Here is a 57,671-nt window from a genome sequence, read left to right as displayed (position 1 = left end):
GCATACTCCGTTATACCTTTTGCCGCCTCTACCATATAGCCCTTTCCACTCCACCTTGAATCAATCCAATACCCGATTTCAAATTGAGGTATATCCCAATTAATACGATGTAATCCGGCAGATGCAATAAATTCGCCGGTTTCTTTCGAAAACACTAGTAACCTCAAATCTTCTCGCTGCAAAAATTGAATATGTGATTTTCTAATACTCTCTTCTATTTCTTCCTCTGTTTGCTCTTTTTGTGCAAAGACCATCCAAGGCTTTAATTCTTTCATCGAAGCTTGAATTGCTTCATATACAACTTTACCATCACCTGGTTTTGGCATTCGAATTAAAAGCCTTTCAGTATAAAATTCAGAAGGAAAATCGAATAACAATGGATTCAAAGTAAACACTCCCCATAATTCTTTTATATTTAATAATATCCATCTCAAGATATATAGTAAAGTTTTTTCTGAATTTTACACTTTTTACTCATTCACCTCTACTGCCACACGAACTCCGGATTCAATCGCACCTTGAATCCATCCGTGATACAGCGTTGTATGATCTCCAGCAAAGTATATTCTCCCCTCAGGTTTCACAATGACTGGCTGTAATTCAGATTCTTGACCTGCTTGAAAAAGAGCAAATCCTCCAAGTGCATATGGATCTAATGTCCAACTTTTTGATATTCCAGACATGAACTCATCATATACTTGACCACCTAATATTGTTGCTAAATTTTGTAGTGTGTAATAGATACGATCCCCTTTTGATAAACCATCCCATAGTAACGCATCATACGACCACGTATAACTCCCAAGCATAATAGCTGGTCCCTTTGAACCGATTCCATGGCTTGGATAATAAGCATAACGTATAGGAAGATCTGTTATAATTCTCCCACCTAATTGCCCTTGTTCCTCCCAAAAACGACTTTTAAATTGAATTCCTATTTTTGTAGCTGGCATATAATGCAATTCGCGAATTGTTTTCCACTTCGCATGAGATATCGAATCAAATGGATCTACTTCTACAAAGCGCATTGTTGAAAAAGGAATTGTAACAATAACTAAATCGCCAGTTATACTACTATACTCAAAAGTTTCCTCATTTCGGTAATAGGCTGTTACACTATTGGCTTGTTGATGAAGCTTCATTAATTTTTGATTATATATAATATTTTCTTCTAATTGTGGTAAAAAAGACTTTGGTAATCTATCATTCCCACCTATTATTTCGCAAAATCCACTTTCCTCTTGCATAATGTATAAAAATCGTAACGTCTCAACGAATGACCTTTCCAAAAAACCTTCTAAATCTAATAGAACACCAATCATCTCGATCGTTACCGGTGAAAAATACGTATTATATTGATAAGGATGATACTTTAAAAATTGACCTGTAGAGTATCTCCCAAAATCCTTTACTACAATATCCCAATTTTTATCTGGATTTTTTTTAATAAAATTTATAATTGGCTGTACTGCTAATAATAATAATTCTTCAGATGTTTTCCCAACTTCATTCATTTCAACGGGATATCTTAAAATACTTGGATCTTTTTCGTATTGTTTTAATGTCGTTTTCCGACCATTTACGTAGATGATATCTGTCTCATTCCTATTCATAAAAGGGCTCACCTGTAGCCCAAACTTTCTTATATATGCCATCGTTAATGTATGCGAATACGGAATTCTCATTGCTCCAACATCTAAATATAATCCGGTATCTTCCATTCTAACTGTCTCTATACGGCCACCTACCCGGTTGTTTGCTTCAAAAATCTTCACTTGATGTCCCGCAGCCTTTAATAAAGATGCCGAAACTAATCCCGCCATACCAGCCCCTACTACAATAATTTGTTTCGGGTGTGTCGTCTTCTTCAATCCTTTATCTATAACTTTTAACGTTTCATCCATCTCAGTGTTAAACATTATATCTTTCTGCACAATTCCACCCCTTACTTCATAAAGTGAAACTTTAATCAGTGGGGGTTTTGTTCATCCCCCACTGATTATTAGTTGAACCAATCGGGCGTTTACGGGCAGTTGATCTCCCACCTACCTTCTTTGCTCCAGCCGCATTTTGAGGTGGGAGTTTTACTGCCCGTTAATGCGGGATAAAATATGCATTAGTGGTTTAGTGCATTTTATTCATAAGTTCCTATAAACATAACACCATAGCAATTGGAATATTCACTAAAAATACATAAGGTATAGCTCTCGCATCTCCCCATGCTTCATATAATAAGGAAACGGTAAGGAAGGAGTTAGATAAATGAAACATACTTACGACTACCACACTACAAAAAAGCATTTAGAATTAAAGAAAGAACAACTATGCAACAAACTTAGTAGTATGAAACTATCTGAAAAAGAACGTGAACAACTAAAACTTGAGATTGATAACTACGAATATATATTAAACTTAGTCGAAATGAATCATTATGAACGAGGATTTTCTCGTTAAAAGCGGATATAATATCACCCTCTTTTTTGTGTGAGCATTTCACTACGCATTTTTCGTAAGTAAATATATAATAGAATGTACATTAAGATTGAGAGGTATATTCTATGATCAAATTAAGTGTATTAGACCAATCACCTATTTCAGATGGTAGCACAGCAGCCCAAGCTATTTCACATACAGTTACGCTTGCACAAGAAGTTGAGAAACTCGGATTCACACGTTTTTGGGTATCCGAGCACCATAATTCAGTTAGCTTAGCTGGTTCAAGTCCAGAAATACTCATTTCACATATTGCCGCGAAAACTGATCGTATTAGAGTTGGTTCTGGTGGTGTTATGCTGCCACATTATAGTCCATATAAAGTTGCCGAGAATTTCCGCGTTCTAGAAGCACTTTATCCAAACCGCATCGACCTTGGTGTCGGGAGAGCACCTGGTGGTATGCCGATAGCAACTCGCGCACTTCAAGAAGGTAAAATGGTCTCACTTGATCAATATCCAGAACAAATTGCAAATGTTGCTATGTACTTACATGATCAAGTACCAGAAAACCATCATTATGCAAATTTAAAAGCTACTCCAGTTATCCCAACATCTCCTGAAATGTGGATGCTCGGTTCTAGCGGAGAAAGTGCAATGATTGCCGCAAAGCAAGGCGCTTCTTTTGCATTTGCACAATTCATTAACGGATACGGTGGCCCTGAAGTAATGAGGGCTTATCAAGAACAATTCCAACCTTCCTATTTAGGTGATAAACAAAAATCAATCGTATCTATTTTTGTTATTTGCGGAGAAACAAATGAAGACGCGGAGAAGATAGCATCAAGCCTTGATTTATCGATTTTACTATTAGAACAAGGAAAACGGACTACTGGTACTCCTTCTATCGAAACTGCTCAAAATTATTCGTATAGTGCTTATGATCTATTCCGCATAAAAGAAAATCGTCAACGTATGATCGTCGGTGATCCATCTTCTGTGAAAGAAAAAATATTAAACTTAAGCAAAGCGTATAATACTGACGAATTTATGATTGTCACGATTACTCATCAATTTGAACATAAATTAAACTCTTATCGCCTATTGGCAGACGCTTTTAATTTATAATAACGAAAGGGAGATGCATCACATATGATGCATCTCCCTTTCTTACTACCAATCAATTGTTTTTGCTTCCTATATATTCAATAGCTTCTTTTAATAACTCCTCAAAATTATGAGGATAATCATGATTTAAGTTAGGCACAACTTTATACTTATGTTCTATATTTTTATCCTTTAATAACTTTACAAATTGCTGTGTACATTCGAAACAATCTTCATCTTGATCCCCACATATTATATATCCTTTTATGCTTTTATCATGTAATATTCCAATCATTTCTTCCCATTCTTCCATTTCCGGGAGCCACGGTGCCACAAAAATAAAACCGTTCACTTCTATTTCACCTTGTAACATGGAATGTAACGCTACTCTTGCCCCAGCAGAAAAGCCACCAATAATAATATTTCCAAATGTTTTATTCACTTTAATCTTATTGTAATGTCCTTTTAACTCTTCTCTTCCTCTTTCGATATTATCCCAAACATATCCATCTGAAAATTGAATTTGGGAAGATTGAGGCAATGCCAGCATAAAACCTTGTTCCATTACAGAGTTCCAATATGGTTCTATTATTTGTATATTTTCTTGATCCCCATGCAGTGTTAGTAGTAGATTTTCATTTTGTTTGCTGTATTTATATTTCAGGTCTGCTTGTTCCGATTTCTTTGCTAATTCTTCTCTTTCTTTACATAATTGAACCATTCTATGAAACTCTTCAAATTTATGTAGTGGTTTTAAATCATCATCGGAAATTAAATACTCACTTCCGTACCAAAATCCATTCTCTATAATGGCTTCCTTCATTAAATACATCGCTTCTTCTTCAAGTCCTGCAGCACTTGCTAACGCATATTTAAAATTATATATTTGTGCTTCATTACCCATTACATCTTTAGCGTTTTTCATTATGTAAGAATACGCCTCAAAACTTCCTTTATTTGCATAACAATCTAACGTTTCATTTAATAACTTAATATAAGTCATACTATTTTTCATATAGAAATTCCCCCGTAACCTTTTATAATAATTGTTTCTCCAATCTTCCTATCATTCTAGGGTCACGGTATAAGTAGGTGAATTCTACAATTCAACTTAACAATACCTGATTCTCAGAATGATATTTAATAATTAATGTATGTATACGTATAATACACCACTCCTTCCTATCCACTGGTTGTAGTATAAAACGAAATAAACTGAAAAATCAATATTTTAACAAAAAAAAGACAACAATATATTATTGTTGTTCTCATAACATCTTACCCACTATTCTTTTTTTCTTATCTGGTTTACTTGAAACTAAATAATGCTTTTCTGAAATATATAAGTTTCTTTTTAATATACGATTTAAATATGGTCCTAATTTCACTCCGCATATGAGGCGATCTTCGCTATCTTCAACAATTGGGAACATTTCTTTTTCTGTTACATATTGATCTACGGCCTTTTGTACGATATCAATTTCTTTAACTAGGTTTAAATTTTCTTCTGTATGTTCAAATACTTCAAGCGTTTCCTTCGTTATCAGAAAAAAATTTGTTGGAAATGCAGGTAAATAAGGCTTTAACAAATCATAATTTACTGTGTAATCATCATTTACTAAGACTGTATAAACGATATTAGCATTCGTTTCTAGAAACTTAGCCATCGCTTGTTCTAATTCATCTTTCGTAATTTCCCTATCTTCTTTTCCAGTTCTGAAAAAGCGAAACATCGTATCGCCTCCTTTTTACTATATTATAGCATAAAAGAAAACTGAAAAATTATAAAAAACTCTATTGAAAGAATTTTTCGATAGAGTTTTTCTGTAATCAATTTATGTTTATTTTAAGAATGCACTTAACATCCATACATGTTGTTCTAATGTCGTATGAATTGCTAATAGCATATCAGCTGACGTTTCATCACCAGCTTCACCAGCTACTTCCATACCTTCTTTTAATTCTTGAATAAGTGCAGAAAAATCGTTTACTAAAGTTTGTACCATTTCTTCTGCAGACTCTTTGCTTGTCCCTTCGATTACAGTTGAAGTTGCTAAGTACTCTTTCATTGTCGCTAACGGTTTTCCTTCTAACGCTAAAATACGCTCTGCTAACTCATCAATGTACGTTCCTGCTTCATTATAAAACTCTTCAAATTTCTCATGTAATGTAAAGAAGTGTGGTCCTGTCACATACCAATGATAATTATGCAGTTTCACATATAATACATTCCAGTTTGCTACCTGCTTGTTTAATACTTCAACAACATTTGTTTTCGTACTCATACAATCCACTCCTCTTATCATGTTACTATCTTTTAATAACCTAACGTCATTTTACCATACATTCCCTATTCTTCCGAATAAACAGCTTACATGTAACAAGGTTTTAACACCTTTAATATTTCCCTACTCTCATATAATTCATGTATTCTTTCAACTACTTCATATGTCTAATTGTCCAAGCTCACACATATGCATAATAGTAAGTCAAGCTCATCATAGAAGAAAGAGGGATAACATGGACAATCAACAATGGCAAGTAGCAAAGAAAGTCGCTGCTACTTATATCGGAACTGTCGTTGGAGCTGGATTTGCTACTGGACGAGAAATTGTTGAATTTTTTACAGTTAATGGATTGTACGGGACCATTGGCATATGTATAAGTGGATTTTTTTTTATTTGGCTCGGTACAAAGATGATGTTACTTTCATCACAGATCGGGGCATTTTCAGCGCAAGAATTTAACAAATATTTATTTGGGGATGTATTTGGAAATGTTGTAAATACTTTATTATTACTCGTATTATTTGGCGTAACTAGCGTTATGTTATCAGGAGCCGGGGCGGTATTTGAAGAACAACTCCGTCTCCCGAGACAACTTGGTATTTTCATCACAGTCATCGCCTGCCTCATTATTGGGAGCCGAGGGTTACAAGGTGTTTTTGAAGTGAACACACTTGTCGTACCTATTATGATGATTTTCATTATCGGACTTGCTATTACAACCTTTATTCATGGTACAACTCCTATTATTGAAACTGTTCCTACAGAAAGTTGGAATATGAAATGGATTACTAGCCCTATTACATATGTCGCATTAAATCTTTCTCTCGCCCAAAGTGTTCTCGTCCCATTGGCCAGTGAAGTAAAAGATCGAAAAGCTATTTTATGGGGTGGCATTTTAGGAGGTGCGGGACTTTGCTTTATTTTATTATGTAGCCATTTAGCAATATTATCAGTTGATCAATTTTATCAATATAACATCCCAATGGCTGAAGTTGTAAGAAGGTTTAATGCAACTTTCCATTTTTTCTTTGTTCTTATCATTTTTGGTGAAGTATTCACAACATTAGTTGGGAATATATTCGGAATGACAAAACAAATGCAATCCATTACCGGATGGAAAAGTAATAACATTATTTACTTCATATTACTAATTAGTTATTGCTTTAGTTTCATTGGATATAGTGAATTACTTCATATTCTATACCCTATTATCGGTTGGGTGAGCATCATTTTACTACCGATTATTGCCTTTAAACAACTTCAAAAAACATGAAAAAACATCCGTGTATACGGATGTTTTTTCATGTTCATTCACAGTCTTCACATACTTCCCAGTACGGCCCCATTTCTACTGCAAGGTATGGCTTTAATTGCAAACGAATCATTCGACTTGGCATGCGTTCTAATACGAATTGAATGCCTTCTTCCTCTTCATCTAACTCAACTTTTGAAATAGCAATTCTTTGCATAGTAGTAATAGGGCTTCCATCTTTATATAAAGTGATTTTCACCTCATCATACTCATTAAAATACAATTCAACATTCATTTGCTTTTTTAACATTTCATCAACAATTTCATAATTATCATTTTGTTCCTGGATTATATATTTCCAGCCGCCTCTATCCAATTCTATCGGAGCTGCTTGGAATAATGTCATCAAATCCTCGTATAGCATAAGATAACCCCTCTCTTACTAAAAAACGATGAGTATTTTATATACCCTTTATCTCTATCACTATCCATGTTTATTGTACCATATATCACGAATCTTACCGCACTCATTTGCTTTATATACACATACAAAACATATAGTATTTTCAGTTCACTCTCTATTCACTAATACGTCCTCTTACTGATAACTTATCACTTTCCTTATTTCCTACACACTACTTATACCTCTTACAAAAAACACAAAAAAGAAGAGTAATTTATATCACTCTCCTCATAAGACTTTTCCTGTAGCTACTAATGCTAACACTATAATTAAACTGGCAAATAATAGTGATACAATTAAACTAAAAATCGGTAATATTTTCTTTTCATTCTTCTTAGATAATAACCTTAAACTAAGAATGATATTTAATGGGACAAATATCAAATAAAGATATTTAACAATTTGTAATGAACTATTTGAAAGTGTTTTAAATACAAACACTTCAATTAAAAAAGCAACAAAGAATAAAATACTTAACCAAAACGAGACATGGCTAAGCCAAGAATGTCTTTTCGTTCCCCAATACACTCCCATACCGATCTCCTTTAAACGTAGTCTATATTATATTAATTATACACCCGCTTAACAAATTCCTCTATTTTTCGACAAACATTACATACATTGAACCTCTAATCCGTTTATCAGCTAAAAGACTGTCTCTAATAGCACTAATGCTATTTTGAGACAGCCTCCCCTTTTTATACTTTAAATCTTTCAATTAATACTTGTAACTCTTCAGCCATTTGAGCTAGTGTACCAGCTGCAGAACCAATTTCCTCCATGGAAGCTAGCTGCTCCTCAGCTGACGCTGCAACACTTTGTGTACTCGTCGCGTTATTTTGTGCTGTCATTGCAATTTGGCCAACTGAAATGGATACTTCATTTGCACCTTTTGACATTCCATTAGCCGTTTCAACCATCGTTTTAATTTGATCAACAATTTCATTTGTAGATTGTAAAATCTCAGCAAAATTTTGTTTCGTTTCATTTGCAATAACAAGTCCAGATTGCACTTCTTCATTTACATTATTCATAGACTTTACTGTCTTGCTCATATCGTCTTGTATTTCACAAATTAATTTACTAATTTCACTTGATGATACACTAGATTGTTCTGCTAATTTTCGTACTTCATCAGCAACGATTGCAAAGCCTCTTCCATGCTCACCAGCTCTTGCAGCCTCAATTGCTGCATTTAAAGCTAGAAGATTTGTCTGATCTGCAATATTTTGAATGACTTCTAAAATATCACCAATTTGCTTTGATTTGTTATTCAACAACTGAATAACAGCATCTGACTGTGAAACAGATTCCGCAATAGATTGCATTTGATTTACTGTTTTTCCAACTAGCTTTCCGCCATCTTCTGCTTTTTCGCGAGTGTGAGCAGAAGCAGTATTAATAGATGATGAGCTATTTGCTACATGCTGAATCCCTTCTGTTACATCAAACAGTAACATAGCACCATTTTCTACGCTTGCGGTTTGCGTCGTTGCACCACTTGATATTTCATCCATTGCTGATGTAATTTGTTCAGTCGCTTCACTCGCCTGTCTCACACTTGCTGTTAACTCTTCAGATGCAGCTGCAACATGCCCCGCTGAAGTATTAATTCTTCCAATTAATGTACGTAGTGAATGAGTCATCTCATTAAAACCTTTAGCAAGTTGTCCAATTTCATCATTTGAATGTATTTGAATCGTTTGAGTTAAGTCCCCTTCGCTTATTTCTTTAGAAGTGACAACTAATTGTTTTAAAGGTTTGGTAATAGAAAGTGTCACGAAATAAATAAGCGCTCCGCCTACAACTAATGAAATAAACATTACAATTAACATATTATAAAATACAGGTTGAGCAGCTTCAACTACTTCATTTGAATACATCGTCCCCGCAATTTTCCAACCTGTTTTTAAATTTGTCGCGAATACCATTTTCTTTTCACTACCACCATAAGTGTATGAAAAAGTGCCATGGTTATCTTCGTATATTTTCTTTCCCCAAGAATCATCTGCCTTGTCACCCGATTTTTCTTGAGGGTGAGCAATTATTTTTTGTTTTCCATCTAAAATGAAAGCATAGCCTTTTTTACCAATATTGATTAACTTTGTTGTTTTTAATAAATTATCTAAACTTAAATCTACCGCAATAACACCATTTTTATCTTCAGTTTGTTTTGCGATTGTTACGACAATATGTCCATTCCCTTTTGCCTTATATGGTTCAGTGACAACAATTCCACCTTGCTTATTCACTGCATCTTTATACCAAGAACGCGCTGTTGGATCATAATCTGCTGCCATTTGTATATTTGGTTCTTGTACAAATTTTTTATCGTTTCCAGCGACATACACTTGTTCTACATCTTTGTTCAAACTAATATATTGGGATAATGTTTTCCTTAGTTCATCCTGATTATCTCCTTGATACATATCACTATGAATCACTCGTGCAAAATTATTTACATCGTTGAATTTCGCTTCAATCATTTGATTGATTAAATTATCCAATATTTTTATATTATCCTGAGCGCTACTCATAATTTGTGATTCAAAATTCTTTTTAGCTGTTTGATACGACATGCCCCCAATAATAGAGACTGCCGCAATTAATATAACAAAAAATGAAATTAATAGCTTTTTTGCTACTTTCATATTTCTAAACCAACTTACTAGTTTACTCATTATAAACCTCCTGCATTTCAATATTAAGCTTTAAAGATTAAATAGAGCTAATTTTGAATATATTCCATTCCTTAGTTTCTATTTTTATAACTTGTTTTGATGAACACTTTGTAAAGTTTAAACAAATTAATTTCTTTTGTCTATATATACGAATAACATTATTATAAAATTTACAAATACAAAAAAACCAAAGGAACAAGCCCTTTGGTTTTTTACATTTTTTTATGTTGTTTAGAAACCTTTTTCCATCTCTCTCGTTCCGCTCTTGCCAGAGTAATGTTTTGTTTTCTCATAACATATGCCAATTCTCTTTGCAGTTTTTTATAGCTTAGTAAGCGCTCTACGGGTATAGTTCCGTTATCTATAGCACTTCGCACTGCACATCCTGGTTCACCTTCATGTTTACAATCTCGAAAGCGGCAAGTATTTGCAAGATCTTCAATATCGGAAAATGTAGTTTGAATTGCCGCGCTTCCTTCCCAAAGCTGAAGTTCCCTCATACCAGGCGTGTCAATTACTAAACCGCCACTCGGTAATTGGAACAATTCACGGTGAGTTGTCGTATGCCTTCCTTTACTATCTTCTTCACGTATATCTCCAGTTTTTGCTACATCTGTTCCTATTAATGCATTTAACAAAGTAGATTTCCCTGCACCTGAAGATCCAACTAAAGCAATTGTTTTTCCTGGTGAAACAAATTGTTGCAATGATTCTATTCCGACATACACTAAGCTATCAACAACAAATATCGGAACACCGATTGCTACCGCTTCAGTTTCTGCAATTTTCTGTTCCACATCTTCACATAAACTACTCTTCGTTAAAACAATAACAGGCATTGCACCGCTCTCATAAGCCACCAGCAAATAACGTTCCATCCTTCTTACGTTGAAATCATGGTTAAGTGCATTCACTAAAAATAGATAATCTACATTTGTTGCGATAATTTGTTCTTCAGTTCTGTTACCAGCTTCTTGTCTTGAAAAAGAACTTCTTCTCGGAAAAATACGGTGAATAATTGCCTTTTTCTCATTTTCTATTTTCTTTATATACACCCAATCACCAACTGCCGGATAATCCCCCTTCGTTAACGCTTCATGCCGAAACTTCCCAGACAGTTCTGCCATATATTCACCGTCACTACAAATAATCCGATATATATGCTTATGCTCAAGTAAAATACGCCCTACTTCATAATTCTTCTCTACAGCTTGCTCTTCAAAAAATGAATCCCAGCCGAACGATTCTAAAATATTTTGATTCAAATAAATATCCTCCCTAGTTTGTACTAAGTGGAAGGATTGCGAACTATCTTATATAATATCGCCCTTTCCATCCACCTTTGTATTTGATTTATTATTCATATCAGTCATATTCGCCATAATACATCACTCCGTTCTAATTTTAATTACTCTCATTATATGGAATATCTCATTAAAAAGCTACATCATTTAACGTAATTTTCAAATAACTTGTTTTTTAACATTTTAATTTGTCCACGATGACTAATTTCATCTTCTAGCACGTGAAACCAAAGGTAGTGCTGATTATACGCTACGTCATTAGGCCACTTTCTTTCTGACATTAGCCATTCATCATCCTGTTGTCTCAAACACTCTATTGTTTCCTCTCGAACTTTCTGTAAAAGTTGTACATAATACTGTATTTCATAACCACGGATAGATCTCCCCGCTTCCCCTAAATACAGTGCATCTTCCCATATTTCTAATTCTTCTTTTGTAAAATCACGATTTTGAAAAGAAATAAGCTGATGGGCTTTTTCTATAGCCGCTATATGCTTTAGTAAAGCACCAATTGAATTCTCACCACTCGGCATTATTAAATCCAATTGCTCCACTGCTAAATCCTCTATTTCCTGTAATGTTACTGCCCGCGTATGCTCCATCATACTTACAAGTTCCCCTATATTTTTTGTATAACCATCTACACTTCTTATTCGATAATCTATATACATTTCACGCACCCCTTTCTGAATTCATATTAATGAAAAAAGGCTTCATATAATAGACTGAAATATATCAGATTTTTCTGTTATAATTAAATTGAACAAGCAATTAGCCAGAACAAACTTTCTCAATATGCTTATATAAAATTTAAAAAGGAATATATATTTAGTAAACGAATCTTATTCACTAAAAGGAGTGGATTCGATGGAAATGTATCAATGGCTAACTGCTGTTCTTGTTGGTGGCGTTACTGGCTTCGTTTCCCATCTGATCAATAACCAAGGTAAGTTATTGCTTCCACGCCGTTTAAAAACGTTTTTCCACTTTGGGTTTTTAACCGATATATTTACCGGTAGCCTAGCTGCACTTCTTGGACTTGTTTTATTCGATGTCACCTTAATTAAAGAAATAATAAAAGTATCTATTGTAACCGCTATTTCAGGCCAAACATTTTTACTTCATCAAGCTCTAGGTGGTGAACAGGCTAAAAATTCACAAATTGGGAAAGCTGATGAGAAAATTCAAGAAATTGACAAATTATTACGACGTTAATCTATACTTTCTTTAAAAATTATTGTTATAATGAAAAATAAATATTTTCTATTGCGTCGTTTGTCAGAAGAAAGGGTGTTTCGTATGACAAAAAAGAAAATAGAAGATTTCTTAACAAACTCCGAAAAAGAGGAACTGCTAGAAAACTATAAATGTTTACGAGAAGCCCGCACAAAAAGCGAAGCTAATTATTTTGGTGAAGCAGTAGACCATCTATTAAATAAAGTAAAAAAACGAATTGCTGAAGAAGCAGGCATACACGATGAAAATGCAGCAACTGTGCAATCAAAGAGAAAAGCACTGTTTTAGCTAAAACAGTGCTTTTTATTACGCCATTTTTCACATTACTTTCACATCTATTTCACAAACATACGCACTCCAGTATAGTAAGCTAAGTATATCCTTTTCCAAGGAACTATATACCGATATATAAATCCCTATCTCTGTAGGGATTTTTTATTTTTTTGTAGAAAAGAAGCTCAGCGTTAAAATACTCACCTCTTCCCTTCTAATCTTCTAATGTATATTCAATTTGCCGCATATCCTGTTCATTCAATAAAACGTCCACCGCTCTTACACTTTCTCTTATCTGCTCTGCTCGCTTCCCGCCAGGAATAACAGTATCAATTCCTTCTTTATTTAATAACCATGCTAACGCTATATGCTTTAGTAAAGCACCAATTGAATTCTCACCACTCGGCATTATTAATTCCAATTACTCCACTGCTAAATCATCCATTTCCTGCAATGTTACCGCCCGCGTATATTCCATCATACTTACTATATACAGCCCTGTGCTATAAATTAGCTACAAAACCATTTACACAAAATATTTATGATCCCACAATTACTTTTTCACCCGTTAGGAATACATGCGCTTAATTCTTTTTTACTTTATTTTTGCACTGGGTCCTTTTGACACTTTAAGGATTTGATTACATTTTATACACAGCATTAATATAGGACCACCCACCTGTTTCAATTCCCGTAGTTGCTTATGCTCACAATTCCCCATATTATTACCTCCCCTATCATATAATTAGATAATTTTGTAATCACCGTAAAACTACCAGGTCCCTTCCTTTTCTGCTTCAAATATTTCCTTTTACCATTCTCTATTTCCCTCTGGCCATTCCTAATTTAAAGTCTGAATAAAACGTTTAAACGCCGATATCCCTTCTTCGTCTCGTTTAAAAACACCAGCATCTTCAAGCGCCTGTACAAATTTCCGTCCCACTTCTTCTTTTACAATATCCTGTACATTTTGTTCATTTATCCGATTGCCATATTTGTTTTTTAATTGTTCTGTCCATCGTATATGATACGATGGAATATCACTTGGAATATCAAGTAAGAATTTTCCCACTTCCTGAAGCTCTGTTTTTAAACGGGCAGGAAGTACAGCTAACCCCATTACTTCAATCAGGCCGATATTTTCCTTTTTAATATGCTGTATTTCCGCATGAGGGTGGAAAATACCCAGCGGATGTTCTTCACTTGTACAATTGTTTCGCAAAACAAGATCCAATTCGTACATGCCATTCCGGTGGCGTGCAATCGGCGTAATCGTATTATGTGGAATTTCATTCGTAAATGCCAATATATTAACAGAAGGGTCACTATATCCCTTCCACCTCTCTAATATGTACTCCCCTGCATTTACTACTTGTTCTATATCGTTACTTCTTAAGCGAATAACTGACATGGGCCATTTAACAATAGAACATTGGATTGCTGGAAAGTTGGTTAGTTCAAAGATTAGGTCGTTCGATGCATTTGCCATAGAAAATTCATAGTTTCCACCTTGATAGTGGTCATGTGTTAGAATAGATCCTCCTACAATTGGCAAATCTGCATTGGAACCAAGGAAATAATGTGGGAATTTTTCTACAAATTTTAACAAACGTAAAAATGTTTGACGGTCAATTTTCATATCTCGGTGTTCTGAGGCCAATACAATACAGTGTTCATTGTAGTATATGTACGGAGAATACTGTAGAAACCATCTTTCATCTGTAAGTTCCATATGAATCATACGATGATTCGAGCGTGCAGGATGTCCAATTCTGCCCATATATCCTTCATTCTCAATACAGAGTAAACATTTTGGATAACTCGTACTTTCCAATACTTTTTCTCTTGCAATTTGTTTTGGGTCTTTTTCCGGCTTTGATACGTTAATCGTTATATCAATGGTACCGTATTCCGTATTTACTTTATAATTTATATTTTTGGCAATTTGCTTCATTTGGATATAGTTGCTGTTTTTACTTGATTCATAGAAGTAATCTGTCGCAGCCTTCGGATTTTTTTCGTATTTTTCATAAAATAGAGCATTGATAGCGGACGGTTTGGACATAAAAACGTCCATAATTGTACTTGCTAAAATTTCCTTCTCGTCCAGTACTTCCTCAATGACTTTATGCATACAAGCATATTCAATTAACTCTTCCAATAACTCCGAAATTGCTTTCTTTGCAGGCGCTGACGCTTCCACTACAAAGTCATCTAAACGAAGTAAGGAAAGGATTTTATTCCTTGTATATATTGCATCTTCTTGTTCAATCAATTGAACTTCAATTGCACTATCAATTAACTGCTGGATAGCTTGATATATCATCAGTATATACCTCCTCTAACTTTATAGCGGTTTATGTTGTTACGATGCAAGTTCTATGTACTTTTTATAATTTTATGAACAGACGTATGGGATAACCACCATTCTAATATACGTTTTGCTTTCTCCGAAGAAGCTATTAGCATACTTGAATCGCCCGTTTAGCAAGCTATTTTGTTACATTATACGTATGTAAAAACACTTCTACAATCAACATCTTGTCGTATTTTTTAGACATCTTGCTTTTCACTTTTAACAATTCACTAAAAACATACAAAGGAAAATTTTTTGAAAAGCAGTTTCCAATGATTCAATGAACACAATGAGGCCTATCTCCTCTGAGATAGGCCTCTAATTCACGATATTACACTAGCTATAAAACTACCTTTATCTTAATTCGAGATTTTTACCTCTGTGTCTCTCCCCCTGAAGTCACCTTTTCAATACGTAAATTATCTAAAATAAACGTACCTGCTCCGGTATCCCCGTTTAAATTCGTTCCATCACTGAAAATTCCAACATAAGTTTGACCGTTCTCAGAACCTGTCACAGTAAACTCTGCTGTTTTTGTGTCAGTAGATGCAGTAAGAGTGTTATTCACACTCAACCCTTTTGCATTCGCAATGTCTCGAACATCAATTTCTTGATCCCCTGAAATAAAGCGATATGCATTTGCTGTTGTTTGGTAGTCAAATGATACTTTATAAGTTACGCCTGGTTCAAAACGATAATTTTGAGGAATAGTACGGTACAGCAAACCTTTATTTCCAGTGTTCACTTTAACGGACCAATTTCCACCTAATACATCATCGACTAGTTTTTTACCTGCCCATCCTTTTTGCGTATATGGAGTATGCAGTTCAGACAGATGAATTCTGTTGTCTTCTACACCTTCTGTGTTACCAATAACGAATGGGTAAATACCTTGTACCACCGTTTCAAAATCTTGTTTAAATTCCGTCGGTGAGACATGATTTTTTAAGGATTTTTGAACGATCCGAATATCATCAAATTTTGTGTTTCCTTTTCCGGAATCACGGCTGAGAGTTAATTTAGCTTTATTAGTTACAGCTGTAAAGCTTACTTGCATGATTTGCATTTTGCTATTGTATCCATCATTTGAGGCATGTGAATCTGCCTTAACATAGTTCTTTTGCAGGCTGCGAAGTGTGTAATTGTTAACGTCTTCTTTCCCACCTGTTACTGTAATTCCGGCCTTTACATCACTATTGTTTTCAACATATACCTCTGCTACATATTCTTTACCTGGTTCCAAACCAGTAAGAACACGGGAAACAGTTGTATCTTTCGATGGACTATCAATATTCAAGTAGTAATCTCCACTACTTACATTACGGTTGCTTCCAGTTTGATTCGTTCTGACGGCGCTTACAGCTTTGTTATCCCCCTCAATAGTTGTATATGCACTTACTTTTCCTGTATTGAATCCCGCGTCATATATATGAGCACCCTTGCTCCAATCATAGTCAAGGATTTCCAAACCTTTATCTCTTTTTGGTACAACAACATAAGGAGTTGCCGCACTAGCTGTCAAAGTTACCTTATTATTTACGACCTTGACTTCTTTCATATCTGCTCTACCACGATCTGTCAGTTTGTATACATATACACTAGATGCATCTTTATATTCATCTGGAAGTGTCCAAGTAGTTGTACCACCTTCCAAATTCCAATGATATAGTTTTTCAGAATTAGAAGTTGGATTTTTAAAATCTTGTTTCACCCAAGGAATTAAATAAGTGTGTCCATCAAGTACAACGTTTCCATTCAGTGTAATAACACGTTCCCTAGAATTGTCTTTTCTAGTTACATCGACAACATCCCCATTACTTGGGTCTTTCAATTTTATTTCCTTTTCTAAGTTTGTCTTGCTTTTATCACCTTCTACATCTGTCCAATTCGTTACATAATATTTTTGTAAGAATTTAGTAGGTAGATTCGTATCAAATGTCATGCGAATAAAATTATCAAAATTCTTATCAGATTGCCACCCTTCGAAACCAGCTAATTCAAATCCGCCAAGTAATGGATGATCAGCAGTTCCTCCTACTTCAGGCCAATTTAACACCCAAGAATCTCTTTGGTGATTGCTAATAAAGCGTAGTACTTCTGAGTTGATACCTTTGCTTTCCGGTCCACCGTAGTTTTTATCGGTAGCCCAGTGCTGCCACGTTGAATAATTGGCCATAGAACCACCAAATTCCGTTGTTAGTCTCCAGCCCCTATCTTTAAATTGATCTGCTATTCTATTTGATTCCCATTGATTTTGATACCATACATCTAAATAAATAAAGTCAAGATTTGAAACAGCAGCTTTCAATTCATCTAGTCTTTTCGCACGCGCTCCAGTATACAAATCTTTTAATTTATTAATTGTATAAGATTGATCTAGCCATCCCCATCCTAAAGAATTTGGACGATCAATAAAATCATTGTTGAAAGCTTTCGCTTCAGGATAAACTTCCTGCGCATTGATATGGACACCAAATTGGGTATTATACTTATGCCCCTCTTTAATAAGCGTATCCAAATCTTTCACGCCACCCATACGCTCACCTACATTACCGTAATCCGGATGCCCACTGTCATGTCCTTCGTTTGCATATCCTTTTAATAAAACAGCCTGCCCCAATTCATCTGTAGCAAGAGCAACCTTTTTAATATTATCTGCTGTTTTTAAGAATGGTTGTTGTACTTGTGATCCGAAATTCATTGCAATACGCATTCCAACATTATTGTTTACATCTTGATATCCTTTAATGTCTTGCATAATATCACGGTATGCAATCGCCGCATCTTGCCAATCTGTCTTATTATCAGTATTCAAATCTTTAGCGATAGCTATTTTAATAGTTGGTTTATTTTTTTGTGGTTCTGACATAAAATCTCTTTGGTAATAGAGTGCACTAGAACCTATTCCCATTGCCTTAGAACCATTTTTATTTACATATCGATTTGCAGCTAAGTTTTTATAGCCATCCACTTCTGAACTGGACCATACACCCGCACTCAATTCGTCAGTTGACAAAAATGCAGTATAATTTTTAGTAGATGTACCTATTTCTCCCATGGAAGAATCTACGCTTACATCCACATCTCCTGATTTCCTAACATCAGTACTAATATTCGTTAATTTAGCTTTTGCACCTTTTTGCTCCGAATTTACTGAGATAACATTCATATCAGCAAACTCAACTGTTTCAATTTTTGCACTACCATTATTTTTAATTTCATCGAAACTATAAATAACTTTATTATCATTTACTTTCAAAGATACCTTAAATACAGCATCAAGATTTTTAATTTCATCCACAACTTTTAATGTATATAGCACTTCACTATCGCTTAACTTTTCAAAGCCTACTTTAGGATAGTATAGTGCACCATTTACTTTCAATCCGTAAACAGGTGATTCTTGTCCATTCATTACTTTATCGCCAACTTTGTATTTCACAACCCGCGGGAATACTTGGTCAATAGTGACATCCATATACTTTGACTTTAATGTATCTTCTACTGGTGGAGTATCTGGAGGTTTTGGCGCACTATATTCCTTGATTTTGACATTAGAAATCGTAATATCGGCAGCTCCTCGGCTTTTTTCAAACCCAAGTCCCCCCGCTTGATCTACACCACCTGTTAAAGTCCAAGAATCTACCTTTTTACCATCAATGTATAACGTTGCAACATCGTCCATGAATACTAAACGTAAATGGTATGTTTGTTTTGCTTTTAACGGCACATTTGAAGTCATCGACGTCCAATTGTTTATAGGTCCAAATGTTTCACCAAAATACTGATCGTTCGTATCCCCTGTTCCCACATAAGTGTATGCAGATGCATTTTGAACACGATAGATTAATCCAAAGCGATTCATCTTATCAGTATTAGTAGTAACATCCGCTTCAAAAACACCATTTTTAATCGCTTTCATTTGGTTATAGACAATTCGATTCTTTTGGGTAGATGTAACACCGAAAGTTGCTGAACCATCTTCATTATAAGTAACTTTCCCATCGCCTGAGATAATTTTAAAGTCGCCTTCTTCTAGTTTATTATCCGTAATGTCGACAAGTTTTTCATCTCCTGGATCCGTGCCTCCATCTCCAGGTGCAGCTCCTAATTCAATGAGAACTTGACTTTTTTTATCTCCAAAAGCACCGAGTTTAACTGCTTCCTTACCTGTAAGGAGATTATTTGCATCATTAGGTAAAGTAACCGGTCCAAATAAATCTTTTCCATCTAATGTAATATTCAAAGTGGTTGCGTTATAATCAATTTTTATGGAATGTGAGGTCCCAGCCTCTGGAAGTGGAACATTCGGTCTCGTTTTTAACCAATCACCTTTCCCCTGATATTTGTATTCATAGAACCATCCAAGTGAGTCGTAGCCTACAAAAACGAAGTTATTATTGTCAATATAGTGAGGATAGAAACCAAATCTAGTATCTTCTCCACTGGTTTCTGGAGTAAAGGTATACGCCATCGTTCCCGATTCTTTAGCGATTTTATTTTGTTCTTGAAAAATTGCAGCTTTAGCCCCATTATCATTTCCGGCACCTGCTCCAAGCCTAGCATAGGACTTCCCATTTTGTTCTACTAGTGCATTGATTTCGTTTCCTCCAGATGAAATTGTAACCCATGGATTAGACACATTTGCTCCTACATGTAATGGCACAATCATGCTAACTAAAAATGTCGGCACAATTAGCACAAGTGCAAGAAGGGTATTAAAAGCTCTCTTGAAATGCTTACTCTCCAATTCTTCTCCCCCTTTGAAAATTAAATTTTAGTTAAAAACAATACCTGCACATTCATTTTTAAAATATACCAAAATCTGAAAGGTACCGCTTTCACTTATGTTTAGAATAGTTTTTTTCAAGTGCCGACTCAATAAAGATATTGTTTCTTTTTTTAGTTATATTGTCTTTTTAAAACGCTTACACAATGAAGATGTTGTTACCCTTTTTAGTTATAGTTTTTTGTTAAATCATACAAAATTCAATCGATTTGATTGTACACGGCAATTAACGTTTATTGTTTCATTTATATATAAAGGTTATATTGCGTATCCTTAGTCATGGTTACTACTCCCTTAACTGTTCTGGACTTTCAACCTAGGGTTTGCGACCATGCTGGACGCACTAAAAAAATGAGCAGACGAATGTCTGCTCATAATTCTTCATTCCATCTAAAAAGCGGTTCTGGTACAAATCTTTCTTCAAGAAATAAAGAAATGAAGGACATATGTAAGAAAAGATATTGTACTAACTTTGAAGCTCAGCTGTTACTTTTACTTTAGCAAACCATGAGTTAGCTGTCTCTTTCAACACGAGATTCAGTTCTTCAGTATTCCTTTTACCAATACCTTTTAACCAATCACGACCTGCTTGTTCACCGCCTATAGTAAACGGTATCACACCGTCTTTCCAGGTTGCCCGACCACATAACACTCCGTTAAAGGTAGAACCAGAGTCTTTAGCAAATTTTAATGTTTCTTGAAATAATTTTGCGCTTACTCCTGCACTTAGGAAGATAAACGGCAGCTCGGTTGCTTCACTTTGTTCTTTGAAATAGGAAGCTGCTTTTTCTTTACTATAAACAAATTCACCTTCTGTATACCCTTCCACATAGTTCATGTCTACCGGAACTTCTACTTTTAATACATCTACTTTATATCGTGGTTTCGAGAACTCCTTCATTGCCTCAATCACTTTATACGGTTTTATTTTTGCGTATGCTTTACTTTTCACATCAGCACTTTCAGCATCATAAGTAACAATCTCTAAGAAAAATGGTATATCTTCAGCTGCACACTCAGATCCGATACGTTCCATATAGACATGTTTATAGTTATTAATTTTTTTATCTTCATTGACATCATAGTAGAGTAAGAATTTAATAGCATCGGCACCTGCTTCTCTTAATCGTTTCACTGACCATTCCGGTAATAAATCCGGCAACCGTCCTACTTCTGACGCATCGTATCCAGTTTTTTCATACGCTACGATTAAGCCCGATTCTTTATCACGGACCTTAGCCGCTGGCAGACCATATTCCGGGTCCAAAAGAATCGCTGTTGCAAATGGTGTTAATTCCTCAGAAACTAATTCTTTGAAACGGATAATCCCTTCATCTCCAACATGACTTGCACCGCCAGACGCAATCATTTTTTTCAATGAACCGCGTTGATCAATAGCCAATGCCCCAATTATGCCATTTTCAGCAGATAACCGTTTTAGAGCTTCCAATTTATTTTTGGTTAGTTCTAGCATCAACATTCTCCTCTATCAATCTATTTTTTCAACTTTAACGAGATCAAAGTATTGTTTAAACTTATTCACATTAATATAACCAGTTCCAGCTTCCATCGTATTTAACATTCCTGTAGTCATCGCCGTTTTAAGAACAGTCTCGACTGTTTGATGTTGATGTAGTGCCACAGCTAACCCTGCAACTGTTGCATCACCTGATCCTACAGGATTGACCACTTCTACTTTCGGAATCGTAACTCTGTAATAGTCCTCACCGTGCTTAACAAATGCACCTTCACTACCCATTGACACGATAATCCACTCAATTCCAGTAAATAGTTCATGGTTTAATGCTTGCTTCAGATCTATGCTTCCCGCTTGCATGTTTATGCCCAACAGCTGAGATAATTCCGCTATATTTGGTTTCATGGCAAATGGTTTTTCTTTATGCACCATCGCTTGTTTCAAAGATTCTCCTGACGAATCCATAATTACTGGAATTTCATTTTTATGACAGATTTCTAGCATTTGATAATAAAAGTTAGTTGGTAACCCTTTCGGCAAACTGCCCGAAATTGTCACAAGTGAAGCTGTCGCAAGTAGATATTCTAATTTTTCTAAAAAATCAGTTCCCTCTTCTTTAGATAATGTCGGCCCAGATTCTAAAATCTCTGTTTGCATCCCTTCATGAAGAATAGCAATACAATTTCTTGATTCTTTTTTGATTTTTAAAAAGTCATTTGGAATATTGACTTTATTTAATTCTTGAATAATGTATTCACCAATCGTACCACCAAGCACACCTGTCGCTAGGACAACTTCATCCATTTGAGCAATTACTCGTGCAACATTCAAACCTTTTCCACCAGCAGTTTTATGAACCGTTTCCACACGGTTAACTACATCTAACTTTAATTCATGAATCGGATAGGAAATATCGACCGATGGATTCATGGTGACAGATAAAATCATTGGTACTCCCTCTTTCAGAAAATTGTTTAAGCTTGAAAACGGCATACACCATCAAGATAGGTAGCAGCTAAATCCATCGCTGGCGTCAGCACAATAAAGTCAGCGGCATATCCCTCGGCAATCTTCCCACATTCCCCATCAAGCTGAATACTTTTAGCGGGTGCAGTACTCGCCATGTAAATCGCTTCCTCAGGTGTGGCAATTCCCCACTCGACGACATTTTTGACAGCATCTTTTAATTGCAAAATGCTACCTGCTAAACTTCCACTTTCCAAACGAGCCATCCCATCTTTTACTTTCACAGGAAATTCTCCCAGTTGATAAGTTCCTTCAGGCATACCTCCAGCCATCATACAATCGGACACCATAACAATCTTTTCTCTGCCACGGACATTCATTAAAATATTTGTGGCAACGGGATGAACATGATGTCCATCACATATGATTTCGGCAAAAACATCTTTTAGATTCATGGCCGCTCCGACCATCCCCGGCTCACGGTGGTGCAGCGGACTCATTCCATTGAAAGTATGAATAAAAATGGAAGCTCCTTTTTCAACCGCTTGCTTTGCTTCTTCATAAGTTGCGTCACTATGGGCCAACGCCACGGCAATCCCTTCTCCTACAGCATATTCAATAAATTCCGCTGCCCCTTTCCTTTCAGGTGCAATCGCGATTTTTTTAATAGCATTATTTGATAATTCCTGCCAAACTTTCAACATATGAACTGATGGGTCACAAAAATATTTCGTGTTTTGTGCTCCTTTATGCTTTTCAGTAAAAAACGGTCCTTCTAAAAAGATTCCTTTAATTTTTGCACCTTGCACTTTTGTGTAATTGACACCAATCATTTCAACGACGTTATTTAACGATTCTATTGAGGATGTTAAAGTTGTCGGTAAAAAGGATGTAACGCCGCAAGAAAGGAGCCCTACCGAAATTTGGTCCAGTCCTCCAAAACTATTGTCCATACTGTCGTGATTTCTAAATCCATGAATATGTGTGTCTACTAGGCCAGGAGCGATCCAATGTCCTTTATACTCAATAATTTCTACCGTTTCCTCTGGTTTGTTTTCTGAAAAAACACCGAATTTTCCGTCTTTTATTTCTAAAAATCCAGGCCCTGTGACCATCTCCTCAAGAAAAAACTTATCTGCAAAAATAAAAATAGACATGTATGTTTCTCCTATCCTAGTTACTCATATTCGTAGATGGTAACACCTTTAACGACACGGTTCACTGTTCCTGTCGGTGAAGGTGTATCCGGTGTATTGCCTACTTTCACGGAAGCTAACAGTGAGACTGTTTGCCCAATCATGACAAAAGGTAATGCTAAGTAAGCATCTGGTACAGACTGAGCCTCGCTGCCGAATACAAATCTGTTCCCAGTATAATTAGTTTCTCCATCAACCTCGATGGCACAAATATAACTGGCAATGTCGTCTTGCTGCATTTCTTTTAACATATCTAAATCATATTGACGTGTATACGGATGGTTAGAAACAAACACGAAAACTAATGATTTTTCGTTTACAAATGATTTTGGACCGTGTCGGAATCCGAGTGGTGAATCAAATGCGGTAACAATTTTTCCAGCTGTCAGTTCTAATATTTTTAATTGTGATTCTTTCGCTAAGCCTTCTAAACTACCAGAACCTAAGTAAATAATTCGGTCAAAATCAAAATCTACTATCTCTTTGATGACGTCTTCTCTTCGAATGACACTTTCACCCATTTGATGAATTTTTTTCACTATCTTTGATTTTTCTTCAGTCGATATAGAATCAAAAACAAGTAATGCCGTTAACGCCATGCAAGTATAACTTCCTGTCATAGCAAATCCTTGGTCATTCGATTTTTCAGGCATTAATAGCAATAATTTTTTTTCATTATTCACGGCCCGTTTGGCTAATTTACCGTCTTTCGCACAAGTAATCGTTATTTGATACAAATCCGTTACTATTTGCTCAGCTAATTGTACGGCAGCAACACTTTCCGGACTGTTCCCGCTTCTAGCAAATGAAACGAGTAAGGTTGGAAAATCCTTTTTGAAGAATTGATAAGGATTTGAAACTAACGTGGTTGTCGGAATACTTAGTACCTCCCACTGTTGTTCATCGACTTTTTCTATTAAATAAGGGGTGACTGTATCACCGACATAGGCAGACGTTCCAGCGCCCGTAAAAATAACTCGAACCCGATTGTGTTTCGTTACTATTTTTTGTAAAAACTCTTCAATCCCCTCGCTTTTCTCCATATACAAAGCAAAGGTTTCAGCCCATAAATCAGGCTGCCGCTTTATTTCCGCTGTTGTTATCAATGCACCTAACGAAACTAAGTTTTCTTGACTTAATGTAAACATATTCGTCCACTCCTCTACCTATTTGCCATCATTCTCTTCATAAAAGAAGATCGGCGCCGCCTCATTACATACCTTCAAACACTCGTAATCCTGCACCAGTAACTCCATTATTTTGTGCCAATGTACTAATACTCATCTGCTCCAAAAGATGTTGTTGCTCAGGAAGCTGATACATTTTCAGCTTCGTTTTAATCAACTCCAGTAGAAATGGATTTTTCACAATGACACTACCGCCAAAAACCATTTTGTGCGGATCTAATAAGGAGGAAATCGTATAAAGTCCTTGAGTTAAGTAGTCGGTTACTTCGTTAATGATGAACTGATATTCCGGTACCTCGTTTATATAACCAGCAAAAACATCCTTTGTTGAAATAATATCTACCTGTAAGTCCCTTTCAGCTATTCTTTGAATCCCTGGCCCAGCAGCGATTTTTTCTAATCGTTCATTGATCCCCTTCGAGAGGACAGGGATCAAGCCTAGTTCTCCAGCAAATCCTGCTCCCCTAAAAAATGAGCCGTTATGAATGATAGAACAAGATATTCCCGTACTTATAGTCACGTAGACAAAGGTTTCATTCCTTTTTACATGCGCTGCTTTCCATTCGGCATAAGCCGCCATATAGACATCATTGTCAATCATGATTCGCTGGATACCAAATTGTTCCTGCAAACGGACTGAAATAGGAAACTGTCTCCAAGGTAAATTATTTTGAAAAACGGCAATTCCCTTCTCGTAATCCACTTTTCCCGGTACTCCAACGCCAATACCCTCGATATCAGCGATGGAAATCGATGATTTTCTGAGAACTTGTTCCACAGCTTCTACAACTCTACCAAACATTTTTTCCCGGTCTGAAGGATCACTTTTTATTTCCGAACGTTCAAGCAGTTCGCCTGTATCCGAAATGACTCCCGCTGCAATCTTCGTTCCCCCAATATCAATGCCGACTGCCTTTTTCATTTGTCCGCACCCCTAGGTTTGTATTTGAAGTATTGAGTAATGTTTTATAATTGTTATCGTTAAACATATATATGCGATTCCTTGATCAATCCACTTGCCCTAGTTGATTTATACGTATTTCCGATTGTAGTCATAAAGTAGCCCTAAGAGACCAGCTAATCCAATCAACATCATACCTAGTTCAAATTTGCCAGCTGTCTTTTGGTAGTTGATAATCAAAGACAGACATACGATAAACACAACAATTTTAATAATGAATAAAGCGCTAGCCTTCATTTGAAACATCCTCCCACCTGATTTCACTAGGTGCCAACGTCACTTCTTTTCTGTTTCCTTGTCCATCATATACAACTGTCATTTGTTCGATCATCGAGTTGTTAACAATCGCCATTTTTTGAATAGATGGATATGCATGAACTTCACAATAAATGTTGCTCGCATGATACTTTTGAAATTCTCCTTCTTTATGGGCGGCATAGTATAACGCGCGCATCAGCAGACGTGTATTTTCTTCGCTGTACGGCAGCCCTGCTATATAGACAGCTCTGCCTTCTCCAAACGGATGACTAGAAAGGTGAACTTCTCCATTCGAATATTCGATTATTTCGGTTTCCTCTGATAACGCATAAATGTTTTTCATTCCTTCACCAAAATCAAATTGGGTACTGTCAGCAGAAATAAAATGATTTTCAACAGGATTAATAAAATATTTATCTGTGGATAAGCTAAATCCTAGTTCTTTGTCAACACCTAAGACGTTCGCCAATTGAAAATAATGTCCTTCATGCTGATAGGCTGTCGGTTCACCAATTCCTATGAAGCCTCCGCCATTATACATCCAGGCCCTGATTGTAGTGACTAACTTTTCATTAATCCAATTAGCCCCTCCTGAAAAAGCTGTGCCTACATCGCCAGCATTAATGATAACGTCAATATCCTCAGGTATCCCATCGTTAATAACATCATCAAAACTAATGAACGAAACTTCCACGGCAGCCCCGCTCAAGGATTCTAAAACACCTAAATAAGAATAAATTTGTTTATACCATAGAGCATGAGCAACCATATGTGTTTGCCAAGTTCTCAACTTGCCCCAAGAGTTCAAAATTGCAACTTTAAGACCGCTATATGGTTGAACGCCTTTGATCGTGTCATGAATTTCACGAAACTCCTCCGTAACTTTTTCAATATAAGAGATAAATTCTGGGAATTGATAAGCTAGACTTAAATAACCGCCATAGCCGATACGATCAACAGGGTTCCGTAGTAAAGCTCTTCGCGCCGTTAACCAGTTTTCATTCGCTTCAATCGTCGGGTTGTTACCTTCGTAAAAAGTATCTGGGAAGAAATAAGGCAGGAATCGCCCTTCTGTGTAACGAACATGTGGTATATCTGCAATCATACGTAATGTGGCTCCACCGCCCACACTGCCTACAACTGCGTCCAATCCGATATTTTCAAAGTATTTCCCATATGGTTCTGTACCGATCCAGTTATCACCAAGGAACATCATCGCTTCTTTTCCACTTTCATGGACAATATCCACAAGTTTCTTTGCTTCTTCAGCAACAAACTTATGAACAAAATCTATATAATCTAAAAAAGCAGGAGTTGGAATTCGAAATGCAGTATTATAATAGCCTTGATCAACAATGTCCTCTGGCCTTAAGCGATAGCCCTTTTCTTTTTGAAAAGCATCCAAAGCAGCAACTGAAACACTAGCACCATAACCGAACCAATCGACAAATTTCTCTTTGCCAAGATTATTAAACACAAGGGTAAAATGATAGAAAAACGTTGTAAACCTAACCACATCTGTATCCGGATTTTCTGTCAGCCATTGTTTTAAATAGGTTTTCATAAATTCATTGGAATGTGGCTGCCTGACATCAAAAGGAATATCATGCGGCTTATCTCCCCAATTATTAGTAATATGATTGTACATTTGGGTTGGATCCCAAATCGCATAGACTAGGAATGAAACCGTATATTCATGCCAAGGAATCGCCTTCGTAATCAAAACACGATTTTGCTCTTCATTTACTTCCCAATCATTAACGTCAACAACTTCTCCGGTTGTCCGGTCAATAACCTCCCAGTATTTTTTAGGATTGTGAACGTAATCCGGCTTTAATTGTTCCTCAAAGTAGCCTTTCATAAAATCAATTTCAAGGGTGGCAGTAAGCGCAGTATTGAATAAGCTCATTAAATAAAGTTGCTGGCATTCATCCATGTGCTTCTCTGCGAACTCATTGTGAGCTCGAGCAACAAAATAAGTCGTATAAATTTTTACATCCAATTGTTTAATATCATCATCTAGTTTCGTTCCATCACTATCGCGAATCGCATCCGCACCCCATCGTTCCATCAATTCTTTTGTTTCCTTAAGAAAATTTTCTTCACTCGGTAAAGTAACACGGCCTTTTTTCTTTTTCATGTAAATCCTCCTTTAATCCTTTAAACCACCAAGGGACATTCCTTGTGTTAATTTTTTTTGAACAATGATGTATAAAATCAAAGTTGGCAGCATGACAAGAACCATTCCTGCATACATTTGACCATAGTTCGCAGCAGATTTTTGAGCTGCCATCAAGTTCATTAACCCAACAGGTAACGTTTTATTCGGTCCTGGGATTAACGTTAAGGCAATAATGTATTCGTTCCAAAAGGCAAGAAAATTAAACAAAATGACGGCAATAATACTTGGACGAGCTATCGGAATCATGACTGAAATCATTGTTTTGAAATATCCGGCACCATCGACCAACGCCGCTTCCTCATACGTGGATGGAAGTGATTGAAAAAAACTAGTCAGCAAGTAAATGGTAAATGGTAACGCCGTCGCCGCATATACCACAGCTAAAATAAATAAATTGTCTAGTAGAAATCCATCACCCAGTTGACCTCGTAAAAAGGTATCTCCGTCCAATAACATCAAGAAAATTGGAACAACAATGTAGTTCACATTGATGAATAATCCCGCTTTAAAAAAAGTATTTATTAATTTACTTCCTCTAAAGGTATATCTTGCCAACACATAGGCTGCTGGTAAGGCCACAATCAATAGAATAAGCAGAGCCAACGCAGTTACCATGACTGAATTCAACATGTAGGTACCCATGTTTGCTTTTTGGAAAGCATCGATAAAGTTTTGAAAATAGAAACTTTTCGGCATGGCCCAAGGACTTCCGTAAAATTCTGAATTTTGCTTCACTGAAGCTAAGAAAACCCATGCAACAGGAATAATAATAGAAATTGCTAACGTAATCAGTGCAACATATATAAAACAGCGATATATTGCTTCTGTAGCCATTCCTTTTTGGGGCTTCATTGTTTTTGGGGCTTGATCAGATGTTTCTACAATCATTTCTTTTTTGGTTTCCACCGTTTTTGGATCTCGATAAGCTGTTTCTGTAGTCATTCTTTTTTGTGTTTCCATCGTTTTTGGCCCTCCTTAATACTCCAACACTTCCCTTTTAGTAACACCGCTGATAATTGCAGATAATGCGAATGAGAATAGGAAAATGACCACCCCAATAGCCATACCGTAACCGTAAGAAGAATTAGTGTAAGCCTGCTTATACATGTAGCTTAAAAACACCTCCGTCGATCCATCAGGTCCGCCGCCAGTCATCGCTTGAACGAGTAGAAAACTTAAATTAATCGTACTAATAACGAAGAAAGTTAACGTCGTCCGAATGTTATTCCAAATTAACGGTAAAGTAATACTGAAAAATTGTCTGACCCGTCCAGCACCTTCCAAAGCAGATGCTTCATAAAAACTTTCCGGAATACTTGCCATTGCCGCCATATACATAACCATATAGTAACCAATCGCTTGCCAAATGAGTGCCCCGCCAATGCTGTAGATAGCAATTTTTTGATTGCCGAGCCACATCTTTTGAAGATTTTCAAGGTTAAATAAAGCAAGTATATTATTTAACAATCCTGTAGTCGGATCATAAACTGCAGAAAATATTCCCGCGATAACTACAACGGATAAGATATTAGGGAGATAAAAAATAATTTGAAAGAAACTTTTACCTTTTATTTTTTCTCTCGTTAACAAAGTAGCAAACAAGATCGCCATCACCATCGTGATAAGTGTAACAATAACAATTAATACGATACTGTTCTGGAGAGATCGAATGAAATTCATATCATTCCATAAAATCTTGAAGTTTTCTAATCCAACAAATACTTTATTATTAGAAAACCCTCCCCACTTATATAAGGACATCCTGAATACCTCAATCGTAGGAACAATCATAAAAATGGCTAACAGGATTAGTGCGGGTGCAGTACAAACAAAAATAAAAATTCTTTTTTCTGTTGTCTTATTCATGCCATCACCTCAGTTAATAAGTACAATGGTGAGACTAGCGACTCACCATTGTACGTAGTGAAAACTAATTTATTTTAATGCAGACCGTAATTGGTCACTCACTTTTTCAACAGAGCTTTGCCAATCTTTCACCTTTTTATCACCAGAAATAACACTGTCAATCGTTCTAAATAATGTATCCGGCATACTTACACCTTCAACGGCTTTCGTTGCAGCAAATCCACCTATTCCCACTTTCACTCCATTATCATAGATACTATAGAATGATTTATTTTCACCTGTCAGTTTATTAGAAAGGCCTTTGATAGGCTGAATCGCACTCGATTCAGCAAAAATTCCAGCTGCTTTATCCGAATAAACAAACGTCATGAAATCTTTAGCAAGTTGTTTATTTTTAGCTGCCGAAGGAATCCACATTTGTTCAAAGAAAGTAAATGCATAACGGTCGCTATTAGCATCAATTGTTGGTAAAGCCATCATGCCCCATTCAAACCCTTTAGATCGAGGAGCTTCTTTCATTTCACCAACTACCCATGTACCATTTGGCATAAACAAAGCTTTATTATCGAGAACCAATTGTTGATTTTTCTTGTAGTCTTTATCATTTGCATTCGCAACAGTAGTTGGTTCTGTGTATTTTCCTAATTTTCCGATAATTTCGAAAGATTTTATTGCTTCAGAAGTTTCCCAAACACCATCTGCATATTTCATAGCTTTATTAAATAACTCAGGTCCACCCACCCCTAGTAGTAAAGAGTAGAAGAATGTATCAAAGTAGCCTGTTGTAGGATAAGTAAATAATGAAATTCCTTCTGCTTTCGCTTTATCTCCCAAGGCCCACATCTCGTCCCAAGTCTTCGGCACTTCCCAACCTTTTTCCTTAAATAAACTAGCATTATAGAATAATCCAGTTGGACTATAGAACATCGGTGCCATATAAATTTTACCGTCATTATAAGGATTAGTCGCAGGTGTACCAGTAAGCCCTGGTACTAACTTATCTTTGACTTTAACATCTTCACCATAAACATTTTTATCAAAAACATCGGTAATGTCTTCTAATGCTTTATCTTTAATTAAAGTTTCTGTTAGTGCCTGTTTTCTCCCGGTTGCCAACAACACAACATCTGGATATTTTCCTGCTTTCATATTTGAGCCTATGACATCCTCAAGATTTTTGTCCACCGTCAATTTAACATCAACTTTTGGATTAGCAGCTTCATATGCGTCAATGACTTTGCTCCACATCTCTTTACCATAAGCCGATTCAAGTGTTGCCACATGAAGGGTTTGTTTTTCACTGGAGCCTTTACCATCCTTAGAGTTATCAACTTTTGTAGTATTACCTTGGCAAGCTATTAAACTAAAAGATAACAAAGCTGTCATTCCAGACAACAATAACTTTTTTTTCATCTTTATTTACCCCCATCTCCTAATCTTCCTTTCATAATTAAAGAATACAAAATAGATAACGCTTTCACAATAAACATCTTGTTCTGTTTTTTAGATATCTTGCTTTTTACTGAATATCCCACTAAAATCTTTATAACATAGATAAAAAGTCTACGAAGGAGGGATTCATTTGTCCAATGAAGTATATGAGATTCCACAAATTCAACGAAACCATCTTCCAGTAAAACTTCTTTATATAACAAAATCAAAATACGATAAAGATTGGCATAGTACCATTCATGCGCATCACTTTACAGAGCTATTGTATATTACCAAGGGAAAAGGAACTTTTATCTTTTACAAAGAAGAAATCCCTGTCCAAGAGCACAATTTGATTATCATCAATCCAAATATCGAGCACACAGAAAAATCTGATACGAATCACCCACTCGAATACATCGCACTTGGTATTCAAGGTCTTTCCTTTTCATCCATAGAAAATCCTAGTCAAGTCACTATTCACAACTATAAACAGGATCAAAAAAACTTCCTCTTCTACCTTCAGCAATTAATTGAGGAAGTGGAAAATCATCAAGAAGATTACGATTTAATTATACAAAATATTCTGGAAATTTTACTACTTAAAATGATGAGAAAAAAATCTTTTAATGTAGAAAAAACATCTACTCAAAAAATCAATAAAGATATTGAATTGATTAAAAACTATATTAAGCAGCATTTTCACGAAAATATAAGTCTGGATACATTAGCAAGAATCAGTCATATTAATAAATATTATTTATCTCATTCCTTCAGGAAATTCGTCGGTGTTTCGCCTATTGAATACTTAATTCAAACTCGTATTAGAGAAAGCAAAATATTATTAGAAACTACCAACTATTCGATTTCTAATATTTCAACCATTACCGGTTTTTCTTCCCAATCATTCTTTGCACAATCATTTAAACGAGAAACGAATCTATCTCCTTCACAATACAGAAACACTATCAATTCTAGCAAAAACAAACCAGATTCTAGCGCGAAATTTTAAAGATACTCGCAATGAATCTATGCTTCTTTACTATATTGATACTATTATTTTAGAAAGGAGAGTGTTCCTATGATTCAACAATTAAAAACATACTATGGTGAGGATATCAAAATCAATGCAGCTGTGTTGTCTGAAGATTATAGCTGGTTTTTAGTTGAAGGAAACAAAGTCGGGATTCGAAAAATCCGATTACATCAAAGGGAGCATCAATTGCTTTCATCCATCTTAACGCCCATTCATACTGATACATTTTATAAAACAGAAAAAGAAAAATCATGGTATGAAGCATTATACAAAAATAATAACATTTCTATACTATCAGTTCGTTTTTTACACTTTTTCACAACACAACCCATAATAGAGAGAGAAGAATTTCAAGATGCTTTACAGTCCATGTTTTCTTTTACTACTACAATGATATGGGAAACTTCGCAAGCCGGTGTCCTCATATTAGAAGAAAATGTACCTGAGTCTATATTGCGAGCAGCCCTTGATACACTAGAAACAGATTTTTTTATATCCCTATCCTTCTTTATTGGCAGACGCTATACGCAAACAACTGAATTTGCTTATCTGTATCAATGGGAGCAAAAATTATTTTCTGTTCTTTCTCCCTATTTATCCAAAAAAATTACGCACATTGAACAACTTCTCCCTTATCAATTAATGATTTCATTATCAAAAGAAGAAAGAAAAAAGTACACGAATCAATTATTGGCACACATTTCAAATGATAAAGAACTAATAGATAGCGTTAAAGTATTCTTCCAATGTAACTTAAATGTATCTCTTGCAGCGAAACAATTATATTTACATCGTAATACTTTGCAGTATCGAATTGATAAATTCATTGAAAAAACAGGAATTAATATAAAAACTTTTGAAGGTGCAGTAGCAGTTTATATGGCCTTTCTTTCTCTAGATATCTCTTGACACTCCCATGAAAGACCATATAGGTTCATAAGCTATGGTACTATTACCTTATAGAGTGTTGGATTTTCATTATGTTTTAGGTTCTTGTACTTGACGATATATATTGTTTTACGTACGAAAGGAAATTGATCCATGCAACCTCATGCAATATTCATTTTTCTGAGAACACCATTATTTTAGAGTCTTTTGCATGACTTTGAAGCCCTTTTAACATGTTTTTCTACGCAAAAGTGATACTTTCATTCCATACCTAAAGGTGGACTTAAGTCCTACAGGTGTTTTCTCGTATCGTAAATTTGTAAACTTGCATAAAAACCTCTCATTCTTTTGTGCACTCTGCCAATTTACCTACGCCTTAAATAAACTTATAATTCAATCAATTAACGAAAAGGAGTGAGTAATCATGGCAGAACTTGTATTAGATCATATTTTTAAAGTTTATGATAATAAAACGACTGCTGTTTCTGATTTTAATTTACATATTGAAGATAAAGAGTTTATCGTATTTGTCGGTCCTTCTGGATGTGGAAAATCAACAACTCTACGTATGATTGCGGGTCTAGAAGACATTTCCAATGGTTCATTTTATATTGATGGAGAGCGTATGAATGATGTCGCTCCAAAAGATCGCAACATTGCGATGGTATTTCAAAATTACGCACTATACCCACATATGTCTGTTTATGATAATATCGCGTTTGGCTTGAAACTACGCAAACTTCCAAAAGATGAAATTAATCGCCGAGTAACAGAGGCGGCGATTACCTTAGGGCTTGAAGATTATTTAAAACGAAAACCAAAGGCATTATCAGGTGGACAACGCCAACGGGTTGCACTAGGAAGAGCTATCGTCCGTGACGCAAAAGTATTTTTAATGGACGAGCCCCTATCCAATTTAGACGCAAAATTACGTGTAAGTATGCGTTCAGAAATCTCTAAACTTCATCGCCGTTTAAATACGACCACTATATATGTGACACACGATCAAACAGAAGCAATGACAATGGCATCACGCCTTGTTGTTATGAAGGATGGGCTCATACAGCAAGTGGGTACTCCAAAAGAAGTATATGATACTCCTGAAAACATTTTTGTTGGCGGATTCATTGGTTCTCCAGCTATGAATTTCTTTACCGGAACATTACAAGATAACTATTTTTATATAGAGAATATTCGCTTCAAAGTACCAGATGGTCAACTAAAAACATTAAAGAAAAAAGGGTATAACGGACAAGAAATCATACTCGGTATTCGTCCCGAAGACATTCATGATGAACCAATCGTTCTTCAATCTTCTCCTGAATCCACCGTCGAAATTACAGTAGAAGTTGCTGAATTATTAGGTGCTGAAACGATGATTCATGGAAAACTTTCGAGTCAAAACTTTGTTGCGCGAATCAACGCTCGTTCCGAAATTAAAGCTACCGATAAACTTCCATTAGCTTTTAGTTTAACTAAAGCGCACTTTTTCGATATCGCTACTGAACAACGTATACGTAATAATTGATGGATGAATTCTTTCTAATTTTGGACAGACTGGTCCCGTAAATCAATCTCTTCTTTTTTAATCCTATGCATAGCTTTTACTTCAGAAAGAATAGAAGTATCTGTGTCAAAACATTTCGTGAAGAAGACCCCTGGCTACTAAACGCAACTGAGCCATACTAAAAAACATCTCATATAAATATGAGATGTTTTTTAGTATTACTATTCTTTTAATAAATCTATTAATCCATTCCCTTCAGATGTACGTTCATACCCTAAAGGTACAGTCCTTTTTATAAGTTGCGCGTATATTTCCGGCTCTGATAATTTTCTACCGTACTCTCTCTCACACTGCTTTATGAGAAGTGCTAGCGCCCCAGCGACATGCGGCGTCGCCATTGAAGTACCACTTAATACTGCATATTTCCCCTCTGGATACGTAGACAGTATTTCATCACCCGGCGCTACTAAATCAATTTCTTGATTTGAATTACTAAAGCATGAAATTTTCCGCTCTAAATTAACAGCACCTACTTCAATTACTTCAGAATAAGCACCTGGAAAATCTAATTCTGAAGTATCATCGTTACAATCTCCATCATTTCCAGCAGCGCATACGACAAGTACGTCTTGTTTTACCGCATTTTGAATAGCTTCATGTAACTCTGGTACATCTTGCGGGCCACCAAGTGACATTGAAATAATTCTCACTTTCTCTTTATTCGGTCCTCTCCAATTTACAGCATAATGAATGGCCTCGATAATTTGCTCATAGCTTCCAGAACCATCTCCAGCTAATACTTTTAAAACTAACATTTTAGCAAGTGGTGCTACACCTAATACACCCACTCCGTTTTCGGTTGCTGCGATTGTCCCTGCTACATGAGTACCATGGCCATTATTATCAAGATAAATTTTCGAATCACCTTCATAATCTTTCGTGAAATTTCTCCCACCAATAATACGATCTTTTAAATCTACATGATTTATATCACAACCTGTATCTAAAACGGCAACGACAATATCTTTCCCTTTCGCACTCTTTTCCCATACTTGCGGAGCATGAATCAGTTGTACACCTGGTGGAATTTCATTTACTTGCTCAACCACTTTATTTACAGTAAACGGAATTAATTTAATGCCTTTTTGTTTATTCGCTGTACTACTATTCATCGTAATCCCTCCTGAAAATGTATTATTTTCATTTCAGACCACTATTGAATACATTTAGATTTAACATTCGTTTTATTCGTTCCATTTCCCTTCCTCTCAAATATTTCTCAATAAACAAAAGAAAAGGACCGATTATGGTCCTTTTCTTTTTCAGTTTTTCAAAAGAATAATAAATTAAGACTAAATCTCACTCTTGTTCAAAAACTGCTCAATTTCTTTTATTACATGTTTTGCGCCTTCTATACTAACAGTAATGCTTCCATTTGCTAATGAAATATTTTGGTCTGAAACATCACCTGTTATTTGACAAGCATTGTAAGGTTGATATTTTTGTAAAATGACTTTGTCTTCTTCTACAAAAATTTCAAGTGGTGATTTAATTTGTATTCCTAATACATCTCGTAATTCTTTAGGAATAACTATCCGTCCCAATTCATCTACTTTTCGAATAATTCCTGTTGCTTTCATGTTACTCCCCCCTTACTCTCTATTAATTTTTTTCACCTCGCTATTTTCATTTTATCACTATATATTTGGTAATGGCTTACTCTTTTTAGAAAATATAGTACAAAAGTTAAAAAAACACATTTAACGAATATTCAATCTTTCTTTCAATTGTTTTAAATAACGAGATCGTATAATTAAGAAGTATACAACTTGAATACTTACAAAAATACTTAATACAATTGTATTTTCTTTAAACAGTGAGTACTCAAACATCTGTCCTAACGCAGTTAATGCTACTGCCCCGTGTAATGTTGCAACTCCAACTGGAACGAAGAATAAAAGCGCTAAGCGGATTGTGACTACTTTCGATAATTCGCCTCTCGTCAATCCAACTTTTCGAATCATTTCAAATAAACGAGTATCGTCCTCCAAATCAGAAAATAAGCGGAAGTAAAGGAAGCTTCCTGCACAAACGAAAAATACAATACCAATAAAGAAACCTACAAATAAAATGGGTCCTGCGATTTGTAAACTTTGATTTTGATCGTACTCTTCTGCACTAAACGTTGCATGTTCTTGATAAGGCTTAATCTGATTCGTAAGCTCTTTACCAACCTCAATTTCATCTTTCGTTCCTTTTGTTTTATACATATAATCTTTTTCTTCTTTAAATCCATCTTGTAATGAATCATATTGATTTTTAGAGATTACATACACATTACCCATAAGTATTTTACTTAGTGAAGAATCATTAACTTTTTTCACATTTAAGGGCTCATTGGCATTTTGGAAAGAAATTTCTTTTCTTTCCTTTATCGGTGGCCCTGGTATTTCTACTGATAGAAATAAGGCTTCTTTGTCTGATAAAGTATTGAACGGTTCCCCCGTTAACTTCGCATACTCCTTATAATCTGATTCTTTTATAAAACTGGCGTTTCTTAACGACTGCTCCTCCGTTGTCTTCGATGAAATATTTATTTTTGAAGCTGCTATATTATGTTTCTTTAATCCTTCGTCAATAATCTTCAGATGCTGTGACTCATTGCTATTACCTTGCTTAGAATGATAGTGAAACGCAATTGGTCTGTCCATAATTTCTTTCGTCATCGAAGCAAACCCAACCAATGTACCTATTGCTGAAAATGCTACTGTTGAAATAATTGTTACAATAAAGAACATCCTTGCATTATCTCTCATACGGTATGCTAAATCTGACAACGTAATAATATTTGTCTGTGTCCAATAGAAACGTTTACTTTTTTTACATAATCGAATAATAAAGACGCTCAACTGCTTGTACAGCAAATACGTACCGATAGTGACTACCGTTGTAACAGGAATCATCATAATAAATACCATTGCACCATGTGACATAAGAGCGCCTGCATAACCAGCACTAAGCAATACTACTGCTAATATAGAAGAAATAATTGATGCTTTCGGTTCTGGCTTCGCCTCTGCTGATCCTCTAAACAATTTCATAATTTTATTTTTACGAACCATTCCGGCACTAAATAAGGAAATGATAATAAATAATATGAAAAACATAATACTCGTTACAACTATCGCTTTCATCGGTATGTAATAGGATAAGGAAATATCTAGTTTTAATATCATTGGGGCTACAAAAATTAGTACTCCTGAAAACAGCATACCTGAAAGAATCCCGAAAATAATTGCCCCTATTCCAATCATGATATTTTCAAAGAAGATAAGACGCTTTAATTGATATTTCGTCATTCCAAGCATCATTAATATCCCTAGCTCACGTTTTCTCGTTTTTAAAAACATTCCCATTGAATATAAAATAAAGAAGAATGTAAATAAGTAAATAATAGACTGTGCAAAAGACATACTTACGAATACGTACTGTCCTAATTCTCCCGCACTTAATGCCGGATGGAACGCAAAAAATGAATACACAAAAAAGGCCATAATGGCAAATGCACTACTCAAAAAATAAGCTGAGTATGTTCGTCTATTTCGCGTTACATTTCGAAATGCGAGTTCTCTAATGTTCATACTACTTCTCCGCCCTTCTACTAACTATGCTCTTATATTAGTAAAGTACGGAAATACCTTCCATCGATTCAAATGACAAAAACCTTACATTATTGAAAGGTTTAAAAAAATTGCTTATACAAAACAATTTATTTATAATAACTTCATTCATATTCATACACGCATTCTATTGTATATTCGTTAGTTTTGCGAAATAATAAAGGATAGAAGTATGTTCCAATATACATATAAACTTATTTACCGCTTTAATATGAATAGGAGGAAAACATAATGACATTACAAGAACAAATTATGAAAGCATTACATGTTCAACCTGTAATTGATCCGAAAGTAGAAATTCGTAAACGAATTGATTTCTTAAAGGATTATGTAAGAAAAACAGGTGCTAAAGGATTTGTACTTGGAATTAGCGGCGGACAAGACTCTACACTTGCAGGACGTTTAGCGCAGCTTGCAGTCGAAGAAGTTCGTAATGAAGGTGGTAACGCAACATTTATCTCCGTACGTCTTCCGTACAAAGTACAAAAAGATGAAGATGATGCGCAATTAGCATTACAATTTATTCAAGCTGATCAATCTGTTGCTTTTGATATCGCTTCAACTGTTGATTCCTTCTCAAATCAATATGAAAACTTATTAGGTGAATCATTAACAGATTTCAATAAAGGAAACGTAAAAGCACGTATTCGCATGGTTACACAATATGCAATCGGCGGACAACAAGGATTACTTGTTATCGGAACTGATCACGCGGCTGAAGCTGTAACAGGATTCTTTACAAAATTCGGAGATGGCGGTGCAGATTTATTACCATTAACAGGTTTAACGAAGCGCCAAGGACGTGCTTTATTACAAGAGTTAGGTGCAGACGAGCGACTTTACTTAAAAATGCCAACAGCTGATTTATTAGATGAAAAACCAGGTCAAGCTGATGAAACAGAATTAGGTATTACTTACGATCAATTAGATGACTATTTAGAAGGTAAATCCGTTCCAGCTGACGTTGCTGAAAAAATCGAGAAGCGTTACAAAGTGAGTGAACATAAAAGACAAGTCCCAGCATCTATGTTTGATGATTGGTGGAAATAGAACATAAAAAAGAAGCTAATCTCATTTAGCTTCTTTTTTATACGTTAACGATATACCCCTACTCTTTTCTCTAATAAATCCTGCAAACAATCTTCATGTTGTTTATTAAACAATGGCGGCATTTTGTCTAAAGGGAAAAACTGCAAATCTAACGTTTCATCACCGTCTATTTTTTTGTTCCCTCCAACGATTGAAAACCTAAAGAATATTACAATTGCCTGTGCCTGATCTCCATTCGGATATGTTTGAAAATATTTCGTATACACACCAATGAGCTCATCAATTTCCACATCATATCCTGTTTCTTCTTTAATTTCTCGGATCGCAGTTTCTGCAGCAGACTCCCCAATTTCCATTGCACCGCCCGGAAATCCCCAAGCATTAAAGTCTCCTCTTTTTTGCAGAAGCACTTCACCAAATTCATTAAATACACAACCACCTGCAAAATTCAAAATAACATAATCATGCCCTATTTTTTCACGTAATTCCTTTATATAATTCGCCATCTGCTTCTCCTTTTTATCCATCTTCCATCATTCTTTTTTATCTTTTTCAAGCAATTCAATAATCCGATCTAACTTCTGATTCATATTGATCACGTGTTGTTTTTTCATAGTGTTGTTTTGCAATAATCTTTTAATAAACAGAGTAAATGATAAAAAAAACAAAACGATAAGCCCGATTACTAGACAAAAATATATCAATGCATATATATTATTTTCGAACAAATTCATTCAGCTATCACATCCTCTATTTAGAATCAAACGCAAAAAGAGCACCTTTTAAAGATGCTCTTTTTCATTAATACGTAAATGTAATTGTCGCTAATGAATAACCTGTCATTGCACTATATGGCGCAACTTGATAAGATACACGCTTTGCACCTTTTGGCCAAGTTACTTCATTTAATACTTTCTTTATATCTTGCATCGTTCCATCCATTGACTGCTTATATCGTACTTCTACTTTTTCTGGCTTGGAAGCAAATTGTTGCTGTAATTTTTTCTTAAACTCATTGTAATTTTCCGCTCCATATTGTGCAGATAAATACTTTAAATTTGTTTCTTTTAACATTTGTTCATATACAGCAGTTTTTGAACTACCGGCTTTTATTTTGCTTGTTAATTCACCAAAGTAACTTGTAGTTGCCGCTGGATATTTACTACGATCCCATTCATGGTCTTTGCTTAATTGGTCATCAGACATATTAAAATATGAATATGTTACGCGCCCAGCTTTATCTGGCACCGGATCATCGAATGTAGTATCAAGGTGGTACCACTTGTTATCAATGTTCACTAAATTCCATGCATGAGCTTGTCCATTCCCTGTACCTGTTACAATATGATTTTGAATACCTGCTTCTTTTAGTAATTGATATGTTAACAATGTATATCCTTGGCAAACGGCAGAACGATTCGCTAACGCTTCATACGCTGTATATGCTTGATAAGACGTATCATATGATACTTGTTTCACAACATAATCATGAATAGCTTTCACTTTTTCATGTTCATCCATGCCTTGTTTAATGATAGAATTTACAATTGCTTTCGCCTGAGACTTTACATACTGTGTTTGCTCTTTTGATTCACGATACTTCACTTGTAATGTAAATGTATAACTCCCAGGCATCCCTTTTATAGAATATTTAGTAGACGCTACATTATATTTTACATACTCATCAGCATCTACAATTTTATTATATTCTTTGTATAATTGGTCCATAACATCTCTAGCATTTCTATCTTTTGTTTTATATGCGATTGTAATATTTTCATCTCGATTATCAATATGTTTTTTTAATTCTTTTCGAAAATCATTTAATAATTTAGCATCTGATTGTGTAGTAACTACAGTCGATTTCGTAGCTGCGTAAGATACAGACGACGCGTGTAAGCCACCCATTACAATTGTTGAACAAAGCAGGGCAACTGTCACATACTTATTTGGCTTTCTCATCTTGTCACTCCTTACATTCTATAACTATACGAAAAAGTATCGTATAGTTTCAGAGTATACAATACTTTTCAAAATAGGTCATATGAGATTATGCATATTTAACATTGTAAAAAGGTTGTTCTTTTTACAAGAACAACCTTCTTCATTAACAAGTTTGTAATACACAGCATGTATTTTCAAACTGGCGATTTTTCAAGTCTTCATTTCCAATACAGAAATAAAGCATCCCTAAATCTCCCCACATCATATTACAATTTTTAGTATCTGAATCAATTTGGAATAAGAGCGTCATATGCTGTGGATCTATCCCCATATATTGTCCAGTCTCATACAATACCTCATCTTGTACAGAGAATGGTTCTCCAAACATTTGATGATTATCATAGTTGTCTGGGATTAGCTCTTCAAGTAATTGCAAGAAACGATCTGAATCCGCCTCATCTTCAATGAAAAGCTCAGGTAATTTATACGTCAGTTCAAATGAAATTGCACATTGATTAAATTCCCCCTGAACTTCATCTGCTCTACGTAATTTCTCTACAGGGATATCATAATAAAGTACACGTCCAACTTTGGTTGGATCCACATCTTCTTCAAAGTAATTTTCAATACTAAAGAAATATAACATCCCTGTCTTAGGAAGATTGTGATCCATACCAACGTTTTGTAAATCACTTAAATTAAACTGTGCGATAAAACGTAACGGATTCTCTTTGTATGTTGGATATTCAAATGTATCCGGCAAATCAGGAACTCCGCCCATTTTTGAACTACCTATCGCAATTGTTTCCTGTTGTTTTGGCACAACTTTTACACAAGGAAATACAGTATTAATAAGCTCCTCTTTTAAATGTGTCAGTCCATATTTATCAATTAACACTTCAATTTTTTTATCCATAAATTCTCCTTACATTTACATACTTATTTGTATCATAGCACAAAGATTATACTCCATTCATTGTAAATTCAACAAGCTCAAGAAAAAACGGGCTCTTCCCTCGTACGCGAACAAGTTTAAAAGAGCATAGTATACATTGTTCCTACAAACATGATATCTCATAATTTCTTACAGTATACTTTCCCTCGTTCATTTTCACTTTCAATATAAGGAGGAATTCCACATGGGTTACGGATATAGTTGTGGTGGTTACGGCGGTGGTTACGGTTACGGCGGTAGTTGCGGTGGATGTGGTTATGGAGGTTTCGCTTTATTAATCGTTTTATTTATCCTTCTAATCATCATCGGAGCTAGCTGTTGGGGCGGCGGATTCGGCTGCTAGTAAACTTAAAAACTATTGTAAAAAAGCGCGTACAATACGTGCTTTTTTGCCATTTTCAAATTTTCCATCTGAAAGGAAGTATGTTTAATGAAGATTGATGGTGTTTTCGAGGGAGGCGGTGTACGCGGAATTGCTCATGTAGGGGCAATTTGCGCATTAGCTGAAAAAGGCTATGAATGGGAGCGTGTTGCAGGGACATCAGCTGGTGCTATTATCGCAGCGCTTTTAGCAGCAGGATACTCCTGTTCCGAATTAAAAACGATTGTAACTGACATTGATTATGAAAAATTCACTAAAAAAACTTTTCTTGATAGAATCCCCTTTATTGGTAAAGGATTAAGCGCTTGGTCTACTCTAGGCATTTATTCAAATGTATTTCTCGAAGAATGGCTAGAGGACCTGCTTCGAAAAAAAGGAATTCATTTATTTACAGACTTACCCGATTTGAATAAACTCAAAATTATTGCTTCAGATATAAGCAATGGTAAAATGGTTATTTTTCCCGATGACTTGCCAAACTATGGATTTTTAAATTATCGCTTCCCTATCGCTAAAGCAGTTAGAATGAGTGGAACCATTCCTTTCTTCTTCGAACCAGTGAAATGGAGAACACCGAAATGGAAACAACCTTGTTATATGGTTGACGGCGGTATTTTAAGTAATTATCCAATTTGGATTTTCGATTCACCGACTTCTCCTCGCTGGCCTACCTTTGGATTTCATTTTGTAAAAGATGAGATTCAAGCTGATCCCGCCCACTATGAAGAACCTATTTCCATGTTCAAAGGACTATTTAAAACGATGATGCAAGCTCATGATTTACGTCATTTAGATAAAGAATCGAAGGCTAGAACTATTACAATTCCAACGGGAACCATTACAAGTACTAATTTTCAATTAACTAAAGAAGAGAAAGAATGGCTCTATAACTCTGGTTATAATGCCGCTAATAAGTTTTTACAATCTTGGAACTTCAGGCAATATGTTGATGAATATAGAGACGGAAATCAGGATCGAAAAACAAATCGGTATTTCCGTCAACTTGACTCATAATTATATTATTTTCCCTATCACACTTTAATAGTAAATAAGCCTAATAATATAGTACATTATTAGGCTTATTTACTTCTTATGTACTCTCCCATTATTTAAGGATAAGTTAGCCCTTCTGCTTCTTCTGCGGTAATTACTATGTAACGATTTCCAGTTCTTAACCCTAATAATTCTGCTTTTTCAATTGCATCCTGTTTTGTTTCCGCATAAGCAGCTAAATATTTATCTCCATCAATCATTTGGCAAATCACATATTGTTTCATGGTTTTCTCCTTTTACCCTTTAATTAATTGCGCGATCTTTTTTATTCCAACTTCAATTTCTTCTATAGTTGCATAGGAATAAGAAAGACGTAAAAATTGGTTAGCACTTCTATCATACAAAGTGCCTGGGTTTAATAACACCTTTTCTTGCAAAGCTTTGTCAAATAAACTACGATTCGAAATTGGTAGATTTATATGTAGCCAAATGTAAAAGCTTCCTACTGGCTCATGCCAAGTTGCAATGCCACTACAATACTTTTCTAACATACTTGTCATAAAATCTCTACGTTTTTTCAATTCACTTCTTACAAACTGTAAATGTTCATCATACAATCCATTTTCAAACCACTCCGCTGCAATCTGCTGGGATATAGAACTTGAACCATAATCAGTTTGCATTTTTATATCTGCTAATCTTTGAATAACGGATTCTGATCCAACAACCCATCCAATTCTTAAACCAGGACTAATGACTTTGGACATACTTCCAATATGTAGCACGATACCATTTTTATCATATGCCTTTAAAGGCTTTGAAACTGGTGCATCGAACCATAAATCTTGATATACCGCGTCCTCAATAATAGGCAATCCAATTTCATTACATATCTCCATCACTTCTTCCCTCTTCTTAGCGTTCATACTAAAATTGGTCGGATTATGAAAAGATGGGATTGTATATAAAATAGATGCGTTAAATTGTTTCTTATATTTTGTAATATATGAAGTATTTATACCATTCTCATTCATTGGTATTCCAATCAAGCGCATTCCTGCTGATTGAAATACATTAAGCGAATATAAATATGATGGTTTTTCTAATAAAATTGACGCTCCTTTCGGAAGAAGACCCATAGAAATAAGTTGCAGTGCTTGAATTGCCCCCGAAACAATTAAAATAGAGTCAGGAGATACATATACCCCATGCCCTTTTAAATATTCCGCAATTTTTTTTCTTAAATGGAGATTTCCTTTCGGTTCCTCATACCCAAGTGTAACATTGGATTGTGAAATTTTACTAATAATACCCTTCATCTTTTTCTCAGGCAAGAGACTCGGTGAAAGTTCACCTGTTCCTAATCGAATTACATTGGGAGTAAATTCAGCTTGATTAATCTCTTGTACAGCAGGAAGATTCGGATAATGAAGTCCTGTTTCTACATAAGACTGCCAGTTTGGAGGCGGGGCATATGTAGAAGTACTCTCACTATTATTTATAACAATTGTTCCCTTCCGGCCATTCCCCTCAATATACCCTTTTGCTACTAATTCATCGAAAGCCATTACAATTGTACTTCGATTCACTTCAAACGTATGCGCCAAATCTCTTTGTGAAGGTAATTTAGTTCCAACTGTCCATTCCCCATGAACAATTCTTTCTTTTATATAAGATTCTATTTGTTTATATAAAGGAATAGACGAAGACATATTAGGTTTCCAAACGAGCCTTTCCACTATATCACCTCACATACTTTATGGTTGGTAACCTATCCAACCATATGGATGGATACAAATTTTCATTTCTTCTATACAATATACACTATCATAACTAATCACATTAAGTAGGAGGTAATATGATGAGTGAAGCAATTATTCACGGTATCATCCTTGCATTTGGTCTTATCATTCCATTAGGTGTCCAAAATGTTTTCGTTTTTAATCAAGGCGCGAGTCAACCAAATATTTGGCGAGCTGCTCCTGTAGTCTTGACTGCATCTATATGTGATACATTATTAATATTAATTGCTGTACAAGGTGTATCCCTTGTACTCCTTACTTTTTCTTGGTTAACAACCACTCTGTATATGATTGGATTTTTCTTTCTTATGTATATGGGCTGGGTTATTTGGAGAAGCGATCCTTCAAATGATGTAAAGCAAGAAAAAAGCATGCCTTTAAAAAATCAAATTATTTTCACCGCATCGGTTTCATTACTAAATCCACACGCAATTTTAGATACAATTGGTGTAATCGGAACAAACTCTATACAGTACATAGGAAGTGAGAAATGGGCTTTCACTTTTGCAACAATTATAGTTTCTTGGATTTGGTTTATTAGTTTAGCTTTTGCTGGAAAATTTCTAAAAGGATTAGACTCGACAGGAAAAACGATTACAGTATTAAATAAATTTTCAGGGCTAATCATATGGGGAGTCGCACTTTATATGTTAAAACAAGTTATTTTTCCTAACTAATTAAAGAGAATTGCATGTTGTGTAATTAACATGCAATTCTCTTTCGGATTATGACGTTGGTTCCGGCTTCTGTTTTACCATCATTGTATCTTTTGCTGGTTTAATCCAAATAATTGCTATGACCGCACCAATAGCAGCGAAGATGCTTGTTAAATAAAATACTTCATGGTCCGCCCCTTTCATAAAAAAAGAATACAGGGGTGGTCCAGCTGCTACACCGATAAATCGCATTGAACTATAAAATGACGTAACTGTCCCCCTCTGCTCTTTTTCAATCCCTTGTGTAATAAGAGCATCTAGACACGGTAACGCCATACCAATTCCTCCCCCCATAATAACGAGACAAAGAAGTAGCAAATAGATTCCTTTTAGAAATAAAGGTAAGAAGACAGATGCAGCAGCCAGTAAAAATCCAATATAGATACACTTTTTCATAATATCTTGTTTATCTCCAATTTTTTTACCAGCCATATATGAGCTAAGTGATAGTACAAGTAAAGGAATAGCGAGTACACACCCTTTCCATATACCATGAATATCGTACTTCGACTCCAGTATAGTTGACAGATAAAAAAGTATTCCGAATAAAATAAGCATAATAATTGCACCTAGTATAAAAATGGCAATTAACCATCTTCCCTTTTCTCGAAACGTAGAGATAATAGATTGAATAAATTCTTTAAGTGGTGGGACTTCTTCTTCTTCTTGTTTCTTCGCCTTTACTAGTACCAGTAATAAAACAATCGATATTACACATAAAACTGGAATCGCCCAAAATGGTAAGAACCATACAATAGCTGCAAGAGCTGATCCTAATATAGGACTCAATACTTTTCCAAATGTATTTGACGTCTCAATGATTCCTAAACCTGCACTAACCTGTTTTTCATCTTTGTATAAATCACCTACACATGGTATGACAACTGGCATAGCACCCGCAGCACCTATCCCTTGAATTGCTCTTCCGATAAGAATCCAAACGTAAGGGTTATCAACTTTCCATGATACCCAGCCCGTTATCGCTCCTCCAATAGCTGCAATTAATAAACTTGGAACCATTACCATCTTTCGTCCCCATCTATCTGATAAATAACCAGCAATCGGTATAAGTATAATTGCAATGATAGAATAAATTGTAATAATCATGGATACCTGGAAAGATGAAATATGTAATTTCTTTTCAATGGTTGGCAGGATTGGAATAAGCATTGAATTACCTAACGTCATAACAAGTGGAACTGATGCAAGTGCAATTAAACAACAGTTTTCTTTTTTTAACATGTTGATTTCGGAACCTTTCATCATATATTTCTTACCATGTAATAGCCCTGCTGGAAATTATGTTTACATTCCACCAGGGCTATTTCATCTTTACTACTTTCCATTTACAACAAAAGAAATTGGGTAAAATATAGCATTACTCCTATTCTTTGAATCCTGTTCACAATATATCCATACCAATTAATTGAAAATAAAAAAGAAAGGAAGAATCCTTCCTTTCTCCTATAACCTTCTACATTTAGCGAGTATATCCGCCACCAAGCTGTTGTTCTGCCATCGCTACAAGGCGCTTTGTAATTTCACCGCCTACAGAACCGTTTGCACGTGAAGAAGTATCAGCCCCAAGCTGTACACCAAACTCTTGTGCAATTTCATATTTCATTTGATCTAGAGCTGCTTGTGCTCCATGTGATGCTAATTGATTAGCGTTACGATTTCTAGCCATTACCGATCACCTCCTTATATATATTAAATTGTACCAAATCCGAAATTAAATACATGGTAATTTTTGGTTATTTATTCCATAAAAAAAGAGTCTCTTAAACAAGACTCTTACATCATTTCATCTTATGAGGTTACTACTTCTAATTTTCTACTTGTTAATGCTCTCATTTCTTCTTTCAATATATCTTTCGCATTATGCCCAAACCATTCAAGCGAAGCAAAATGATTAGTATCTCTCACTTCCCGGATGATTTCATCATAATTTACTATACCTTCAAATAATGGGACCATTCCTATACGACTTCCAGCAGCGGCATATACATTATTTGGTTCAAACACGTGTAAATACTCCGCTGATGATATATTCTTAAAATGGTAATGTTGTATCCACGGCTTTAGTCGCTGGAAACTATCTATCGGGTCTGCACCAGACTCCCATATATGAAGAAAATCAAGGTTTATTTTTAAATATGGATGATTTACTTCTTCTAACAATTTCAAAGTAGACGGTAAAGTATCCGTTAACGTATTTGGATGTGTTTCTAATAGTATATACATATTGTGCTGAGCAAATAAATCACAAATCATGCGAATTCGCTTCACATACTCTTTTCTCTCTTGTTCCAAGAAATCCTCACTACCTTTTTGCCCAGCAAACGTACGAATTTTATTTGTATTAAACCAATTAGCTAGTGTTACCAACTGTTCACATTTTTCCATCGTTTTTTGAAAATCTGCTAATAATGATATGTCCAAGTAATCACTTATCATCGTAACTTCTAAATTTTTATCCTTTAAATAATCTATTTCTCGTTCTGTCGTTTCACGCTCTTGTATATATAAATTTTGTGCATGGGTCCCCCACAACTCAATTCCTTCAAAATCGTTTTCGTATGCAAATTGAACAATATCAGTAAATGAAATTAGTTGATGGCGAAATGAAATTGTACATAGCGAATATTTCATTGGTTTGAACTCCCTTATCTTATATTCAATGAACTTGTATTAGTTAAGACAGACTGACTTGTTATCATGTCTTTCCATGACAGAAACTGTTTCTCTAATTCATCCTTAATCTGCAGTTCAATTGTATTCATTTCATTAAGCTTCTCAACAATTGGGATTAACATATCTTTATCGTTTGTCATTACCATTTTGATTGCGCGGTACTGTACATTTGTAAATCCTTGTACAATGTCTTCCACTCGATCACACCAATAATCAAATTCTTGCTCCGAATATTGTAGAGTTTCACGGAAGTATGCAAAGGCATGTTCATAGCTATATTTACGTATTGCCAATACGGGTATTTGCTTTACTGCCGTTACGAGCCTGGAAAGTGAATACCCATCCTCTTCATTTACCATTTTTATTATTAAATTTTTTAATTCCATAGTTAGTTTGTTATCATTCTTTTTGAATGTTTCCATGAAATAACTTTCTACCATCTCTTGTGTTGGCTCCTGAATTCCTTCTATATCAATGAAATAACCTCCACCAAATGGGTTATCTTTAACAGAATGGAGCACTTTTTCTCTTTCCATATTCCCTTCCCAGCGAAAATCAGGATCAAGCATGAACCATTCATCTTCTTTCTCTGTCTTCGATATCATTAAGTAATGCGGAAACGGTTTTTGATGAAACTTATTTTCTCTCTCAGGCAATAAAGACATATCAACCATTACAATTACGTAACGATTTTCCGACTTATTTTCTACTAATTCTAAAAATGTTTCTACATTGCTACTTTTATCTTTTGAATGATCGTACCATTCGTTCACTTTAATACCATACAATTTTTCATACCAGAGTAAGTAGTTATCATGGTTAATGTTTTCGGAATGATAAGAAATAACCCCGCCTTCTGTTATATCAAAATCTCCATCCCATAATCCGAAATAAAATGGACGGAAATCTATATCGCTACGCCTTTTTATAATTTCACAAAAACAACTCACTAAACAGTGAACTTTAATTGAAGTCATACTCTCATCCACTTTCCTAAAAGGTTAGTTATTCATATTTACTTCGTGTAACGGCTGCAACTCTTCCATAAAGTCAAGCAAAGATCCTACAGTAAGAAACGCCTTTGGGTCTATCTCATCCTCTGGAACGCATAGCTTTAAATCCATTTCTATGTATACTATAAGCTGTAACATCATTACCGAATCTATATATAAATCTTGATTTAAACGCATCGTTTCTTCTAAATGCGTTACATTTTTCAGTTCCATTTTTTCTCTCATAATGCTTAAAACTGCTTCTTTTAACATTTCACGACTCATGTTGTTATCTCTCCCATCTCTAATAACTTACGACTTACTTTCCCTGTTTTATTTTTCGGAATCTCTGCTACATTTTCAATTTCATGCGGTACTTTATAAAACGGTAAATGCTGTATGCACCATTCTCTTATTTGTACTGGTTCAATACGAGAGACTACTTTCGCTTTTACAATTTCCCCCATCACAGGATGCTTGCCGCGGTATACAATCGCCTCCTGAATACCTTCTAATCGAAGCATCGTTTCTTCCACTTCTATAGGAAAGACCTTTAGACCGGACACATTAATAACATCATCTATTCGCCCCATGAAATGAAGGCCTTGCTCAGATTTATACCCTAAATCTTTCGTATAAATATCCTTTCCAGCAATTTTCACTACGATTTCTTCAGGTTCATCTTCATTTGAACCTATGTTAATACTTACATGAGAAAGTGGCTTCCCTAAGTCTAAATGTGTCTTCATATCATGACATATACTAATGCAACCAGCTTCAGAACAGCCGTACTGCTGCATCATATATTTCGTCATGCCTTTTAACTTATAAAATAGCGGTTCTGGCAATGGTGATCCTGATGTCATAATTTTATGAAACTGAAAAGTCCCTTGTGGAAAACTCCCCATAATATGTAGCATAAGTGGTACTGTATATATGATATATTTTTCGGTATTACGAACTATATTTAATGCGAATTTAGGGTTTTTATTAGTAATGATTATAGGCTTGCTACCTCTCGTAATTGCTGATAACGTGCCACAAATTAATCCGTATGAATGTGAAACTGGGGCCATTACAATTGGCACTTCGTCTTCTTCACATTTTAAAGCTTCATTGTAAGCAGCAATTTCCGTTTCAATTTCCGTCCATGCTCTACGAATTAGTTTTGGTTCTCCTGTTGTGCCTGAACTATATTGCAATAAAGACGGTTCTTCTTGTAATAGATTTGGAACTTCTAATTTTGTAAAGTCGTTACTTTCTCCGTATAAAAGTGTAGTACACTTTGCACGCTTTGCCATTTCAATAGCTGTATCCTTTGGCGTATCTTCATGAATAAGTAGCACAGATGCTCTTTTTTCTTTTAGGAAAAACACAAGCGTAATAATATCGAATGGATCTTTCAGACAAAGTGCAAATCTATTTCCTTCTGCTTCTTGAAATTGTTCCACTCCCTCGTAACCTTGTAATCTCAATTCAAAATCATTTTTGCTAAATTCTTGTTTATTAACGATTAGCATGATTTCCCCCTGTAACAACTGATTTTTGTATTGTAAGTTGCTTTGCTCTATACAACGGATTTGGAACTTCATGAACAAGTGATTCCACATCCATATATAAGCGCCGCTTCGTTAATTGCTCTGCATGAAATGTAGGTGCATATAATTGTAATGCTTCAAAACGTTCTTTCAAATGTGAAAATCTTTCAAAATGATCTTCTACTTCTTCAACAAGAATGATCCAAAATTGTTCCTCTTGCAATTGATACTCATCCGCCAGCACGAAAGCCAGTTCACCTAGATTGAACAGGAAAAGCGCATCTAAAACCATTTCTTGTAAACATTCAATACGGTCCATTTCAAAGAAATCATTTATTTGACCATTCGTATATGTTTTATGCATTTTAGTAAAGTCAGGACATTTTCCGAGTTCTTTCAAAAATGGACGATAAAACTCCAGTCCTTCATGAAAATCTTTTAGTGCAATACGGACTGGTTTTCCTTCTTCATGAACTAAAATCATGTTTTGTCCATGTGATTCTAATGCGATTCCATGCTCTACAACGAGGTGTACAACTGGGAGAATTGCCTTTCGAATAAGTAATCTTAACCAGCTTTCTACTCCATATCTCTTTAACCACAAATCAATAATTGGTGTCCCATCTTTTCCCTTGGCATATAAACCGTTAAATGGGATTGCCTCTTCTTTCTTATTTAAATATTTGTGAACGCTTTCGCGCCAAATACATCCTAATGAGCCATATGTAGCTTTTTTATTCGCATCGTACGTAACACTCGAAAATTCATTTAACAAAATTAAACGCGATTCATCCCTTAAATAAGGATCATGATCTACTATATCTTTTAACCAATTCGATATAGCAGGTGCACTCACAACCGAATGTGGTTTTAATGTACGGATAGTTGAAGTATTGAGTAAATTCATTGATAACTTTACATATGGTTTCGCTCGGTTCGTAACATTTCTTAATGTCCGCATCGACTGTTGCGCGCAATAATCATCCTCTGATTTCCCTAAATAAATAATATATTTATCCTGTATATGGTCAGTATAATTCGGAATAATGAAGTTCTCCCACTGCCAAGGATGAACAGGTATAAACATATACTTCTTCGAATCACAGTCCATTTTTCGAATACGATCCATATACTCTTCGATTTTCTTTTCACCAAGTTCTTCTTTAAAGGTACAGTTATAACTCTCTTCACTTTCATATCCTACAGTCGTATATTTCTCATGAACTGCAATCCATATAATTTTCATTGGTTGCATAAATTCAAATCCATATTGAAAATTATCACGATATTGAAACCCGATGCGTGCTTTATAACTAGGATGATACGGGTGTCCATCTATTAAATGACTTTCAAGCGCATCATAAGATTTCGCAAGATAGTCTTCTTCACAACTTCTCTCATATTGTGCAATCGTATCTTTAAAGATTGTTTGTTCTAATTCTTGAATAAAAGAATCCAATTTCGTTCGATCAACTTGAACAATTCGAAAAATCTCCTGTAAAAATTGTGAAACTGATTGTATTTCTTCTTCCTCATCTTGAACTCTCATTATTAATGAGTCATGTAAACAAATACGCCCAAATGTCATACGTTCTTGTCCATAGCATTGGTACGTTACATTTTGATTCTTTTCATCAAGACCTTGTATAATAAAAAGTATTTGCTCTCCCTTTTGTATACGAATCGGCGTAATGATTTCTTCATAAATTAACGATTCTACTAATTGCCGGAATACTCTTCTTCTTACTGAAATGTACTCTTTTGATTGGAGTGCCTTCAATATTTTTATGTGATAAACTTCTTCTTTCATAAATCCCTCCGCTATAATACGGAATATTGAATTCCATTATTTGTATTACGTGAAATTTTAGCACTACTTATGAACGAACAGCCACTTCTCTAACGAGTGGATTATCTACTTGTACATAAATTGCTTGCTCTAAAGGATTTGTCAGTTCATCAACATCGAAAAATCTCGTTAGCAAGTTTGCTTTGCATGCCAACTTATCCTCTTCCAACAATTCTCTTAAAAATGTAGAAGGTTCACGGTTATATGGAAGGAATGATTCAAGTACAGACCTTAATTCAGAGAGAAGAATTTCCTCCTTAATTAATCCTGCTGTACCAAAACCGTTAATAAGTCCAAACATATGATTAAAAATTAAATAGTAACGAAACCTTTCATCTACAATATAATCGTCATATAAATTTCCAGTACGTTCGCCAATACCGGCTAGTTCATTATCTAGCACTGACTTCATTGAATTGCAGAAATAAAAACCTTGATTATCACGGAAGTAAAACTTAACTGGATACCCATCTTTCAATTGAACAACACTATTTTGTTGATGCGCTTCTAATGCAACGCCATAACGTAAATACATCCATACCATCGGCTTTAAAGAGATATTCATATATCGTCTAAACCAATCTAAACTTACTTCTTCACAGCTTCTACCTTCTAAATCTGCTAAGCGGTGGATAATATTCGCTAAACGAGTTCTTTCACCTGGAATTGCATCTTGTACTAATCCAGCGATAAGCGTTGCATCATTTTCATTTTCACTATAAAAAGGATTCTCCCGAATAATTACTTCAAATCCGGACTCTTGCATACCATAATTTATTGTAATGAAGGCGGGATCACATATAAAATCAAACCCCGGAAACTTTTCTAACACTTCACCAATTTTAGTATTTAACATTTCCTTCCCTTCAGGACCACTCTCAAGTTCCTTCAATTTATTAATACGCATTGAATTCGTCACCTTTACAGGGAATGAAAATTTAAGCATGTACTTGGAATGAGGATGATATAACGTCCTAAGTGATGATGTCGCCATATAACACTTACCTACTGGACCGATATATTCAAGATCGCCTTGATTCATCCAATTTTGCACATAAGATTGATGTAATAGCCATTCTGCTTGTAGTGGATGGATTGGAATTAATGAATATTCATCTTCTTGACAGTACTTTTCAATAAATTCTTGACCTACCTTTTCATCGTTCTTTAATTCCTTTTTTATCATCGCCGTTGTGGAATCTTGTAACAATGATTTTTCACTTACTATACTTTTATGTGCCCGAAAATAGTGAAGTTGGCACTCCCCTTTTAATTCAGGAGAATACATTGAACTTTTCCAATCCAATATACCTTGTCTACTCTTTGGTGTAGGATGAGTTAAATGTCCAAATAATAAAGATTGCTCCGCCTCTATAAAAGTCGTATGGAAACCATATAATTCAGCTATATCCTGCTCCCTTCCTTGTATAAACTTCTCAATATTTTGACAACTACGAATAACTCGAAGCATAAGTTCATCAGGATTCGTACCTTCTCCATAGTTAATAGACATTTCCTTTATTAAAAACATAATAACCGTAATATAATCTGCTTTAATAACATTTTTATTTTCGCCAATTTGGTAATAAAATTGTTCTCCAAATAGATGACGGTCCGTTGATGATTTATATATAACTTCCCCATACAAAGTAACGTTTTGTGCCGATAAAGGGCAGCATAAATAAGTGGGGATAGTATCTCTTTGAAATGAATGGCAGAAAATATCCTCTATCCTTTTATCCTCCGTAATCCATTCTCCACTTCCTGTTTCTCTTAAATAACAATTTAAAAAGCTTTGTATTGTTGCATGTTCCGCGATTTGTTTCGCATGCTGCATACTGCTCCTCCTCTTTTAGACGAACACTATCATTTTTTTATAAAACTTCTGACAGTTGAATTTTATTATCAACTATGATTCTAATTGATAATGATAATCATTTCAAGATATATTTCAGAATTTTTTATCTAACTAAACTTTTCATCTTTTCAAAACGTTTAATCCATCAACAAAAAATACACCAATATAATAATTGATGTATTTTTTCATTCTTGTAAATTAAGTTTACATAATAATATTATCTTCTTCTAAATTGATAGTGATTTGTATAAACAATCCATATCTCGCCAAGCATATGCTATTTCTTCTACATTTAGTCTTTCTAAAAGTTTCGTGTCAATTTTTTCCGGATTATATTTTTCATAAAACTTTTTAGAAGGATTATTAGAAACTACCCAAACTAAAAGAGATTCCATATTATTATTTATACATTCTGACAGTAAAGCTTGAAATAATCTTTTCCCTACTTTCAAACCTTGATAATCTTGTAAAATGTAAATCGCATATAATTCCATATCACAATTATATGTACCCATTCTTTCAGTTCCACCATCGATAAATCCAATAATTTCTCCAGTTAACATCTCTGCTACAAATCTATATTGCAGATTATCTTCTTTTTGAAAAATGTTTTCCCATTGCTTTTTTCTTTGTTCAAATGTTGAATTTTCTAAAATTTCGTTAGCGAATATCCCAGTATACGTCGTTTTCCAGCTTTCCACATGCACTTTCGCTATTGCCGCAATATCAGCTTTCATTGCCTTTCTAATATGTATCTCCACCATATTCATCCCCCTTAGAAAATAATTATAGCAAAATGTTTTGTATGCATTAAAAAAAGAGTGAATTTTCATCACTCTTTTTATCTACTTTCAACTTCTACTGAAACAACATGATCGATTTCTTTTAAAGAACTATATAATTCAGTTGTATATAAATCTTCTGGAGCTAAAATGACCATTTCCAATTGCTGAGATGCCCCATTATCAATATCTTTAATTTTCACTCGTTTCACTTGCATATTTAAATTTTTAATTTGCTTAAAAATCCCGTCTAACTCTCGATGTTTGTTTACGGTAATTTTTATCGACAAGTCCTTTTGTCTCAATGAATACGGTCCTGCGATTTTCACAAGTTGAGGAAGTACATTAATCGCTAATATAATTAAAATCATGGCAACCGTCGCTTGTATATAAAACCCTGCGCCAATCGCAATACCTAGTGCTGAAGCGGCCCATACCATAGAAGCTGTCGTTAATCCTGAAATAACGTCATTATTTCTTCGTAAAATTACCCCTGCTCCAAGAAAACCGATACCACTTACAATTTGAGCAGCGAGACGCATTGGATCCATGTTTGTATGACCCGGTACAGAATAAACATTCACTGATTCAATTGAAACCATTGTAATTAAACAACTCGCTACGGAAATAACCATACTTGTTTTCACACCAAGCGGTTTATTCTTTAGCTGCCTATCTATTCCGATGAATAATCCTAAAAAGAGTGCTAAACCTAATTTGAATAAAAATTCATATGACATAATTCATTCTCCTTACTTTACAATGTTTCCCTTCGAATATTTCACTATAACTCTTTTATGATATCAATTCCAGTCTTTTCTATTCATTTAAAGTAAAAAACCGAAAAAACATTTTTGACAATGTTTCCCCGGCTTTTTATTATAATTCAGATCTTTCTTTATTTTTGTTCTTTAATTTTAATTTGTGCATCTTTATAAAATGCTAATTTATTATCATTATACTCTTTTGTATAATTGTTAAATTGTTCTTTCGCCTTTTGCGCTTCCACATTTAACTCATTAACAGTTTTAACTTTTTCACCAATTTCTTTTAACTTCGTTTCTTTTACTTTTAATTTTTCATACAGCTCTTTTTCATTCGCTAACGCCTTCGTGTAATCCTCATTCATTTTTTGGAATGCAGCATAACGGTTTTTATACGACTCTTCTACTGCTTTAGCTTGTTTTTGTAATTTCTTATCTTCAAGCTTCTCTATATTGCTTTGAACTGATTTCGTCTCCTTCTGAGCTTTCTCTAACAGTTCTTTCTCGTTTTTCAATACTTTCTCACGCTCATTTAC

General features: G+C 35.1%; 54 protein-coding genes and 2 pseudogenes (2 of these 56 cut by a window edge). 12 read left to right on the top strand and 44 right to left on the bottom strand.

Annotated features, from left to right (window positions below):
* Together JTF23_RS02855 and JTF23_RS02850 are read right to left on the bottom strand one after the other, a co-directional pair.
* Positions 1-386, bottom strand: partial view of a GNAT family N-acetyltransferase gene (locus JTF23_RS02855; RefSeq protein ID WP_002200781.1) — the 5' portion only. Its footprint begins 199 nt before the window's first position; only the first 386 of its 585 coding nucleotides appear in the window; the start codon lies at positions 384-386; its stop codon lies beyond the left edge, outside the window.
* 84 nt (positions 387-470) lie between these two features.
* Positions 471-1,934 carry a flavin monoamine oxidase family protein gene (locus JTF23_RS02850; protein WP_204208051.1) on the bottom strand — a complete coding sequence of 488 codons (1,464 nt, stop codon included), beginning with the start codon at positions 1,932-1,934 and terminating at the stop codon, positions 471-473.
* A 328-nt stretch (positions 1,935-2,262) separates the two neighbouring features.
* Between JTF23_RS02850 and JTF23_RS02845 the strand changes: the two genes are divergently transcribed.
* A complete protein-coding gene (locus tag JTF23_RS02845; RefSeq protein ID WP_204208050.1) occupies positions 2,263-2,454 on the top strand; it encodes a DUF3896 family protein in 192 nt (63 codons plus the stop codon).
* A gap of 104 nt (positions 2,455-2,558) precedes the next feature.
* Positions 2,559-3,560 (top strand): LLM class flavin-dependent oxidoreductase, encoded by a 1,002-nt coding sequence (locus JTF23_RS02840; RefSeq protein WP_204208049.1) that lies wholly within the window; start codon positions 2,559-2,561, stop codon positions 3,558-3,560.
* Positions 3,561-3,612: 52 nt separating this feature from the next.
* On the opposite strand, the gene JTF23_RS02835 is transcribed toward JTF23_RS02840, so the two are convergent.
* The 3 genes from JTF23_RS02835 to JTF23_RS02825 all read right to left on the bottom strand — a co-directional run bounded on the left by JTF23_RS02835 (position 3,613) and on the right by JTF23_RS02825 (position 5,824).
* Positions 3,613-4,554 carry an alpha/beta hydrolase gene (locus JTF23_RS02835; RefSeq protein WP_204208048.1) on the bottom strand — a complete coding sequence of 314 codons (942 nt, stop codon included), beginning with the start codon at positions 4,552-4,554 and terminating at the stop codon, positions 3,613-3,615.
* Between the two features lie 253 nt (positions 4,555-4,807).
* Positions 4,808-5,272, bottom strand: a complete 465-nt coding sequence (locus JTF23_RS02830) for a DUF3939 domain-containing protein (protein WP_002158214.1) — start codon at positions 5,270-5,272, stop codon at positions 4,808-4,810.
* Between the two features lie 108 nt (positions 5,273-5,380).
* Positions 5,381-5,824, bottom strand: a complete 444-nt coding sequence (locus JTF23_RS02825) for a Dps family protein (RefSeq protein WP_002200786.1) — start codon at positions 5,822-5,824, stop codon at positions 5,381-5,383.
* A 235-nt stretch (positions 5,825-6,059) separates the two neighbouring features.
* Here JTF23_RS02825 and JTF23_RS02820 point away from each other — a divergent pair, with 235 nt between their 5' ends.
* Positions 6,060-7,100 carry a YkvI family membrane protein gene (locus JTF23_RS02820; RefSeq protein ID WP_002158216.1) on the top strand — a complete coding sequence of 347 codons (1,041 nt, stop codon included), beginning with the start codon at positions 6,060-6,062 and terminating at the stop codon, positions 7,098-7,100.
* A 34-nt stretch (positions 7,101-7,134) separates the two neighbouring features.
* On the opposite strand, the gene JTF23_RS02815 is transcribed toward JTF23_RS02820, so the two are convergent.
* The 5 genes from JTF23_RS02815 to JTF23_RS02795 form a co-directional block, all read right to left on the bottom strand.
* Positions 7,135-7,503 carry a DUF3979 family protein gene (locus JTF23_RS02815; RefSeq protein ID WP_002118522.1) on the bottom strand — a complete coding sequence of 123 codons (369 nt, stop codon included), beginning with the start codon at positions 7,501-7,503 and terminating at the stop codon, positions 7,135-7,137.
* A 267-nt stretch (positions 7,504-7,770) separates the two neighbouring features.
* On the bottom strand, positions 7,771-8,076 hold the full coding sequence (locus JTF23_RS02810; protein ID WP_204208047.1) for a hypothetical protein: 306 nt from the start codon (positions 8,074-8,076) through the stop codon (positions 7,771-7,773).
* Positions 8,077-8,240: 164 nt separating this feature from the next.
* Positions 8,241-10,223: a HAMP domain-containing methyl-accepting chemotaxis protein gene (locus JTF23_RS02805; protein WP_016104600.1), complete on the bottom strand. Its 1,983-nt coding sequence runs from the start codon at positions 10,221-10,223 to the stop codon at positions 8,241-8,243.
* A gap of 212 nt (positions 10,224-10,435) precedes the next feature.
* Positions 10,436-11,488, bottom strand: coding sequence for a ribosome small subunit-dependent GTPase A (gene rsgA, locus JTF23_RS02800; RefSeq protein ID WP_204208046.1), 1,053 nt, complete (start codon positions 11,486-11,488; stop codon positions 10,436-10,438).
* A 182-nt stretch (positions 11,489-11,670) separates the two neighbouring features.
* Positions 11,671-12,198, bottom strand: a complete 528-nt coding sequence (locus JTF23_RS02795; protein ID WP_204208045.1) for a DinB family protein — start codon at positions 12,196-12,198, stop codon at positions 11,671-11,673.
* A 196-nt stretch (positions 12,199-12,394) separates the two neighbouring features.
* Here JTF23_RS02795 and JTF23_RS02790 point away from each other — a divergent pair, with 196 nt between their 5' ends.
* Both JTF23_RS02790 and JTF23_RS02785 read left to right on the top strand, forming a co-directional pair.
* Positions 12,395-12,742 carry a DUF4257 domain-containing protein gene (locus JTF23_RS02790; RefSeq protein WP_002158224.1) on the top strand — a complete coding sequence of 116 codons (348 nt, stop codon included), beginning with the start codon at positions 12,395-12,397 and terminating at the stop codon, positions 12,740-12,742.
* An 84-nt stretch (positions 12,743-12,826) separates the two neighbouring features.
* A complete protein-coding gene (locus JTF23_RS02785) occupies positions 12,827-13,051 on the top strand; it encodes a hypothetical protein (protein WP_204208044.1) in 225 nt (74 codons plus the stop codon).
* Positions 13,052-13,250: 199 nt separating this feature from the next.
* On the opposite strand, the pseudogene JTF23_RS02780 reads toward JTF23_RS02785, so the two are convergent.
* The 13 genes and pseudogenes from JTF23_RS02780 to JTF23_RS02720 form a co-directional block, all read right to left on the bottom strand.
* A pseudogene (locus JTF23_RS02780) lies at positions 13,251-13,412 on the bottom strand (aldo/keto reductase); the annotation flags it as partial.
* Between the two features lie 465 nt (positions 13,413-13,877).
* Positions 13,878-15,362: a UDP-glucose--hexose-1-phosphate uridylyltransferase gene (galT, locus tag JTF23_RS02775; RefSeq protein WP_204208043.1), complete on the bottom strand. Its 1,485-nt coding sequence runs from the start codon at positions 15,360-15,362 to the stop codon at positions 13,878-13,880.
* A gap of 403 nt (positions 15,363-15,765) precedes the next feature.
* Positions 15,766-20,142 carry an endo-alpha-N-acetylgalactosaminidase family protein gene (locus JTF23_RS02770; RefSeq protein WP_204208042.1) on the bottom strand — a complete coding sequence of 1,459 codons (4,377 nt, stop codon included), beginning with the start codon at positions 20,140-20,142 and terminating at the stop codon, positions 15,766-15,768.
* A 505-nt stretch (positions 20,143-20,647) separates the two neighbouring features.
* Entirely contained in the window at positions 20,648-21,655 is a 1,008-nt protein-coding gene (lacD, locus tag JTF23_RS02765) for a tagatose-bisphosphate aldolase (RefSeq protein ID WP_204208041.1), read from the bottom strand.
* Between the two features lie 15 nt (positions 21,656-21,670).
* Positions 21,671-22,606: a tagatose-6-phosphate kinase gene (lacC, locus tag JTF23_RS02760; RefSeq protein WP_204208040.1), complete on the bottom strand. Its 936-nt coding sequence runs from the start codon at positions 22,604-22,606 to the stop codon at positions 21,671-21,673.
* 26 nt (positions 22,607-22,632) lie between these two features.
* Positions 22,633-23,781: an N-acetylglucosamine-6-phosphate deacetylase gene (nagA, locus tag JTF23_RS02755; protein ID WP_204208039.1), complete on the bottom strand. Its 1,149-nt coding sequence runs from the start codon at positions 23,779-23,781 to the stop codon at positions 22,633-22,635.
* A gap of 20 nt (positions 23,782-23,801) precedes the next feature.
* On the bottom strand, positions 23,802-24,968 hold the full coding sequence (locus JTF23_RS02750; protein WP_204208038.1) for an SIS domain-containing protein: 1,167 nt from the start codon (positions 24,966-24,968) through the stop codon (positions 23,802-23,804).
* 64 nt (positions 24,969-25,032) lie between these two features.
* Positions 25,033-25,929, bottom strand: coding sequence for an ROK family protein (locus tag JTF23_RS02745; RefSeq protein WP_204208037.1), 897 nt, complete (start codon positions 25,927-25,929; stop codon positions 25,033-25,035).
* 108 nt (positions 25,930-26,037) lie between these two features.
* Entirely contained in the window at positions 26,038-26,205 is a 168-nt protein-coding gene (locus JTF23_RS02740) for a DUF6903 family protein (protein ID WP_002202307.1), read from the bottom strand.
* The gene (gene gnpA, locus JTF23_RS02735) at positions 26,195-28,366 is read right to left on the bottom strand and encodes a 1,3-beta-galactosyl-N-acetylhexosamine phosphorylase (RefSeq protein WP_204208036.1); all 2,172 of its coding nucleotides are present in this window, start codon (positions 28,364-28,366) and stop codon (positions 26,195-26,197) included. Before gnpA ends, JTF23_RS02740 begins: the two co-directional genes overlap by 11 nt.
* A 12-nt stretch (positions 28,367-28,378) precedes the next feature.
* Positions 28,379-29,368, bottom strand: coding sequence for a carbohydrate ABC transporter permease (locus JTF23_RS02730; protein WP_204208035.1), 990 nt, complete (start codon positions 29,366-29,368; stop codon positions 28,379-28,381).
* A gap of 15 nt (positions 29,369-29,383) precedes the next feature.
* Positions 29,384-30,274, bottom strand: a complete 891-nt coding sequence (locus tag JTF23_RS02725; RefSeq protein WP_002202310.1) for a carbohydrate ABC transporter permease — start codon at positions 30,272-30,274, stop codon at positions 29,384-29,386.
* Between the two features lie 69 nt (positions 30,275-30,343).
* Positions 30,344-31,687 carry a carbohydrate ABC transporter substrate-binding protein gene (locus JTF23_RS02720; protein WP_204208034.1) on the bottom strand — a complete coding sequence of 448 codons (1,344 nt, stop codon included), beginning with the start codon at positions 31,685-31,687 and terminating at the stop codon, positions 30,344-30,346.
* A 169-nt stretch (positions 31,688-31,856) separates the two neighbouring features.
* Here JTF23_RS02720 and JTF23_RS02715 point away from each other — a divergent pair, with 169 nt between their 5' ends.
* The 3 genes from JTF23_RS02715 (at position 31,857) to JTF23_RS02705 (ending at position 35,157) form a co-directional block, all read left to right on the top strand.
* On the top strand, positions 31,857-32,717 hold the full coding sequence (locus tag JTF23_RS02715; RefSeq protein ID WP_070139164.1) for an AraC family transcriptional regulator: 861 nt from the start codon (positions 31,857-31,859) through the stop codon (positions 32,715-32,717).
* 69 nt (positions 32,718-32,786) lie between these two features.
* The gene (locus JTF23_RS02710) at positions 32,787-33,650 is read left to right on the top strand and encodes a PucR family transcriptional regulator (protein ID WP_204208033.1); all 864 of its coding nucleotides are present in this window, start codon (positions 32,787-32,789) and stop codon (positions 33,648-33,650) included.
* Between the two features lie 403 nt (positions 33,651-34,053).
* The gene (locus tag JTF23_RS02705; RefSeq protein WP_204208032.1) at positions 34,054-35,157 is read left to right on the top strand and encodes an ABC transporter ATP-binding protein; all 1,104 of its coding nucleotides are present in this window, start codon (positions 34,054-34,056) and stop codon (positions 35,155-35,157) included.
* 14 nt (positions 35,158-35,171) lie between these two features.
* On the opposite strand, the pseudogene JTF23_RS02700 reads toward JTF23_RS02705, so the two are convergent.
* The 4 genes and pseudogenes from JTF23_RS02700 to JTF23_RS02685 all read right to left on the bottom strand — a co-directional run.
* Positions 35,172-35,273: pseudogene (locus tag JTF23_RS02700) on the bottom strand (IS6 family transposase); the annotation flags it as partial.
* An 84-nt stretch (positions 35,274-35,357) separates the two neighbouring features.
* Positions 35,358-36,308 carry a serine protease gene (locus tag JTF23_RS02695; protein WP_002158227.1) on the bottom strand — a complete coding sequence of 317 codons (951 nt, stop codon included), beginning with the start codon at positions 36,306-36,308 and terminating at the stop codon, positions 35,358-35,360.
* 180 nt (positions 36,309-36,488) lie between these two features.
* A complete protein-coding gene (locus tag JTF23_RS02690; protein WP_002148618.1) occupies positions 36,489-36,776 on the bottom strand; it encodes an AbrB/MazE/SpoVT family DNA-binding domain-containing protein in 288 nt (95 codons plus the stop codon).
* A 120-nt stretch (positions 36,777-36,896) separates the two neighbouring features.
* The gene (locus tag JTF23_RS02685; RefSeq protein ID WP_204208031.1) at positions 36,897-38,777 is read right to left on the bottom strand and encodes an FtsX-like permease family protein; all 1,881 of its coding nucleotides are present in this window, start codon (positions 38,775-38,777) and stop codon (positions 36,897-36,899) included.
* 270 nt (positions 38,778-39,047) lie between these two features.
* Between JTF23_RS02685 and nadE the strand changes: the two genes are divergently transcribed.
* Positions 39,048-39,866 (top strand): ammonia-dependent NAD(+) synthetase, encoded by an 819-nt coding sequence (gene nadE / locus JTF23_RS02680; RefSeq protein WP_002158229.1) that lies wholly within the window; start codon positions 39,048-39,050, stop codon positions 39,864-39,866.
* A 44-nt stretch (positions 39,867-39,910) separates the two neighbouring features.
* Here nadE and JTF23_RS02675 read toward each other — a convergent pair whose 3' ends face one another.
* The 4 genes from JTF23_RS02675 to JTF23_RS02660 all read right to left on the bottom strand — a co-directional run bounded on the left by JTF23_RS02675 (position 39,911) and on the right by JTF23_RS02660 (position 42,726).
* Positions 39,911-40,372, bottom strand: coding sequence for an NUDIX hydrolase (locus JTF23_RS02675; protein WP_204208030.1), 462 nt, complete (start codon positions 40,370-40,372; stop codon positions 39,911-39,913).
* Between the two features lie 27 nt (positions 40,373-40,399).
* Complete coding sequence (locus tag JTF23_RS02670) at positions 40,400-40,600, bottom strand: DUF4083 domain-containing protein (RefSeq protein WP_204208029.1); 201 nt, start codon at positions 40,598-40,600, stop codon at positions 40,400-40,402.
* Positions 40,601-40,667: 67 nt separating this feature from the next.
* Positions 40,668-41,828 (bottom strand): transglutaminase domain-containing protein, encoded by a 1,161-nt coding sequence (locus JTF23_RS02665; RefSeq protein ID WP_204208028.1) that lies wholly within the window; start codon positions 41,826-41,828, stop codon positions 40,668-40,670.
* Between the two features lie 145 nt (positions 41,829-41,973).
* Positions 41,974-42,726, bottom strand: a complete 753-nt coding sequence (locus JTF23_RS02660; RefSeq protein WP_078173208.1) for a YwqG family protein — start codon at positions 42,724-42,726, stop codon at positions 41,974-41,976.
* Between the two features lie 223 nt (positions 42,727-42,949).
* Between JTF23_RS02660 and JTF23_RS02655 the strand changes: the two genes are divergently transcribed.
* Positions 42,950-43,108 (top strand): YjcZ family sporulation protein, encoded by a 159-nt coding sequence (locus JTF23_RS02655; protein ID WP_002118476.1) that lies wholly within the window; start codon positions 42,950-42,952, stop codon positions 43,106-43,108.
* A gap of 87 nt (positions 43,109-43,195) precedes the next feature.
* On the top strand, positions 43,196-44,161 hold the full coding sequence (locus tag JTF23_RS02650; RefSeq protein ID WP_078173207.1) for a patatin-like phospholipase family protein: 966 nt from the start codon (positions 43,196-43,198) through the stop codon (positions 44,159-44,161).
* Between the two features lie 95 nt (positions 44,162-44,256).
* Here JTF23_RS02650 and JTF23_RS02645 read toward each other — a convergent pair whose 3' ends face one another.
* The gene (locus JTF23_RS02645; protein ID WP_000816387.1) at positions 44,257-44,424 is read right to left on the bottom strand and encodes a DUF3933 family protein; all 168 of its coding nucleotides are present in this window, start codon (positions 44,422-44,424) and stop codon (positions 44,257-44,259) included.
* A 12-nt stretch (positions 44,425-44,436) separates the two neighbouring features.
* Entirely contained in the window at positions 44,437-45,879 is a 1,443-nt protein-coding gene (locus JTF23_RS02640) for an aminotransferase-like domain-containing protein (protein WP_204208027.1), read from the bottom strand.
* A 122-nt stretch (positions 45,880-46,001) separates the two neighbouring features.
* Between JTF23_RS02640 and JTF23_RS02635 the strand changes: the two genes are divergently transcribed.
* Positions 46,002-46,619: a LysE/ArgO family amino acid transporter gene (locus tag JTF23_RS02635; RefSeq protein ID WP_016104587.1), complete on the top strand. Its 618-nt coding sequence runs from the start codon at positions 46,002-46,004 to the stop codon at positions 46,617-46,619.
* A gap of 48 nt (positions 46,620-46,667) precedes the next feature.
* Here JTF23_RS02635 and bcbE read toward each other — a convergent pair whose 3' ends face one another.
* The 11 genes from bcbE to JTF23_RS02580 all read right to left on the bottom strand — a co-directional run.
* A complete protein-coding gene (bcbE, locus tag JTF23_RS02630) occupies positions 46,668-47,921 on the bottom strand; it encodes a bacillibactin exporter BcbE (protein ID WP_078181410.1) in 1,254 nt (417 codons plus the stop codon).
* Between the two features lie 217 nt (positions 47,922-48,138).
* On the bottom strand, positions 48,139-48,345 hold the full coding sequence (locus JTF23_RS02625) for an alpha/beta-type small acid-soluble spore protein (RefSeq protein WP_000113539.1): 207 nt from the start codon (positions 48,343-48,345) through the stop codon (positions 48,139-48,141).
* A 122-nt stretch (positions 48,346-48,467) separates the two neighbouring features.
* The gene (locus tag JTF23_RS02620; protein WP_002158239.1) at positions 48,468-49,310 is read right to left on the bottom strand and encodes a sugar phosphate isomerase/epimerase family protein; all 843 of its coding nucleotides are present in this window, start codon (positions 49,308-49,310) and stop codon (positions 48,468-48,470) included.
* Between the two features lie 14 nt (positions 49,311-49,324).
* Positions 49,325-50,329, bottom strand: coding sequence for a DUF6005 family protein (locus JTF23_RS02615; RefSeq protein WP_204208026.1), 1,005 nt, complete (start codon positions 50,327-50,329; stop codon positions 49,325-49,327).
* Between the two features lie 24 nt (positions 50,330-50,353).
* Entirely contained in the window at positions 50,354-50,629 is a 276-nt protein-coding gene (gene asbD, locus JTF23_RS02610) for a petrobactin biosynthesis protein AsbD (protein WP_204208025.1), read from the bottom strand.
* Entirely contained in the window at positions 50,626-51,864 is a 1,239-nt protein-coding gene (locus JTF23_RS02605; protein ID WP_204208024.1) for an AMP-binding protein, read from the bottom strand. Before JTF23_RS02605 ends, asbD begins: the two co-directional genes overlap by 4 nt.
* Positions 51,851-53,692, bottom strand: a complete 1,842-nt coding sequence (locus JTF23_RS02600) for an IucA/IucC family protein (protein WP_204208023.1) — start codon at positions 53,690-53,692, stop codon at positions 51,851-51,853. Before JTF23_RS02600 ends, JTF23_RS02605 begins: the two co-directional genes overlap by 14 nt.
* Before the next feature lie 67 nt (positions 53,693-53,759).
* Positions 53,760-55,568, bottom strand: coding sequence for an IucA/IucC family protein (locus tag JTF23_RS02595; RefSeq protein WP_002158244.1), 1,809 nt, complete (start codon positions 55,566-55,568; stop codon positions 53,760-53,762).
* A 248-nt stretch (positions 55,569-55,816) separates the two neighbouring features.
* Entirely contained in the window at positions 55,817-56,353 is a 537-nt protein-coding gene (locus JTF23_RS02590; protein ID WP_204208022.1) for a GNAT family N-acetyltransferase, read from the bottom strand.
* Between the two features lie 77 nt (positions 56,354-56,430).
* Complete coding sequence (locus JTF23_RS02585; protein WP_002158246.1) at positions 56,431-57,111, bottom strand: MgtC/SapB family protein; 681 nt, start codon at positions 57,109-57,111, stop codon at positions 56,431-56,433.
* Positions 57,112-57,269: 158 nt separating this feature from the next.
* Positions 57,270-57,671: the 3' portion of a YkyA family protein gene (locus JTF23_RS02580; RefSeq protein ID WP_088078367.1), read on the bottom strand. The gene runs 255 nt beyond the window's last position; the window shows 402 of its 657 coding nt (coding positions 256-657); the start codon falls outside the window, past its right edge; it ends in the stop codon at positions 57,270-57,272.

The organism is Bacillus sp. RIT 809, assembly GCF_016892495.1.
Classification (GTDB): domain Bacteria; phylum Bacillota; class Bacilli; order Bacillales; family Bacillaceae_G; genus Bacillus_A; species Bacillus_A cereus_U.
This window is presented reverse-complemented; position numbering and strand designations above follow the sequence as displayed.

What these genes read in the sequence shown, in the direction of transcription:
- JTF23_RS02845 (WP_204208050.1), top strand. Translation starts at nt 2,263, where the DNA reads ATGAAACATACTTACGACTACCACACTACAAAAAAGCATTTAGAATTA.
- JTF23_RS02840 (WP_204208049.1), top strand. Translation starts at nt 2,559, where the DNA reads ATGATCAAATTAAGTGTATTAGACCAATCACCTATTTCAGATGGTAGC.
- JTF23_RS02835 (WP_204208048.1), bottom strand. Translation starts at nt 4,554, where the DNA reads ATGAAAAATAGTATGACTTATATTAAGTTATTAAATGAAACGTTAGAT.
- JTF23_RS02830 (WP_002158214.1), bottom strand. Translation starts at nt 5,272, where the DNA reads ATGTTTCGCTTTTTCAGAACTGGAAAAGAAGATAGGGAAATTACGAAA.
- JTF23_RS02825 (WP_002200786.1), bottom strand. Translation starts at nt 5,824, where the DNA reads ATGAGTACGAAAACAAATGTTGTTGAAGTATTAAACAAGCAGGTAGCA.
- JTF23_RS02820 (WP_002158216.1), top strand. Translation starts at nt 6,060, where the DNA reads ATGGACAATCAACAATGGCAAGTAGCAAAGAAAGTCGCTGCTACTTAT.
- JTF23_RS02815 (WP_002118522.1), bottom strand. Translation starts at nt 7,503, where the DNA reads ATGCTATACGAGGATTTGATGACATTATTCCAAGCAGCTCCGATAGAA.
- JTF23_RS02810 (WP_204208047.1), bottom strand. Translation starts at nt 8,076, where the DNA reads ATGGGAGTGTATTGGGGAACGAAAAGACATTCTTGGCTTAGCCATGTC.
- JTF23_RS02805 (WP_016104600.1), bottom strand. Translation starts at nt 10,223, where the DNA reads ATGAGTAAACTAGTAAGTTGGTTTAGAAATATGAAAGTAGCAAAAAAG.
- JTF23_RS02795 (WP_204208045.1), bottom strand. Translation starts at nt 12,198, where the DNA reads ATGTATATAGATTATCGAATAAGAAGTGTAGATGGTTATACAAAAAAT.
- JTF23_RS02790 (WP_002158224.1), top strand. Translation starts at nt 12,395, where the DNA reads ATGGAAATGTATCAATGGCTAACTGCTGTTCTTGTTGGTGGCGTTACT.
- JTF23_RS02785 (WP_204208044.1), top strand. Translation starts at nt 12,827, where the DNA reads ATGACAAAAAAGAAAATAGAAGATTTCTTAACAAACTCCGAAAAAGAG.
- galT (WP_204208043.1), bottom strand. Translation starts at nt 15,362, where the DNA reads ATGATATATCAAGCTATCCAGCAGTTAATTGATAGTGCAATTGAAGTT.
- lacD (WP_204208041.1), bottom strand. Translation starts at nt 21,655, where the DNA reads ATGCTAGAACTAACCAAAAATAAATTGGAAGCTCTAAAACGGTTATCT.
- lacC (WP_204208040.1), bottom strand. Translation starts at nt 22,606, where the DNA reads ATGATTTTATCTGTCACCATGAATCCATCGGTCGATATTTCCTATCCG.
- nagA (WP_204208039.1), bottom strand. Translation starts at nt 23,781, where the DNA reads ATGTCTATTTTTATTTTTGCAGATAAGTTTTTTCTTGAGGAGATGGTC.
- JTF23_RS02750 (WP_204208038.1), bottom strand. Translation starts at nt 24,968, where the DNA reads ATGTTTACATTAAGTCAAGAAAACTTAGTTTCGTTAGGTGCATTGATA.
- JTF23_RS02745 (WP_204208037.1), bottom strand. Translation starts at nt 25,929, where the DNA reads ATGAAAAAGGCAGTCGGCATTGATATTGGGGGAACGAAGATTGCAGCG.
- JTF23_RS02740 (WP_002202307.1), bottom strand. Translation starts at nt 26,205, where the DNA reads ATGAAGGCTAGCGCTTTATTCATTATTAAAATTGTTGTGTTTATCGTA.
- gnpA (WP_204208036.1), bottom strand. Translation starts at nt 28,366, where the DNA reads ATGAAAAAGAAAAAAGGCCGTGTTACTTTACCGAGTGAAGAAAATTTT.
- JTF23_RS02730 (WP_204208035.1), bottom strand. Translation starts at nt 29,368, where the DNA reads ATGGAAACACAAAAAAGAATGACTACAGAAACAGCTTATCGAGATCCA.
- JTF23_RS02725 (WP_002202310.1), bottom strand. Translation starts at nt 30,274, where the DNA reads ATGAATAAGACAACAGAAAAAAGAATTTTTATTTTTGTTTGTACTGCA.
- JTF23_RS02720 (WP_204208034.1), bottom strand. Translation starts at nt 31,687, where the DNA reads ATGAAAAAAAAGTTATTGTTGTCTGGAATGACAGCTTTGTTATCTTTT.
- JTF23_RS02710 (WP_204208033.1), top strand. Translation starts at nt 32,787, where the DNA reads ATGATTCAACAATTAAAAACATACTATGGTGAGGATATCAAAATCAAT.
- JTF23_RS02705 (WP_204208032.1), top strand. Translation starts at nt 34,054, where the DNA reads ATGGCAGAACTTGTATTAGATCATATTTTTAAAGTTTATGATAATAAA.
- JTF23_RS02695 (WP_002158227.1), bottom strand. Translation starts at nt 36,308, where the DNA reads ATGAATAGTAGTACAGCGAATAAACAAAAAGGCATTAAATTAATTCCG.
- JTF23_RS02690 (WP_002148618.1), bottom strand. Translation starts at nt 36,776, where the DNA reads ATGAAAGCAACAGGAATTATTCGAAAAGTAGATGAATTGGGACGGATA.
- JTF23_RS02685 (WP_204208031.1), bottom strand. Translation starts at nt 38,777, where the DNA reads ATGAACATTAGAGAACTCGCATTTCGAAATGTAACGCGAAATAGACGA.
- nadE (WP_002158229.1), top strand. Translation starts at nt 39,048, where the DNA reads ATGACATTACAAGAACAAATTATGAAAGCATTACATGTTCAACCTGTA.
- JTF23_RS02675 (WP_204208030.1), bottom strand. Translation starts at nt 40,372, where the DNA reads ATGGCGAATTATATAAAGGAATTACGTGAAAAAATAGGGCATGATTAT.
- JTF23_RS02670 (WP_204208029.1), bottom strand. Translation starts at nt 40,600, where the DNA reads ATGAATTTGTTCGAAAATAATATATATGCATTGATATATTTTTGTCTA.
- JTF23_RS02665 (WP_204208028.1), bottom strand. Translation starts at nt 41,828, where the DNA reads ATGAGAAAGCCAAATAAGTATGTGACAGTTGCCCTGCTTTGTTCAACA.
- JTF23_RS02660 (WP_078173208.1), bottom strand. Translation starts at nt 42,726, where the DNA reads ATGGATAAAAAAATTGAAGTGTTAATTGATAAATATGGACTGACACAT.
- JTF23_RS02655 (WP_002118476.1), top strand. Translation starts at nt 42,950, where the DNA reads ATGGGTTACGGATATAGTTGTGGTGGTTACGGCGGTGGTTACGGTTAC.
- JTF23_RS02650 (WP_078173207.1), top strand. Translation starts at nt 43,196, where the DNA reads ATGAAGATTGATGGTGTTTTCGAGGGAGGCGGTGTACGCGGAATTGCT.
- JTF23_RS02645 (WP_000816387.1), bottom strand. Translation starts at nt 44,424, where the DNA reads ATGAAACAATATGTGATTTGCCAAATGATTGATGGAGATAAATATTTA.
- JTF23_RS02635 (WP_016104587.1), top strand. Translation starts at nt 46,002, where the DNA reads ATGAGTGAAGCAATTATTCACGGTATCATCCTTGCATTTGGTCTTATC.
- bcbE (WP_078181410.1), bottom strand. Translation starts at nt 47,921, where the DNA reads ATGAAAGGTTCCGAAATCAACATGTTAAAAAAAGAAAACTGTTGTTTA.
- JTF23_RS02625 (WP_000113539.1), bottom strand. Translation starts at nt 48,345, where the DNA reads ATGGCTAGAAATCGTAACGCTAATCAATTAGCATCACATGGAGCACAA.
- JTF23_RS02620 (WP_002158239.1), bottom strand. Translation starts at nt 49,310, where the DNA reads ATGAAATATTCGCTATGTACAATTTCATTTCGCCATCAACTAATTTCA.
- JTF23_RS02615 (WP_204208026.1), bottom strand. Translation starts at nt 50,329, where the DNA reads ATGACTTCAATTAAAGTTCACTGTTTAGTGAGTTGTTTTTGTGAAATT.
- asbD (WP_204208025.1), bottom strand. Translation starts at nt 50,629, where the DNA reads ATGAGTCGTGAAATGTTAAAAGAAGCAGTTTTAAGCATTATGAGAGAA.
- JTF23_RS02605 (WP_204208024.1), bottom strand. Translation starts at nt 51,864, where the DNA reads ATGCTAATCGTTAATAAACAAGAATTTAGCAAAAATGATTTTGAATTG.
- JTF23_RS02600 (WP_204208023.1), bottom strand. Translation starts at nt 53,692, where the DNA reads ATGAAAGAAGAAGTTTATCACATAAAAATATTGAAGGCACTCCAATCA.
- JTF23_RS02595 (WP_002158244.1), bottom strand. Translation starts at nt 55,568, where the DNA reads ATGCAGCATGCGAAACAAATCGCGGAACATGCAACAATACAAAGCTTT.
- JTF23_RS02590 (WP_204208022.1), bottom strand. Translation starts at nt 56,353, where the DNA reads ATGGTGGAGATACATATTAGAAAGGCAATGAAAGCTGATATTGCGGCA.
- JTF23_RS02585 (WP_002158246.1), bottom strand. Translation starts at nt 57,111, where the DNA reads ATGTCATATGAATTTTTATTCAAATTAGGTTTAGCACTCTTTTTAGGA.